Annotated in this window: 49 protein-coding genes and 1 pseudogene (1 of these 50 cut by a window edge); 25 read left to right on the top strand and 25 right to left on the bottom strand. The window is 62.6% G+C overall.

The genetic code is table 11. The annotated features are described in order from the left end of the window. Nucleotides 1-3: 3 nt before the first annotated feature. From GGR20_RS13195 to GGR20_RS13185, 3 genes are read left to right on the top strand one after another with little or no spacing between them, the layout of a single operon-like run. A complete protein-coding gene (locus GGR20_RS13195) occupies nt 4-498 on the top strand; it encodes a sigma-70 family RNA polymerase sigma factor (RefSeq protein WP_183311823.1) in 495 nt (164 codons plus the stop codon). Beyond that, on the top strand, nt 495-1,142 hold the full coding sequence (locus GGR20_RS13190) for a ChrR family anti-sigma-E factor (RefSeq protein WP_183311822.1): 648 nt from the start codon (nt 495-497) through the stop codon (nt 1,140-1,142). The genes GGR20_RS13195 and GGR20_RS13190 overlap by 4 nt, the downstream gene beginning before the upstream one ends. A 10-nt stretch (nt 1,143-1,152) precedes the next feature. Next, nucleotides 1,153-1,569, top strand: coding sequence for a DUF2177 family protein (locus GGR20_RS13185; protein WP_183311821.1), 417 nt, complete (start codon nt 1,153-1,155; stop codon nt 1,567-1,569). Here the strand turns inward: GGR20_RS13185 and GGR20_RS13180 are convergent. From GGR20_RS13180 to GGR20_RS13160, 5 genes are all read right to left on the bottom strand, one after another. Beyond that, on the bottom strand, nt 1,566-2,450 hold the full coding sequence (locus tag GGR20_RS13180; RefSeq protein ID WP_210283175.1) for an SDR family NAD(P)-dependent oxidoreductase: 885 nt from the start codon (nt 2,448-2,450) through the stop codon (nt 1,566-1,568). The genes GGR20_RS13185 and GGR20_RS13180 overlap by 4 nt on opposite strands. 76 nt (nt 2,451-2,526) lie before the next feature. Then, on the bottom strand, nt 2,527-5,187 hold the full coding sequence (locus tag GGR20_RS13175) for a bifunctional diguanylate cyclase/phosphodiesterase (RefSeq protein ID WP_246349595.1): 2,661 nt from the start codon (nt 5,185-5,187) through the stop codon (nt 2,527-2,529). 124 nt (nt 5,188-5,311) lie between these two features. Then, nucleotides 5,312-6,214, bottom strand: a complete 903-nt coding sequence (gene prpB / locus GGR20_RS13170) for a methylisocitrate lyase (protein WP_183311820.1) — start codon at nt 6,212-6,214, stop codon at nt 5,312-5,314. Nucleotides 6,215-6,219: 5 nt separating this feature from the next. Further along, a complete protein-coding gene (gene prpC / locus GGR20_RS13165) occupies nt 6,220-7,374 on the bottom strand; it encodes a bifunctional 2-methylcitrate synthase/citrate synthase (RefSeq protein WP_183311819.1) in 1,155 nt (384 codons plus the stop codon). Between the two features lie 11 nt (nt 7,375-7,385). Then, complete coding sequence (locus GGR20_RS13160) at nt 7,386-8,885, bottom strand: MmgE/PrpD family protein (RefSeq protein ID WP_183311818.1); 1,500 nt, start codon at nt 8,883-8,885, stop codon at nt 7,386-7,388. Between the two features lie 127 nt (nt 8,886-9,012). On the opposite strand from GGR20_RS13160, the gene GGR20_RS13155 reads away from it, so the two are divergent. Next, complete coding sequence (locus tag GGR20_RS13155) at nt 9,013-10,425, top strand: helix-turn-helix domain-containing protein (protein WP_183311817.1); 1,413 nt, start codon at nt 9,013-9,015, stop codon at nt 10,423-10,425. Between the two features lie 119 nt (nt 10,426-10,544). Here the strand turns inward: GGR20_RS13155 and GGR20_RS13150 are convergent, their stop codons facing one another. Further along, nucleotides 10,545-11,954, bottom strand: coding sequence for a protein adenylyltransferase SelO (locus GGR20_RS13150; RefSeq protein WP_183311816.1), 1,410 nt, complete (start codon nt 11,952-11,954; stop codon nt 10,545-10,547). Nucleotides 11,955-12,058: 104 nt separating this feature from the next. Here GGR20_RS13150 and GGR20_RS13145 point away from each other — a divergent pair, with 104 nt between their 5' ends. Then, nucleotides 12,059-12,754 (top strand): HAD family hydrolase, encoded by a 696-nt coding sequence (locus GGR20_RS13145; protein ID WP_183311815.1) that lies wholly within the window; start codon nt 12,059-12,061, stop codon nt 12,752-12,754. Nucleotides 12,755-13,055: 301 nt separating this feature from the next. Continuing rightward, nucleotides 13,056-13,943 carry a cell wall hydrolase gene (locus GGR20_RS13140; RefSeq protein ID WP_183311814.1) on the top strand — a complete coding sequence of 296 codons (888 nt, stop codon included), beginning with the start codon at nt 13,056-13,058 and terminating at the stop codon, nt 13,941-13,943. A gap of 63 nt (nt 13,944-14,006) precedes the next feature. On the opposite strand, the gene pckA is transcribed toward GGR20_RS13140, so the two are convergent. After that, nucleotides 14,007-15,599, bottom strand: a complete 1,593-nt coding sequence (gene pckA / locus GGR20_RS13135; RefSeq protein WP_183311813.1) for a phosphoenolpyruvate carboxykinase (ATP) — start codon at nt 15,597-15,599, stop codon at nt 14,007-14,009. 262 nt (nt 15,600-15,861) lie between these two features. On the opposite strand from pckA, the gene GGR20_RS13130 reads away from it, so the two are divergent. The 10 genes from GGR20_RS13130 (at nt 15,862) to tsaE (ending at nt 25,633) form a co-directional block, all read left to right on the top strand. Then, the gene (locus tag GGR20_RS13130) at nt 15,862-16,578 is read left to right on the top strand and encodes a response regulator transcription factor (RefSeq protein WP_104892342.1); all 717 of its coding nucleotides are present in this window, start codon (nt 15,862-15,864) and stop codon (nt 16,576-16,578) included. An 8-nt stretch (nt 16,579-16,586) separates the two neighbouring features. Then, nucleotides 16,587-18,374, top strand: a complete 1,788-nt coding sequence (locus tag GGR20_RS13125; RefSeq protein ID WP_183311812.1) for a stimulus-sensing domain-containing protein — start codon at nt 16,587-16,589, stop codon at nt 18,372-18,374. Between the two features lie 10 nt (nt 18,375-18,384). Further along, entirely contained in the window at nt 18,385-18,852 is a 468-nt protein-coding gene (locus GGR20_RS13120) for an HPr kinase/phosphorylase (RefSeq protein WP_183311811.1), read from the top strand. Nucleotides 18,853-18,988: 136 nt separating this feature from the next. Continuing rightward, on the top strand, nt 18,989-19,387 hold the full coding sequence (locus tag GGR20_RS13115; RefSeq protein ID WP_183311810.1) for a PTS sugar transporter subunit IIA: 399 nt from the start codon (nt 18,989-18,991) through the stop codon (nt 19,385-19,387). 4 nt (nt 19,388-19,391) lie between these two features. Continuing rightward, complete coding sequence (locus GGR20_RS13110; RefSeq protein WP_183311809.1) at nt 19,392-19,691, top strand: HPr family phosphocarrier protein; 300 nt, start codon at nt 19,392-19,394, stop codon at nt 19,689-19,691. Continuing rightward, a complete protein-coding gene (locus GGR20_RS13105) occupies nt 19,688-20,224 on the top strand; it encodes a GrpB family protein (RefSeq protein ID WP_183311808.1) in 537 nt (178 codons plus the stop codon). Before GGR20_RS13110 ends, GGR20_RS13105 begins: the two co-directional genes overlap by 4 nt. A 59-nt stretch (nt 20,225-20,283) precedes the next feature. Continuing rightward, nucleotides 20,284-20,796 carry a DUF2937 family protein gene (locus tag GGR20_RS13100; protein ID WP_183311807.1) on the top strand — a complete coding sequence of 171 codons (513 nt, stop codon included), beginning with the start codon at nt 20,284-20,286 and terminating at the stop codon, nt 20,794-20,796. Nucleotides 20,797-20,891: 95 nt separating this feature from the next. Continuing rightward, on the top strand, nt 20,892-22,295 hold the full coding sequence (gene ahcY, locus GGR20_RS13095; RefSeq protein ID WP_183311806.1) for an adenosylhomocysteinase: 1,404 nt from the start codon (nt 20,892-20,894) through the stop codon (nt 22,293-22,295). 374 nt (nt 22,296-22,669) lie between these two features. Next, on the top strand, nt 22,670-25,132 hold the full coding sequence (locus GGR20_RS13090) for a sensor histidine kinase (RefSeq protein WP_183311805.1): 2,463 nt from the start codon (nt 22,670-22,672) through the stop codon (nt 25,130-25,132). Nucleotides 25,133-25,195: 63 nt separating this feature from the next. Next, a complete protein-coding gene (gene tsaE / locus GGR20_RS13085; protein ID WP_183311804.1) occupies nt 25,196-25,633 on the top strand; it encodes a tRNA (adenosine(37)-N6)-threonylcarbamoyltransferase complex ATPase subunit type 1 TsaE in 438 nt (145 codons plus the stop codon). Here the strand turns inward: tsaE and GGR20_RS13080 are convergent. Together GGR20_RS13080 and GGR20_RS13075 are read right to left on the bottom strand one after the other, a co-directional pair. Next, nucleotides 25,621-26,169, bottom strand: coding sequence for a hypothetical protein (locus tag GGR20_RS13080; protein WP_183311803.1), 549 nt, complete (start codon nt 26,167-26,169; stop codon nt 25,621-25,623). The genes tsaE and GGR20_RS13080 overlap by 13 nt on opposite strands. Before the next feature lie 134 nt (nt 26,170-26,303). Next, nucleotides 26,304-26,750, bottom strand: coding sequence for a DUF1810 domain-containing protein (locus GGR20_RS13075; protein WP_183311802.1), 447 nt, complete (start codon nt 26,748-26,750; stop codon nt 26,304-26,306). Between the two features lie 756 nt (nt 26,751-27,506). On the opposite strand from GGR20_RS13075, the gene GGR20_RS13070 reads away from it, so the two are divergent. Beyond that, nucleotides 27,507-27,863, top strand: coding sequence for an endonuclease domain-containing protein (locus GGR20_RS13070; protein WP_183311801.1), 357 nt, complete (start codon nt 27,507-27,509; stop codon nt 27,861-27,863). A 405-nt stretch (nt 27,864-28,268) separates the two neighbouring features. Here GGR20_RS13070 and polA read toward each other — a convergent pair whose 3' ends face one another. After that, entirely contained in the window at nt 28,269-31,193 is a 2,925-nt protein-coding gene (gene polA, locus GGR20_RS13065) for a DNA polymerase I (protein WP_183311800.1), read from the bottom strand. 212 nt (nt 31,194-31,405) lie between these two features. On the opposite strand from polA, the gene GGR20_RS13060 reads away from it, so the two are divergent. Further along, nucleotides 31,406-31,792, top strand: coding sequence for a response regulator (locus tag GGR20_RS13060; RefSeq protein WP_183311799.1), 387 nt, complete (start codon nt 31,406-31,408; stop codon nt 31,790-31,792). Nucleotides 31,793-31,796: 4 nt separating this feature from the next. Here the strand turns inward: GGR20_RS13060 and GGR20_RS18735 are convergent. After that, nucleotides 31,797-32,138: pseudogene (locus tag GGR20_RS18735) on the bottom strand (transglycosylase SLT domain-containing protein); the annotation flags it as partial. A 548-nt stretch (nt 32,139-32,686) separates the two neighbouring features. On the opposite strand from GGR20_RS18735, the gene GGR20_RS13050 reads away from it, so the two are divergent. Continuing rightward, nucleotides 32,687-33,124, top strand: a complete 438-nt coding sequence (locus GGR20_RS13050) for an FKBP-type peptidyl-prolyl cis-trans isomerase (RefSeq protein WP_183311797.1) — start codon at nt 32,687-32,689, stop codon at nt 33,122-33,124. A 511-nt stretch (nt 33,125-33,635) separates the two neighbouring features. Here GGR20_RS13050 and GGR20_RS13045 read toward each other — a convergent pair. The 3 genes from GGR20_RS13045 to GGR20_RS13035 all read right to left on the bottom strand — a co-directional run bounded on the left by GGR20_RS13045 (nt 33,636) and on the right by GGR20_RS13035 (nt 38,401). After that, a complete protein-coding gene (locus tag GGR20_RS13045; RefSeq protein ID WP_183311796.1) occupies nt 33,636-36,887 on the bottom strand; it encodes a PAS domain S-box protein in 3,252 nt (1,083 codons plus the stop codon). A gap of 170 nt (nt 36,888-37,057) precedes the next feature. Beyond that, a complete protein-coding gene (locus GGR20_RS13040; protein WP_183311795.1) occupies nt 37,058-37,666 on the bottom strand; it encodes a DNA-3-methyladenine glycosylase I in 609 nt (202 codons plus the stop codon). 90 nt (nt 37,667-37,756) lie between these two features. Continuing rightward, complete coding sequence (locus GGR20_RS13035) at nt 37,757-38,401, bottom strand: DUF1028 domain-containing protein (protein WP_183311794.1); 645 nt, start codon at nt 38,399-38,401, stop codon at nt 37,757-37,759. Between the two features lie 134 nt (nt 38,402-38,535). Here GGR20_RS13035 and GGR20_RS13030 point away from each other — a divergent pair, with 134 nt between their 5' ends. The 5 genes from GGR20_RS13030 (at nt 38,536) to GGR20_RS13010 (ending at nt 44,577) form a co-directional block, all read left to right on the top strand. Next, nucleotides 38,536-40,101 (top strand): ABC transporter substrate-binding protein, encoded by a 1,566-nt coding sequence (locus GGR20_RS13030; protein ID WP_183311793.1) that lies wholly within the window; start codon nt 38,536-38,538, stop codon nt 40,099-40,101. A gap of 144 nt (nt 40,102-40,245) precedes the next feature. Next, the gene (locus GGR20_RS13025; RefSeq protein WP_183311792.1) at nt 40,246-41,193 is read left to right on the top strand and encodes an ABC transporter permease; all 948 of its coding nucleotides are present in this window, start codon (nt 40,246-40,248) and stop codon (nt 41,191-41,193) included. Then, nucleotides 41,190-42,974, top strand: coding sequence for a dipeptide/oligopeptide/nickel ABC transporter permease/ATP-binding protein (locus tag GGR20_RS13020; RefSeq protein WP_183311791.1), 1,785 nt, complete (start codon nt 41,190-41,192; stop codon nt 42,972-42,974). Before GGR20_RS13025 ends, GGR20_RS13020 begins: the two co-directional genes overlap by 4 nt. Then, nucleotides 42,971-43,777 (top strand): ATP-binding cassette domain-containing protein, encoded by an 807-nt coding sequence (locus GGR20_RS13015; protein ID WP_183311790.1) that lies wholly within the window; start codon nt 42,971-42,973, stop codon nt 43,775-43,777. The genes GGR20_RS13020 and GGR20_RS13015 overlap by 4 nt, the downstream gene beginning before the upstream one ends. Then, on the top strand, nt 43,774-44,577 hold the full coding sequence (locus tag GGR20_RS13010) for a FadR/GntR family transcriptional regulator (protein WP_183311789.1): 804 nt from the start codon (nt 43,774-43,776) through the stop codon (nt 44,575-44,577). Before GGR20_RS13015 ends, GGR20_RS13010 begins: the two co-directional genes overlap by 4 nt. A 60-nt stretch (nt 44,578-44,637) precedes the next feature. Here GGR20_RS13010 and GGR20_RS13005 read toward each other — a convergent pair whose 3' ends face one another. The 3 genes from GGR20_RS13005 to GGR20_RS12995 are packed head-to-tail and all read right to left on the bottom strand — an operon-like array spanning nt 44,638 to nt 47,983. After that, nucleotides 44,638-44,946, bottom strand: coding sequence for a hypothetical protein (locus GGR20_RS13005; protein WP_183311788.1), 309 nt, complete (start codon nt 44,944-44,946; stop codon nt 44,638-44,640). Beyond that, nucleotides 44,943-47,444: a cytochrome c oxidase subunit I gene (gene ctaD, locus GGR20_RS13000; protein ID WP_183311787.1), complete on the bottom strand. Its 2,502-nt coding sequence runs from the start codon at nt 47,442-47,444 to the stop codon at nt 44,943-44,945. Before ctaD ends, GGR20_RS13005 begins: the two co-directional genes overlap by 4 nt. Next, nucleotides 47,441-47,983 (bottom strand): cytochrome c oxidase subunit II, encoded by a 543-nt coding sequence (locus tag GGR20_RS12995; RefSeq protein ID WP_183311931.1) that lies wholly within the window; start codon nt 47,981-47,983, stop codon nt 47,441-47,443. Before GGR20_RS12995 ends, ctaD begins: the two co-directional genes overlap by 4 nt. Before the next feature lie 132 nt (nt 47,984-48,115). Here GGR20_RS12995 and GGR20_RS12990 point away from each other — a divergent pair, with 132 nt between their 5' ends. Beyond that, nucleotides 48,116-48,673 (top strand): DUF2231 domain-containing protein, encoded by a 558-nt coding sequence (locus GGR20_RS12990; RefSeq protein ID WP_183311786.1) that lies wholly within the window; start codon nt 48,116-48,118, stop codon nt 48,671-48,673. Here GGR20_RS12990 and GGR20_RS12985 read toward each other — a convergent pair. From GGR20_RS12985 to GGR20_RS12950, 8 genes are all read right to left on the bottom strand, one after another. After that, nucleotides 48,654-49,166 (bottom strand): CopD family protein, encoded by a 513-nt coding sequence (locus tag GGR20_RS12985; protein ID WP_183311785.1) that lies wholly within the window; start codon nt 49,164-49,166, stop codon nt 48,654-48,656. The two genes, GGR20_RS12990 and GGR20_RS12985, sit on opposite strands and share 20 nt — an antisense overlap. Further along, complete coding sequence (locus GGR20_RS12980; RefSeq protein ID WP_183311784.1) at nt 49,163-49,915, bottom strand: cytochrome c oxidase assembly protein; 753 nt, start codon at nt 49,913-49,915, stop codon at nt 49,163-49,165. The genes GGR20_RS12985 and GGR20_RS12980 overlap by 4 nt, the downstream gene beginning before the upstream one ends. Before the next feature lie 72 nt (nt 49,916-49,987). Next, nucleotides 49,988-52,633 (bottom strand): BamB-related PQQ repeat family beta-propellar protein, encoded by a 2,646-nt coding sequence (locus GGR20_RS12975; protein ID WP_246349593.1) that lies wholly within the window; start codon nt 52,631-52,633, stop codon nt 49,988-49,990. 108 nt (nt 52,634-52,741) lie between these two features. Further along, on the bottom strand, nt 52,742-53,161 hold the full coding sequence (locus GGR20_RS12970) for a GNAT family N-acetyltransferase (RefSeq protein WP_183311783.1): 420 nt from the start codon (nt 53,159-53,161) through the stop codon (nt 52,742-52,744). Nucleotides 53,162-53,163: 2 nt separating this feature from the next. After that, nucleotides 53,164-54,300 carry an anhydro-N-acetylmuramic acid kinase gene (locus GGR20_RS12965; protein ID WP_183311782.1) on the bottom strand — a complete coding sequence of 379 codons (1,137 nt, stop codon included), beginning with the start codon at nt 54,298-54,300 and terminating at the stop codon, nt 53,164-53,166. After that, nucleotides 54,290-55,282: a serine hydrolase domain-containing protein gene (locus GGR20_RS12960; protein WP_183311781.1), complete on the bottom strand. Its 993-nt coding sequence runs from the start codon at nt 55,280-55,282 to the stop codon at nt 54,290-54,292. The genes GGR20_RS12965 and GGR20_RS12960 overlap by 11 nt, the downstream gene beginning before the upstream one ends. Then, on the bottom strand, nt 55,279-57,009 hold the full coding sequence (locus tag GGR20_RS12955) for an ABC transporter ATP-binding protein (RefSeq protein ID WP_183311780.1): 1,731 nt from the start codon (nt 57,007-57,009) through the stop codon (nt 55,279-55,281). Before GGR20_RS12955 ends, GGR20_RS12960 begins: the two co-directional genes overlap by 4 nt. After that, a protein-coding gene (locus GGR20_RS12950; RefSeq protein ID WP_183311779.1) for an ABC transporter permease crosses the window boundary here: on the bottom strand, nt 57,006-57,519 show its 3' portion. 329 nt of this gene lie beyond the right edge of the window; the window shows 514 of its 843 coding nt (coding positions 330-843); the start codon falls outside the window, past its right edge; its stop codon occupies nt 57,006-57,008. The genes GGR20_RS12955 and GGR20_RS12950 overlap by 4 nt, the downstream gene beginning before the upstream one ends.

Raw genomic sequence — 57,519 nt, 5'->3', positions numbered from 1 at the left:
GACATGGCGGCCTTCGAGGCGCTGTTCATGGAATTCAGTCCCCGCATCCGCGCCTACCTGCTCAAACTGACACGCAACAATCAGGCCGCCGAGGATCTGATGCAGGAGACCATGCTGGCGATCTGGCGCAAGGCCGGGCAATTCGATCCGGATCGCGGCAAGGCGTCGGCGTGGATCTTCACCATCGCCCGCAACATCTGGATCGATGCGTGGCGCAAGCAGAAACGACCTGCCTTTGACCCGGACGATCCGGCGTTGGTTCCCGCTGCGGAACCCGAGGCAGGGGACATGCTCGAACTCAAGCAGAGCGGCGCGGCACTGCATGCTGCGCTCAAGACATTGCCCGAGGAGCAGGTGGAATTGATCCGCCTGTCCTTCTTTGAAGAAGACTCGCACAGCACCATCGCGGCCCGCACTGGGCTGCCGATTGGAACTGTAAAATCCCGTATCAGACTGGCCTTCGGACGCCTTCGAACGGCGCTGGAGGAGATAAAATGAACATTCGACACCATCTCAACGACGATCTCCTGCTCGACTACGCCGCTGGCAGACTTTCCGAAGGCTGGTCGCTGGCCGTCGCTTGCCATCTGGCGATGTGCCCGCAATGCCGAGAGCAACTCGCGCTGGCCGAAGCGACCGCCGGGGTCATGCTCGAAGAACTGGCCCCGATTGAAGGACCTGATGACAGCTGGGAGCAGCTCAAAGCGCGTCTGATGACTGCTCCGCAGGGTGATGCAGCCCCCATTCGTCGTCCGGCTTCGGCAACTCTGCCCGAGCCGCTGCGCAGCTATCTTGGTGGTGACATGGACACCATCAAATGGCGCAATCTGGGCAATGCCAAGCAAATCCTGATCAAGACGGGCGATCCGACCACGCAAGCCCGGCTGCTGTGCATTGCCGCCGGTAAGCCGGTGCCCGAGCATACCCACGGCGGGCGGGAGTTGACCGTGGTGCTCAAGGGCAGCTTCCACGACGAGGTCGACCGCTTCGGCCCCGGCGATATCGAGGATGCCGATGGCTCGCTGATCCATCAACCTGTGGCGGATGCGGACGAAGACTGCATTTGCCTGGCCATCACCGATGCACCGCTGAAATTCTCCAGCCGCCTGGTGCGCCTGGTGCAGCCCATTCTGGGTATTTGAGGAGACAGGGATGTTCGGCTTTTCACTGCTGACACTGCTGGCTGCCTATGGCGGCACGGCGCTGGTGTTTTTCGGGATCGATTTCCTCTGGCTGACGGTGCTCGGCATCGGCTTTTACCGGGCTGCGATCGGCGATCTCCTGCTTGAGCAGCCCAATCTGCTGCCCGCGGCACTGTTTTATCTGTTCTATGTCGCAGGTCTTGTCGGCTTCGCCATTCTGCCTGCGCTCAATGCGGGAAGCTGGCTCTGGGCGCTGCTCGCAGGGGTGGCATTGGGCCTGTTGGCCTATGGCACCTATGACATGACGAACCTGTCCACCCTCAAGGGATGGAGCCTGCAGATCAGCGTGATCGACATGGCCTGGGGTGGGTTCCTGTCGGGCGTTTCGGCCCTGGCAGGATATTGGCTGGCCAAGCTCACCACCTAGCCCCGGATCCGCGAGGTGATGGCGAAGGCCAGGGAATGCGGCAGGACGCCGAGGAGCTTGAGCGGCCAGATTAGGCGACGGGGGAAGGCAATCTCGAAGCTCTTGCCATCGAGCCCCTTGAGGATGCGATCCGCCGCCTGGTCAGGCTCCATCAGGCCGGGCATGGCAAAATCATTCTTGTCGGTGAGTGGTGTGCGCACGAAACCGGGCGTGACCAGGCGCACATCGACCTGCGGCCAGAGCTCGCTACGCAGCGACTGGGCGAGGCTGACAATGCCGGCCTTGGTGGCCGAATAGACTTGGCCATTGGGCAGGCCGAATATGGCCGAGGCCGAACCGAACAACACCAATTGCCCGCCGGGGCGAAGGTGCGCGGCGCCGATCTGGGCGACGTTGAAGGTGCCGGTCAGATTGACCTCGAACACTTTCGCCGCCTGGTCCGGATCGGCCTTGCTGACCGGGCCGGGATCATAGATGGCGGCGGTGGTGATGATGCGATCAAACGGCCCGTGCTGGATGGCGGCCTCAACCAGGCTGTCGCGGTCGATGGCGTCGGCCGTCACGGCGTGATGGCCGGGGCCGATCCGTGCCAGCGCGGCATGGAGCGCGTCCCGATTGCGGCCCGAGATGACCACCAGCGCGCCGCGCGCCGCATAGGCCTTGGCCATGGCCTCGCCAATGCCGCTCGACCCGCCAATGATCCAGATTTTTTCGTTGCTCGCCACTGCTTCGGGCTCCTTGTTGTCGCTCTTAAGGAGATACGTCAGGCCGGTCAGCATGGATGCAATGGGGCGGCAAGAAAAGCCGGGACGTGCTGGAGTGGCCATACGAACCAGGTTCGGATGGCTTTGCCAGCGGGCGATTTCAATGAACTCACCCATAAGCTCCTCCCTCAAATGCAGGGAAGGTAGGTGGAATGACAGGCGTGCCCGGTTGAAGCCGGAAATGGCCGGCGCCTCATCCCACCAGCTTGTGGCGCCCCTCTAGCAGGAAATTCTCCAGGGCGCCGCGGCTCATCGGCCGGGCCAGTGCATAGCCTTGCAGCACTTCGCAGCCCAGGCCACGCAGGATCTCGGCGTGTTCCATGGTCTCAACGCCCTCGGCGACGATTTCGATATCCATGGATTTGCCGATATCAACGATCGAGGCCACGAGCTGGCGCTGAGCCGGTTCATCCAGGATCGGGTTGATCAATTGCCGGTCGATCTTGAGGCGGCGCGGATGCAGTTTCTGCAGGGAAACGATTGAGGCATAGCCGGTGCCGAAATCGTCAATCTCGACATCAATGCCCAGTTCCTTGATCTGATCGATATTCCAGGCGACCACCCCGTCGCTTTCGTCGAGATAGATCGACTCGACCAGTTCAAAGGCCACGCGCCCGGGCTGCAGCGGGAGGGCGCGCAGGCTTTCCACCAGCCCCTCGTCATGCAGGCGCCGCAGCGAAACATTGACCGAGACGCGCGGCACATTGAACCCCTTCGCGTCCCAGCGGGCCAGATCGGCCAGCGCCTTTTCCAGGATCAGCTTGTCGATCTGCGCGACGACATTGAGCTCTTCGGCCACATCCATGAAGTGGTCGGGCGTCTTGATTGTACCGTCGCCATGGTTCCAGCGGGCCAGGGCTTCCACGCCGATCAGCTCCAGGGTCTGGGCGTCGAACTGCGGCTGATAGAAGGCGAAGAAGGCGTCGTTTTCTAGGCCATTGAGGATTTCATCGGCCACGCGCTTGGTGTGAACCACCTCGGCCTGCAGTGCCTCGGTAAAGAACTCGTGGCGGTTCCGGCCCAAAGCCTTGGCGCGATAGAGCGCAATGTCCGCATTGACCAGTAATTGATCGACCTTGATGTCGGTTGAACGAGATACCGCAACCCCGATGCTGACCCCGAAACGCACCTCATGTCCGTCATATCGTGTCGGACGGCGCATTTCGCGTACAATGCGGTCGGCCATCAGATGCAGATGCTCATTGCTCGACCCGGCGCTCGAAACAATCACAAACTCATCCCCGCCAATGCGGGCGACAAAATCGGTCTCGCGGCAATTGCTCCGCAATACCTTGCTGGCATGGATCAGCATGGCGTCACCAGCCGCATGACCAAGCGTGTCGTTGATCTGCTTGAAGCGATCCAAATCGATGTGCAACAGGGCGATCGACCCGCAGCCGTGGAAACCATCGGCCGCATGCTGCTTGAGCATTTCGTCGAGATAGCGCCGGTTCGGCAGGCCGGTCAGGCTGTCATGCAGCGCATTGTGCTCGATGCGGATGCGCGCCGCTTCCAGATCGTTGCTGCGGATCTCGGCCTGCTGCTTGGCCCGCCGGAGATCGTCATTGAGCCTGACATCCTCGGTGACGTCCCAATTGACGCCGATAACCTTGTCCGGCTGGCCCGGCTCGCGGTGCAGCGCCCCCGCCGAGCGTACATAGCGTAGCGTGCCGTCGGGCAGCACCACACGGTAATCGGTCTCATAATAGCCCGAGGCGATCTGCGCGCGGAAGGAGGCTTCGGCGCGCTCGCGATCGTCCGGGTGCACTGCCTGTTTCCAGTGATCATGATTGCGCGGGGTGCCGTCGGCAGGCAGGCCATAGATTTCGTTGTTGCGCTCGTCCCAGGTTTCGCTGTTGGTGGACAAGTCCAACTCCCAGACACCGACCTTGGAGGCAGCAAGGGCCAGATTGAGCCGTCGGGTCAGACGCGCCAACTCACTCTCGCGCACACCCATCTCGCGAATATGGTCATGGCGCTCGCGGATCATGCGTCCGGTCACCACGATCGGGAAGAGGATCAGGGCCCCTGCGGCAAGAATCAGGCCGCGTAGCGACCAGGTGGACACTGGATTGGCGCCCCAGCCCTGTTTGGGGACGGCCGCGATCTGCCAGCTTCCCGAGGGCAAGACGACAGTGGCGGTGACCGGGTCGGCATCGCTCAAATCCGGCCCGAAAAAGCGCTCGCCGGTGCCGCCGGTCCCATCGTGGCCGGTGATTGATATATCGAGGCCAAGATCGGGGTCGAGCAGTCCGCTATCGGCATAGAGCCTTTGCACATCCACCACAGCGGAGACCAAACCCCAGAAACGGCGATTGTCGTCTGAACCGGTGAAGACCGGGAAGCGTCCGACAAAACCCTGGCCGCCCTGCACCAGATCGACGGGCCCGGCAATGTTGAGTTTGGCTGTCTCCAGAACCTTTCTTACGGCGGGCCATTGCGCTGGCACATGCCGGTAATTGAGCCCGAGCACAGCCTCATTGCCGGCCAGCGGATAGGTCATGGAGACGATCAGGTTCGGCGCTGCCGCGACGGAGCGCAACTGGCTCCCTTCCTCAAAGATATTGTCCACCAGGGCTGCATAGCGCCCCTGATCCATGTCAGGCTCGGTTGATATGACCGCTACCAGCCCCTTGACGAGTTGGATATTGCCCGCCACGTGCCCTTCGAGCTTGGCCCGGATCACCGAAATCTGGTTGAGCGCATCGGAGCGCAAATCGCTTTCGGCAATCTGCTGGTTTTGCCGGTCGACCAGAACGGCCGCCACCAGCATGGCAGCGAGCGCGAGCAGGACCGGAATGGCCATGGTGCGACGCCAATCACCGCGATGCTCCGCTTGTCGTTCCTCGTTCATTCCCGCCTAAGTCCCTGCGACACCTTCTGTGTCTCGAGCAGACCTTAGACGGGGGATGCTTGACGAGGTGCTTACCGCGCCGCCGAGTTACCGGAATGGTAAATCAAGTGCTAACGCCTCTGGCTCAGGGCACGACGGTCTTGATGATTGAGGCGTCCAGCGCCTCATAATCGTGCAGGCCGATCACGTCATAGAGCTCCTGACGGGTCTGCATGTCTTCGAGCATCGCCTTGGTGCCACCGTCGCGCTTGATGGTGGCATAGAGCTTTTCCTGCGCCTTGTTGGCCACGCGCAGCGAGGAGACCGGCCAGATCACCATGGAATAACCCAGAGCTTCAAACTCGGATGCCGTCTGGTAAGGCGTCCGGCCGAACTCGGTCATATTGGCGAGAAGCTTGACCCCCGGCATCGCCTTGGCAAAGTCGCGGAACATGTCGACGCTGGTCAAGGCTTCGGGGAAGATCGCATCGGCCCCGGCCTCGATATAAAGCTTGGCGCGGGCCACGGCGCCATCAATCCCTTCGCTCGCCGCTGCATCCGTGCGGGCAATGATGACCAGGTCGCGGCGGGCCTTGGCGGCGGCGGCAACCTTGGCAGCCATATCATGGGCATCGGCCAGCTTCTTGTCATTGAGATGCCCGCATTTTTTGGGCAGCAACTGGTCTTCAAGATGCACGGCGCCTGCGCCGGCTTCCTCGAACGTGCGCACCATGTGCATCACGTTGAGCGCTTCGCCATAACCGGTATCGCCGTCGACGAGCAGGGGAAGCCCGGAGGCGCGGGCGATCTGGCGGATGAAGAAGGCGACCTCATCGACCGTGATGACACCCAGATCCGGCAGGCCCATCGAAGCGGTCATGGCCGCGCCGGAAAGGTACAACCCCTCAAAGCCGGCATTCCTGGCCTGAATGGCAGAATGACCATTGTGCGCGCCGGGCAATTGCAGGATTTGCGGCCGCTCAAGCAGGTCGCGAAAACGGCTGCCAGCACTGCTGGTGGGCAGGTCGGCGGAAACGAGATAGGGCATGGGCTTTAAGCCTCCTTGCGATCCTTCAATGGCACGAAGGCGAGGTCTTCGGGCCCGGTATAATTGGCTGATGGGCGGATGATCTTGCCATCCTGGCGCTGCTCGATCACATGCGCCGACCAGCCCGAGGTGCGGGCTATGACAAAGAGCGGGGTGAACATGGCGGTGGGCACGCCCATCAGATTGTAGGAGACGGCACTGAACCAATCCAGGTTCGGGAACATCTTCTTGGCGTCCATCATGACGCTTTCGATCCGCTCGGCAATTGCGTATTGGCGTCCCGCCCCTGCCTTGTCGGCAAGGCTCTTGGCGACGCGCTTGATCACCTCATTGCGCGGATCGGACACGGTATAGACCGGGTGACCGAAGCCGATGATGACTTCCTTGTTCGCCACCCGCTCGCGGATATCGGCTTCCGCCTCGTCGGGTGAGGCGTAGCGCTCCTGAATCTGGAACGCGACCTCATTGGCGCCGCCATGCTTGGGGCCGCGCAGGGCGCCGATGGCCCCGGCGATCGAGGAATACATGTCCGAACCGGTGCCGGCGATGACACGGGCGGCAAAGGTCGAGGCGTTGAACTCATGCTCGGCATAGAGAATGAGCGAGGTGTGCATCGCCCGTACCCAGTCCTCATCGGGCGTCCGGCCATGCAGCAGGGTGAGGAAATGACCGCCAATGCTGCCATCGTCGGTTTCGACCTCAATGCGCCGCCCATTGTGAGCAAAATGATACCAGTAGAGCAGCATTGACCCCAGGCTGGCCATCAGCCTGTCGGCAATTGCGCGCGCGTCGGGGGCATTGTGGTCGTGGCTCTCGGGCAGGGTGCAGCCCAGCACCGACGCGCCGGTGCGCATCACATCCATCGGATGGGCGGCGGCGGGCAGCGCCTCGAGTGCGGCGCGGACCGCCTGGGGCAGGCCGCGCATGGCTTTCAGCCGCGCCTTGTAGGCGGTCAGTTGTGCCTGCGTCGGCAGGGTGCCATGCACCAGCAGATGAGCCACCTCCTCGAACTCGCTGGTTTCAGCGAGATCGAGAATGTCATAACCGCGATAGTGCAGGTCATTGCCGGTGCGCCCCACGGTGCACAGCGCCGTATTACCCGCCGTTACACCAGATAGAGCAACGGATTTCTTGGGCTTGAAGCCTGGTGTTTCAGTCATCTCTGCCTCCTTTAGAAAATCCCTGCGGGCGCCTCGGGACCGAGCTGGTCCGGCGAAACCACGAAATTGAGCGCCTTAACCTCGGCAGCGCTCAGCGTCGGCAGGCGTTCGACCAGCTCAAGGAATCGATCCTGCTCTTGCCTTGAGACAATGCCTTCGGCGAGGGTGCGGAACTTCTCGATATAGTTGGCGCGCTTGAACGGTCGGGCACCATTGGGGTGTGCGTCAGCCACGCCCAACTCGTCGGAAATCACCGAGCCGTCTTCCATGGTGACGATCACCTGGCCGCCATAGGCCATGTCCTTGCCCTTGGCGTGGTAGCGCTGGGTCCAGATCGGGTCTTCTTCGGTGGTGATCTTGTGCCAGAGCGCAACGGTTTCCGGGCGCTGGGCGCGCTCGGGGGCGTAGCTCTTTTCATGGTGCCAGCCACCGTCTTCGAGCGCCACCGCGAAGATATACATGATCGAGTGGTCGAGCGTTTCGCGGCTGGCCTTGGGATCCATCTTCTGCGGATCATTGGCACCAGTGCCGATCACATAATGGGTGTGGTGGCTGGTCTTGATCAGGATCGACTTGATCTTGGTCAGATCGCCGATTTTCGGGCCCATGCGGCGGGCCAGGTCGATCAGCGCCTGGCTCTGATATTCGGCCGAATATTCCTTGGTATAGGTGTCGAGAATCGCCCGCTTGGGCTCACCCTGTTCCGGCAGCGGCACCTGGTAGAGCGCCTTGGGACCCGAAAGCAGGTAAGCAATGAACCCGTCTTCGCCCTCATAAGCTGGGGAGGGGGCGCCTTCCCCGCGCATGGCGCGATCGACCGCCTCAATGGCCATCTTGCCGGCGAAAGCCGGGGCATAGGCCTTCCAGGTGGAAATCTCGCCCTTGCGCGACTGGCGTGTGGTGGTCGTGGTGTGCAGTGCCTGCTGGATGGCCTGATAGGTAATTTCGGTGGAGAGGCCCAGCAGGGCACCGATGCCCCCGGCGGCGGAGGGGCCGAGATGGGCGATATGATCGATCTTGTGTTCATGCAGGCAGATGCCCTTGACCAGATCGACCTGGATTTCATAGCCGGCGGCAAGCCCCCGCACCAGCGCCGCGCCATCCAGCCCCTTGGTCTGGGCAATGGCCAGGATCGGCGGAATATTGTCGCCCGGATGGCTGTAGTCGGCGGCGAGGAACGTGTCGTGGAAATCCAGTTCACGCACCGCCACGCCATTGGCCCAGGCCGCCCATTCAGGTGAAACCAGCGTGTCATCGCCCAGGCCGAAGATTGGGGCACCACGATCTGACTTATGACCCAGCGCTTGCGCGCGGGCTGAGCGGATCGGGCCGCGCGCAATGGAAGCCGCAGCGACAGCGGCATTGTCGATGATGCGGTTGCCAATCATCTCTACGACATCATCCTCGACCGGCACCGCATCGGTGGCGACGGCGGCCAGCTTCCAGGCGAGCTGATCTTCGCGCGGCAGGGGCTCAGCGGATTTATAGGTGCGCACGTCGTGGATTTTCATGGCTGCTCTCCGTTCGGCAATTTTGCGCCGGACCTTATAGGCAGAATGGGTCAGCCCCAAGACAGGAAAAGGCAAGCCTGCTACAATCACACAAAGCGGGATTTGCAATATTGTGGAGTTGTAAAGTTTGGCCCCCAAAAAGGTCTTTGCCGGCGCCCGTTTGCGGGCCCTGCGCGCCCAGCATAGCCTGACCCAGGCCGAACTGGCCACGCGGCTCGACATCTCGGCGTCCTATGTCAACCAGCTCGAGTCCAACCAGCGGCCGCTCACCGCCTCGGTGATGGTGGCTCTGGCCCAAAGCTTCAACCTCGATCTCTCCAGCCTCACCTCAGACGCTTCCGATCGTCTGGTGGTGGATCTGCGCGAAGCTTTGGCCGATCCGGTGTTTGGCGACGCCGTACCCAATCTGCAGGAACTCAAGACTGTCGCCACCAGCGCGCCAGATGTAGCCCGCGCCGTGCTTGCACTCTATGGCGCCTATCGCAAGACCACTGAGACGCTGGCTGGCATGGACGCGGCTCTGGCGCGCGATCCCCAATCCAATGTTCAGACCGCCTATGAGGAGGTGCGCGACTTCTTCCATTATGCCGATAACTATATCGACCCGCTCGATCGCGCCGCAGAAAATCTGGCCGACGCATTGGGCGAGATTGGTCCTGATCGGTTGCGCCGGTTGATCCAGCACTGCGCGGAAAGGCACAATATGCGCGTCGTGTTGGCGGCGCCGACGCATGGCGACCGCATGACCGAGTTCGATCGCAATAGCCGCGAGCTCTGGATCAATGCCCATCTCGAACCGTCCAGCCAGTTCTTCCAGATCGCTGCGGTGCTGTGCGGGTTGGAGCAGGCGGCCCTGCTCGAAAGCCTGTTGGATGCAGCGGCCTTCCAGGCTCCCGAGGCCCGGCCCATTGCCCGTATGGGGCTGGCCAATTATTTCGCCGGGGCTTTGCAGATGCCCTATCGTGCTTTTCTCGACGCGGCAGCCCAATACCGCTTTGATATCGAGGAACTGGCGCGTGTTTTCGGGGCGAGCCTGGAACAGGTGGCCCATCGCCTCTCGACCATGCAACGGCCGCGCGAGCGTGGCGTGCCGTTCTTCTTTGCCCGCGTCGATGCGGCCGGCACCATCACCAAGCGCCATTCGGCCACCGCCCTGCAATTCGCCCGCTTCGGCGGCGCCTGCCCGTTGTGGAACGTGCATCAGGCCTTCGAGGCGCATGGCCAGATCATTCGGCAATTGGCTGAAACCCCGGACGGCAAGCAATATCTCTGTCTGGCCTGGAGCCACGAAAAACGGTTGGGCGGCTATCGCGGGGTGACGCGGCGTTATGCCTACGCGCTGGGTTGCGAAATCACCCATGCCGGGAAACTGATCTATGCCGACGATCTGGACCTGACCAAGGCCCCTTTCGATCCCATCGGCATCTCCTGCCGCATCTGCGAACGCCGCAACTGCCCGCAACGCTCGGTGCCACCCCTGGCCGCGGGGATCTCGGTGCCGCCGGATAGGCGGAGCGTAGTGCCCTACGAGATCGGGTGAGGACTGTTTGAGCAAGGCCACCCCACCCTCATCCCCTCCCTCCCCTTGAGGGGGGGGAGCGCAGCCGGTAGCCAGGCGCCTGGCTTTCTCGGCATAGCGGACGGCCCGGCGATCACCGCCTATGGTTCGATCCCATAGGCGGCTCGCATCAATGCAATTTCGTCCAGTGCCGCATGAAACAGGCTCCAGTCATCTCTTTCAGCGATGGGTGCCCAGATCGCCTCGACCTCCTCGATCAGCATGGTGCGTGGCGTGCGGCGGGCAAAGTAGGGGTGCTCCAGATTGACGTCATCGGCTGGGCCATAGGCCTCCATCAGATCGGCGACCGGGCGGAAGGCCGCGCTGGCATAGTGATCGGCAGAAGGGCTTTGCGCCGCCCGCATGGTGCTGAGGGCTCCGCCGCGCCAATCAAAGAAGAACTGCTCATAGGGCGCCTTGCTCTCGGAGAGGAAACCGAACAACGCGGTGACAAAAGCGCCGTCCTGCTCCACCTCGCGCGGTTGCAGGCCCAGCCGCCGCAGGATCTGGCGGGGCAATTCTTCCCGGAAGATCGGCCAGACCGTATTGAGCGCCGGTTCGAGTTTTTCGATTGAGGAGAGCGGCAGCAGGCATTCGGCCAGCCGGGTCAGGTTCCAGGCCAGCGTATCGGGCTGGCGACCGAATGCGTAAAGCCCGGTCTCGTCGAAATAGGCGGCAGTGAAGTCCGGATCATATTCCGGCAGGAAGCGCCAGGGGCCGTAATCAAAACTTTCGCCGGTGATGTTGATATTGTCAGTGTTGAGCACACCATGCACGAACCCGGCGGCGATCCATTGTGCGCCGAGCCGGGCCACCTGGGCCACCACCGCCTCGAGCAACGCAACCGCCCTGTCCGGGGCGCCAGCCAGGTCAGGATAGTAATGGGCGATGCAGTGATCGACCAGTCGGATCAGGTTTGCATTATCTTCGAGATAAGCCAGGCGCTGGAAGGTGCCGATGCGGATATGGCTATGACTGAGGCGGGTCAGCACCGCAGAGCGGGTGGGCGAGGGCTCGTCGCCGCGCCAGAGCTGTTCGCCGGTCTCGACCAGGGAGAAACTCTTGGAGGTATAGACACCCAGCGCCTCGAGCATTTCGCTGGCCAGCACTTCGCGCACCCCGCCCTTGAGCGTCAGCCGTCCATCGCCGCCGCGCGACCAGGGGGTCTTGCCCGTGCCCTTGGTGCCCAGATCGAGCAGGCGGCGGTCCACCGAATCGATGCATTGAGCAAACAGAAATCCGCGGCCGTCCCCCAGCTCGGGATTGTAGGAGCGGAATTGATGGCCGTGATAGCGCAGGGCCAGCGGCTCGGGAAACGAGCCGGGCAACGGATCGAAGCGGCCGAAATGGCTGAGCCAAGCACCTTCGTCCAGATCGCCAAGGCCGATGCGGTCGGCCCAGCGCTGGTCGCGATGGCGCAACACGGTTTGCGGAAAATCGGCCGGCGCGACGGCATCGAAAAAATCGTCGCCCAGTGCCTGGTGCGCTATGGATGGGATGAATCGGGTCATGTCCGGGCAACGCTATCAGAGCGTGTTTGTTTCGTCGTCAGTGCAACCCGGACCTGCGCCAGCCCGTCTGGCGATTTAGCGCAAATCGGCCTATAGACACGCAAATGAACTCTGCATCTCTCGCTACCCCCGCCGTCATCCGCCTGGCGCCCTTCGAAGCCGCCATTTTCGATATGGATGGCACTCTGCTCGACACCGAAGCGGTGTTCCGTGACATCGTCTTTGATGTCTGCACCGAGCTGGGGTTTGAAATGACCCATGACGTGCACAGCGCCATGGTGGGGTCGAGCCATGAACGCACCAATCAGCTATTGATCGAAGCCTATGGGGTGGCGTTCCCCTATGCCATGTTTGACGAGAAGTGCCGCGTCATCATGCGCGAGCGCAGCCATGCCGGCGTGCCGGTAAAATCGGGTGCGCGCGAATTCATCACCGAACTGCGTGCACGCGGCATTCCCACGGCGGTCGCAACCTCCTCGCGCAATCCACATGCCGAACATCACTTGGGCGCTGCGGGTCTGCTCGACCTGTTCGAGACCGTGGTGACGCGCGACGATGTGGTCAATCCCAAGCCGCACCCTGAGCCCTATCTGATTGCCGCCGAACGGCTCGGCGTCGATCCAACCCGTTGCCTGGCGCTCGAGGACAGCCATTCGGGGGTGCATGCCGCCCATGCCGCGGGCATGCAGACGGTGATGGTGCCCGATCTGGTCGGCCCCAATGAGGCCATCCATGCCCTGGGCATTTCCATCATGGAAAGCCTTGTGCATGTGCATCTGGCCGCCTTCGAGCGCGACTGAGCGGCAACACTGCTGAACAAAAATTAACCATTCGCGTAAATCGATAAAGCTTTATCCAATCGGGTAAGGCCGCGTTCAGCACGGCAAAAACTGCGAAAAAACAGGGGTTTCCCTTGGGTCCCGAGGGCGTTAACTCTGCCTTAAGTCGCTAATGGCTATGGTTAACCAGCCGTAAATTTCGACTTCCATCCCGTGGCCAGCTTGTCTAGTGTGCCGCCCGGGAAGTGCAGGGACCTTTGATGGTCCCGGATTCTAGAAGGCCTGCCGGAAGACCGGACAGGCCCAGGGGTAAGGACCGGGCATGCAGTTTGGCTGGCAACAGAAAATAGCGCGTGCCGTTTCGCCCATGTTGGCGATTGGTGCTGCTGCACTGGTTCTGTTCGTCACCCTATCGCCTGCCCATGCCGAGACCGATATTTTCCCCCAGGTCATGCCTGAAGAGATCAGCGCCCTGCGTGAACAGGCCGCGCTGGGCGCAACGGCCACGCCACTGGCGCCGGGCCAGCAGAAGCTGACGCCGGCCCTCCTCTCCAATTACATCGAACGCCAGCAGCAATTGCGTTCGGTCGATGTGACACTGGGCGGACCGCAGCCCGCCCTCACCGACGACCTGCTGATGGGTTATATCAGTCGTGGCTCGCTGGGTGGCGGGAACACCGCGCTCTCGGCCATTGCCAGCTTTACCGAGCCGATGCAGCGCTCGGCCCCCTCGGTGTCCGCCGATCTGCTCTCCGACTACATCCAGAACGGCTATCAGCCGACCGCCAAGCGCGTCGAATATGCCAATAAGGAGCGCGAGTGCCTGGCTCAGGCCATCTATCACGAAGCCCGTGGCGAGACTGCAACCGGCCAGAGAGCTGTGGCCAATGTCATCGTCAATCGCGCCCGCTCCTCCAAATTTCCAGGCTCGCTCTGCGGCGTCATTTATCAGAATGCTGACAAGGGCCGCTATCGCTGCCAGTTCACCTTTGCCTGTGATGGCCGCGACGACACGCCGGGCGAACGCCGCGCCTGGGCGCGCTCGATGGACTTGGCCAACAAGATCTATGCCGAGTTCGCCCTGGGCGAGGAGATCGGCGTCGTGCCCGGCTCGACGCTCTACTATCACACCACTGCGGTACATCCCTCCTGGGCCAACACCTTCGCCCGCGTTGCGGTGGTCGACAGCCACATTTTTTACGCCCCCTGATCGGATCGCATCGGGACGGGTATGAAAAAGGGCGCCAGCGGCGCCCTTCTTGTTTGGAATCTCCTATTCGGCGGCCATTTGCAGCCTCGGCCCGGCATCCGCATTGGCCTCAGGGCCGAACTTTTCGAAATTCTTCCGGAACAGCGCGACCAGCTTGGCGGCCTGGGCGTCATAGGCATCGCCATCGGCCCAGCATTGGCGCGGATCAAGCAGGTGCTCTTCCACCCCCGGCACGCTCATGGGCACTTCGAAGCCGAACAGCGGGTCGAACCGCATCTCGACATGATCGAGTTCCCCGTCCAGTGCCGCGCTCAGCAGGCGGCGGGTGGAGGCAATGTCGATGCGCTTGCCCACCCCATAGGCGCCGCCAATCCAGCCGGTATTGAGCAACCAGGCTTGCGCGCCGCTCTTGCGAAGCCGTTCGGCCAGCATCTCACCATAAACGGTGGGGTGCAGCGGCATGAAGGGGGCGCCGAAACAGGCCGAAAAGGTCGCCTGCGGTTCGGTGACGCCGCGCTCGGTGCCCGCGACCTTGGCAGTATAGCCCGAAAGAAAGTGATAAACCGCCTGATCGGGCGAGAGCCGTGCCAATGGCGGCAGGACACCGAAGGCATCGGCGGTAAGGAACACCACGGTTTTTGGCGTGCCGCCCACGCTGCCCCGGGCGACCGAGGGCAATACATCGATGGGATAGGCTGCGCGGGTGTTTTCGGTCAGCGAGACGTCTTCGAACACAGGCGCGTTGGCATCGTCGAGCACCACATTCTCCAGCACGGTGCCGAAGCGGCGCGTGGCCGCAAAGATCTCCGGCTCGGCCTTGGCCGAGAGATTGACCGTCTTGGCATAGCACCCGCCTTCGAGGTTGAAGACGCCATTGTCGCTCCAGCCATGCTCGTCATCGCCGATCAGCGGACGTTTCGGGTCGTTGGACAGGGTGGTCTTGCCGGTGCCCGATAGGCCGAAGAACAACGCCGCTTCTCCTTCGGGCCCCAGATTGGCCGAGCAATGCATGGGCAAGACGCCCTGTTCGGGAGCATGGAAATTGAACAGCGAGAACACGCTTTTCTTGATCTCGCCGGCATAGCGGGTCCCCGCGATCAGCACGATGTTGCGGCTCATGTCGAGCGCGATCACCGTTTCGCTGCGGCACCCATGGCGGGCCGGGTCGGCCCGAAACAGGGGCGCGTGGATGATGGTCACAGGGACCGCGTCGTCCGCCCGGGCAATCTCCTCGTCCCGCCGGATCAGCAGATTGCGGATGAACAGCGCATGCCATGCGCTGGGCGTTAGAACGGTCACATCATATTGGTGCGCGGGGTCGGCCCCCGCCAACAGATCCTGGCGCCACAGGGCCTGCCCGGCCAGATGCGCGGTAATATCGCCCAGCAGTTTATCGAACTGCTCGGGGGTGATGGCGCCCGAATTGTCCCACCAGACGCGATCCTGGGTCAGGCGGTCGCGCACTATGAACTTGTCCTTGGGCGAGCGGCCGGTAAAAGCGCCGGTCTCCACGACCAGCGCGCCGTCTCTGGTCAGACGCGCACCGCCTTGCCCAATGGCCGCGGCAACCAGCGCCGGGGCTATGGCGTTGTCACTGAGTGCACTTGCCGTTGCGGCCAAGCTGGTCCGCAGGTGGGGGTGATCGAAGCCGGGCATATTGTCTTACTCTCCACGCGGCCGCCCGATGCGTCTGGCGGCGTCTGGAGTTCAAAATAGGGCGGTGGCCCGGCGGCCAACATCCCGAAATCGGTCGTACGACGGAAGTTGGATGATGCTGAAACATGCAGGCTAGACTGGCGCAATGCGGGCGCGCGCCTTATTTAGTACGTAATTGTCGCCTGCAAAGTCGCTCAAGCCGCCTGTCCGGCAATGGATGGTGCTGCACTCAGAGCCTGCGTCACGAGAAGAAAGGCAGCCTATGCCAAAGATCGCCCTGGTGGACGATGATCGCAATATCCTCACCTCCGTGTCCCTGACCCTGGAAGCGGAGGGGTATCAGGTCGCCACTTATACCGACGGCGCTTCGGGCTTGGAGGGGTTGACCACCGACAAGCCTGACCTTGCCATTCTCGACATCAAGATGCCGCGCATGGATGGCATGGAACTGCTTCGCCGTCTGCGACAGAAATCCGATGTGCCGGTGATCTTTCTCACCTCCAAGGACGAGGAGATCGACGAGCTGTTCGGTCTCAAGATGGGCGCCGACGACTTCATCACCAAGCCCTTCAGCCAGCGTCTGCTGGTCGAACGCGTCAAGGCCATTCTGCGCCGCTCGGCGCCGCGCGATCCTTCTGCAACCGGCGCGAGTGGCGCTGAAGCCTCGCCCAGCAAGGCCCTGATCGAGCGCGGCGCGCTGGTGATGGACGAAGAACGCCATACCTGCACCTGGAAGGGCCAGCGCGTAACCCTGACGGTAACCGAATTCCTGATCCTGCAGGCCCTGGCGCTGCGGCCGGGTGTCGTCAAGTCGCGCAATGCACTGATGGATGCCGCCTATGACGATCAGGTCTATGTCGATGACCGGACCATCGACAGCCACATCAAGCGCCTGCGCAAGAAGTTCAAGGCGACCGATGACGACTTCGAGATGATCGAAACGCTCTATGGCGTCGGTTATCGCTTCAAGGAGCAGTAAGGACCTTCGTGGCCACGCTCGATCCGCATGCTGGCGAAACGGGGTCCGCTCAGGGCTCCGCTTCGGACGAGAGCGCACAGCGTTCCGGCCGGCGGAGATGGCGCGTTCTGCTCTTGCCGCTGTTCAAACTGATGGACGCGGTTCGCCGCTTTGTTGACTTCACCATTTTTTCCAGCCTCACCCGGCGCATCGTCGTGCTCAACATGGCCGGACTTCTGGTGCTGGTGGTGGGCATCCTCTATCTCAACCAGTGGCGCGCGGGCCTGATCGATGCTCGGGTGCAATCGCTCCGGGTGCAGGGCGAAATCATTTCGGCCGCCATTGCCGCCTCGGCCACGGTCGACAGCGACATTATCTCGATTGACCCCGATCGTCTGCTCGATGCGCAGGCGGGCAATATTTCGCCTTTCTCCTACTTCGATCCGACCCTGGAATTTCCGATCAATCCCGAGCGGGTTGCGCCGCTATTGCGCAATCTGATCACCCCCACCCGGACCCGCGCCCGCATCTATGATGGGCAGGGCCTGCTTATTCTCGACAGTGAGAACATCTATGCGCGCGGCGAGATACTGCGGCAGGCCACCGACACCTCCGGTTCCGGCAGCTTCTTCCTCATGGATTGGTGGAATGCGCTGATTTCCTGGTCGCCAGGGGGCAATTATCCGACCTATCAGGAATATCAGGCCGACGAAGGCATCCGCTATCCCGAGGTCGCTTCGGCGCTCAACGGTGCTCCGGCCGATTTCGTGCGGGTCGACGCGCAGAACCAGCTCGTGGTTTCGGTGGCCGTGCCGGTGCAGCGCCTGCGCGCCATTGTCGGGGCCATCCTTCTCTCCACCGAGCCGGGCGATATCGACTCGGTCGTCACCCAGGAACGCAGCAGCATTCTGCGCATTGCCGGCATTGCAGCCGGGGTGCAGATCGTATTGTCGCTGTTGATGGCGGGCACCATCGCCGGCCCGATGCGCCGGCTTTCAGCTGCCGCCGAGCGGGTGCAGACGGCGGGCAATGCCCGCGCCGAGATTCCTGACCTGACCGACCGGCCGGACGAGATCGGGCACCTGTCCGACGCGCTGCGGCGAATGACCGACGCGCTCTATAACCGCATCGAAGCCATCGAGCGTTTTGCCGCTGATGTTGCCCATGAGCTCAAGAACCCACTGACCTCGCTCCGTTCGGCGGTCGAGACCCTGCCCCTGGCCAAAAAGGCGGAAGACCGTGAGCGGCTGACCTATATCATCCAGCATGACGTGCGGCGCCTCGACCGCCTGATCACCGACATTTCCAGTGCCAGTCGTCTCGACGCCGAACTGGCACGGGAAAGCGCGGAACGGGTCGATGTCGAAAAGCTCGCCGAGGCCATGGTGGCGATCCAGAAGGACGTGGCAGCGGGCCGTAATGTCGGTGTGGTGATGGGCAAGCGCGCCGGGCGCGGCACCACCCTGGTCAATGGCCATGAGACCAGGCTCGCGCAGGTCTTCGCCAATCTGGTGGACAATGCGGTGTCCTTTTCGCCGCCCGGCGGCGTCGTGACAGTGGCAATTTCGACCGAGGGCGAGACCATCAGGATCAGCATAACTGATGAGGGGCCGGGCATTACCGGCGATGTCACCCGCATCTTCCAGCGATTCTATACTGACCGGCCCGATACCGAGAGCTTCGGCAATCATTCCGGCCTGGGCCTGTCCATTTCCAAGCAGATCATCGAGGCCCACAAGGGGAGCATTCGCGCCGAAAACCGCACCGATCGCTCCGGCGCGATTTTTACAATTGTGCTGCCGCGGGCCCGCAAATAGACTCTTGGCCATGAACAAGCCAGTCAACGTGCATGGGACCGGTCTCGTCCTGGGGGAATTGGGCGTTTTGCTGCGCGGGCCGTCCGGCGCCGGCAAATCGGTGCTGTCCATGGCACTGCTCGACCGCTGGGAGGGGCGCGGGCAACCCGCTTTTCTGGTCGCCGATGACCGCGTCGACATTGCCGATGAAGGCACCCACCTCGTCATGCTGGCGCCGCCGCGACTGGCGGGTCTGATCGAATTGCGCGGCCGGGGCATTGTTTCGCGCCCGCACCGCGAATGGGCGCAATTGCATCTGGTGATTGATCTGGTGCCCGAACTGACGCGCATGGTCGAGGAGGAGGATCTTCAGACCGAGATGTTCGGCCATACCCTGCCGCGCGCGCCGGTTCCCCATGGTGGCGTGGTTAGTTTGGGCCATCAGATACTGCTGGTGGCCGAGGCGGCCGCACAAGCTGTTCAACAAGCCGCACCGTGACAAATTATCCCTTGCAACCGTTTGGGATGGGGACAAGACTGTGCCCCGTTTGCGGGGTGGCACCAGGCATCCCGGTAAATGGGGGGCTCAAGAGCTGTCGCGGTGACGTTCTGCGGCAGCCGTTTGGGGAATGTGCATGATTGGATTGGTTCTGGTGACCCATGGGGCGCTGGCCGATGAGTTTAAGCTGGCCATGGAGCACGTGGTCGGCCCGCAGGAATATGTGGAGACCATCGCCATTGGCCCTGAAGACAATGCCGAAAGCCGACGCGACGACATCCTGGCCGCACTTGGCCGGGCCGATACCGGCAATGGCGTCATCATCCTCACCGACATGTTCGGCGGCACCCCCTCCAATCTCGCCATTTCGGTGATGCAGAACCACAAGGTGGAAGTGATTGCCGGGGTCAACCTGCCCATGCTGGTCAAGCTCGGTCGCATTCGCGGCGAAATGACCATGGAAGAGGCCGTTGCCATGGCCCAGGAAGCGGGCAAGAAATATATCACCGTCGCCAATACCATCCTGGGTAGCTGAGCTGATGGATGCCGACAGGGCGGTCGCCCAGCAATTGACCATCGTCAATACCAAGGGGCTGCATGCCCGGGCCTCGGCGCGCTTCGTGCGGACTGCGGAATGCTTCGATGCCACTATTGCCGTGGTCAAGGACGGCACCTCGGTCGCCGGCAACTCTATCATGGGCCTGATGATGCTCGGTGCCGGTCCCGGTTCGACCATTCTGGTACAGGCCAGCGGCAAACAGGCCCGCGAAGCCCTTGAGGCCATTGTCGAGCTGGTCAATAACGGCTTTGACGAGGATGTGGACGGGGCCGAGGCGTGAACGAGCGGATCGCGCTTGTTGACGCTGATCCCGAATGGAGCTCCCATTTCCTGCGTGAACGCGAGCGGATCCTAGCCTGCTTCCAGCAAGCCCCAGAGCTCATCGAGCACATGGGGTCGACTGCTGTGCCTGGGCTGGCCGCCAAACCGATCATCGACATCATTGCGCTGGTCAACAATCTGGACGCCGGTCAGATGGCCGTCCCGGCACTTGTGGGCGCTGGTTATGTGCATCGCGATGATTTTCCCATGCCAGACCGTATCTTTCTGATGAAACTTGATCCGGTCTCTGGCGCGCGCACCCATCAACTGCACATACACGCGAACGAGGTCGAGGTGGCCCGACATCTGTTGTTCCGCGACAGACTGCGCCGCGACCCGGAATGCCGTGCGGCGTACTCCGCGCTGAAGCAAGATCTGGCGGTCAGATTTGCCGAGGACCGGCAGGCCTATTCCCAGCACAAAACTGCGTTTATTGATGCTGTGGTTGCCCAAGACGGCGGACCGGCACGAGCGCAGAGCTGGAACCCCTGACTTTTCCCTGCCGCTTGTTTAGGTAGAATAACCGTACACACCTGGTGGAGGCCGGTTTGTTGCGACGATTGATCGCCGGTATTGGCGGCCTGGCGCTGGCCACCACGCTCAGCCAGTTCCCCGAATTTGCCCAGCAATACACCCAGCGGCTCGGCGGCGCAGTGGATGAGCTTCGGGTCATCACCGAGGAATTTGATCGCGCTGCGGAGGCCGGCGGGTTGGATCGGCAGGCGGCGCTGGCGCGCTACAACGCCTCCAATGACGACTTCCTGGCCGGCCGGGGCAATTCGATGACGGCCACCTTCGAGCGCTACGACATGCTGTCCGGCACGCTGACCCGCATCGAGGGCGCGGGGCCGGTCGAGCGGTTGCAATCCCTGCCGGCCTATCTCGACACCGATATCGGCCGCCGCACGCTGGAAAACTTCAAGCCCGCCATCCCCGTCACCATGGAAGGCGTGCTTTATGCCGGCGGTGGTTTCATCCTGGGCTATCTCGTCCTGTCAGGGCTGGCGCGTCTCGTCGCGATGCCCTTCCGGCGCAGACGGGGGCGGATCAGGGTGACGCGGTGATTGAGATATAAACAAATCTTTATGTCCGTCATTGATCGGTAACACCCCCTCCCGTATAGGAGGGGCAAGACATTGATCCATTCTGGAGCCGACCCATGAGCAAGAGCCCGACCGACTACGCGGTCCGAGACATTTCCCTGGCCGATTACGGCCGCAAGGAAATCTCAATCGCCGAGATCGAAATGCCGGGCCTGATGGCCATTCGCGAGGAATATGCCGCAGCCCAGCCCCTGAAGGGTGCGCGCATTGCCGGCTCACTGCACATGACGATCCAGACCGCGGTACTGATCGAAACGCTGGTGGCGCTGGGCGCTGATGTGCGCTGGGTCTCGTGCAACATTTTCTCGACCCAGGATCACGCTGCTGCGGCGATTGCCGCCGCCGGCATTCCGGTTTTTGCCCATAAAGGCGAGAGCCTGGAAGAATATTGGGCCTTTACCGACCGCATGATGGAATGGGGCGATGGCGGCACGCCCAACCTCATTCTCGACGATGGCGGCGACGCCACCATGCTGGTTCTGACCGGCGCCAAGGCCGAGGCCGATCCGTCCATTCTCGACAAGCCGGGCAATGAGGAAGAGGAAATTTTCTTCGCCACCATCAGGAAGCGCCTGGCCACGCACCCCAATTTCTATTCCACCATCCGCGACAATATCCAGGGCGTCTCGGAAGAGACCACCACGGGCGTGATGCGGCTCTACCAGCTCCATGCCAAGGGCGAACTGCCGTTCCCGGCCATCAACGTCAACGACTCGGTGACCAAGTCGAAATTCGACAACAAGTACGGCACTCGTGAATCGCTAGTCGACGCCATCCGTCGTGGCACTGACGTGATGCTGGCCGGCAAGGTCGCCATCGTGTGCGGCTATGGCGATGTGGGCAAGGGCTCGGCCGAGAGCCTTCGCGGCGCCGGCGCCCGCGTGCTGGTCACCGAAGTCGACCCGATCTGTGCCCTGCAGGCCGCCATGGAAGGCTTCGAGGTTGTAACGCTCGCAGAAGCCGCCCCGCGCGCCGACATCGTCGTCACCGCAACCGGCAATCGCGACGTGCTGATGGTCGATGACATGCGCAAGCTCAAGGATATGGCCATTGTCTGTAATATAGGCCATTTCGACAATGAGATCGACGTGCTGGGTCTGCGCAACTTCAAGTGGACCAATGTGAAGCCGCAGGTCGACATGATCGAGCAGCCCAATGGCAACCGCCTGATCCTGTTGTCCGAGGGACGCCTGGTGAATTTGGGCAATGCCACCGGTCACCCCAGCTTTGTCATGTCCGCGTCCTTCTCGAACCAGACCCTGGCCCAGATCGAACTCTGGACCAATGGCAGCAAGATCGAGAAGAAGGTGCACGTGCTGCCCAAGCATCTCGACGAAAAGGTCGCCGAATTGCATCTGGCCAAGCTCGGCGCCAAGCTCACCAAGCTGACCAAGACCCAGGCCGACTATATCGGCGTGCCGGTCGAGGGTCCGTTCAAGTCGGGCGAGTATCGCTACTAGGCCTTCAAAGCCACGGGGCCGATTGCGTCGAGTGGGGCGATTGGTCGGTGCAAAAGGCGGCCGAACATTAACCATTGATCGAAAAAAGCCCGGGCATTGTCCCGGGTTTTTACTTTTCTGAAAGGTTTCTGTTTCGTTCACGGGTCAAGCCCTTTCCTTGCGCTTTGCCCGCAACGCACAGCCATCAAGACTCTTTTGCGCGATTCCACGGCCCGGTATGGTTTTAGTGATTCGGGTTGTGGGGGGACACGCAAGCCGATTTTTGGGGGCAGCTTGAGCCAGTTTTGGCTCTGAGTCAGCGGCCTGTTTGAAGTTGAGGCGTACCGGTCGTTCTGGCCGGGTTGGCATCGCAATCAAAGCGAAAGAGGGCTGGTATGACGCCGGATCATTTCCGGAAACAATTGGGATTCGCAGGCCTGTGCGCCGCGCCCCTCACTCTGGTCACGGCTGTTCCCGCCCTGGCACAGGGTCTTGTTCCGGCAAGTCTGGGCGGTATCGCCCCCTTTGCAGTTGCCATTGGCGCGGGCGGGTTTGCTCTGTTGTCCATGGTCCTGGTCCGCACCCTTTTGACCGACAGCCGCGCGGCACGCCGCCGCGCCGCAGAACAGATTGCCGATCTGCGCGCTCTGGTCGATGAATATGAGAACCTGATCGCCGGCACCCGCGAACTGACTGTGCTCTGGCAGGGCCACGAAGCGCCGCGCATTTTGGGTCAAACCGGCGCCGTGCTGCCATCGGGACGGCAGCCGCAAAGCGTGCTCAATTTTCACACCTGGCTGGGTCCGGCCGAAACCAATCGATTGACCAGCCTGGTGGAAGATTTGCGCCTGCATGGCCACGCCTTTGTCACCAGCCTCGATACCCGCGATGGTCGCCTGGTTCGCGCCAATGGCTGGGTGATGGGCGGGGCCGTGGCATTGCGGCTGCGTCCGGCCTTCAGCCAATCCGACGAGCACGCCGCCTCAAGCGCCGAAGCGCAGGGCGGGGACAGAGAAGGTGCCCGCGCCATTCTCGCCTTGCTCTCCAAGCCGGCTTTTCTGCGCGACGAGGCCGATCGCCTGATCTATGCCAACCCCGCCTATCTCAAGCTCGCCGCTGATCTGGGGCGCGCCACCGGTGATGCAAACCCGCCCGAATTGCTCGACGCCACCCAATTGGCGCTGCATCTCAAAACCTGCCATGCCGATGCCGCGCCGGTGAACCTGCCGCTCGATTTCGGCAGGCATGGCCAGTTCGAACTGGTGGATTTCCCAGTGCCTGGTGGCCGGGCCGGCTATTTGCGGCCCAATGAAAAGGTCGGTGCGTTGCCCGCACCAGGCGAGCAGGACGCGACCCATATTGGTGGCATCATCGATGCGCTGGGCACCCCGATCGCCATTTTCAATGCCAGGCGGGAGCTGACCCAGTTCAATGCCGCCTATGCCAATCTGTGGAACCTGGATCGCAAATTCCTGACGCTTGGTCTGGACGAGCGCGCCATTCTCGACAAGTTGCGCACTGAGGGGATGCTGCCCAGCCAGGTCGACTATCACACCTGGCGCGCCAAGCATTTGGAAAGCTACGCCCGCAAGGAGCCGCACGAGGCCGAGCCCTGGCACCTGCCCGATGGCCGCACCATCAAGGTGATTTCGGCGCCTGCGGCCCCGGATGGCGGCGTCATTTATGTATTCGAGGATCTGACCGAGCGGCTGGAGCTGGAAAGCACTAACAAGGCCTTCACCAATGTGCTGCGCGAAACCATCATGGCACTCAACGAGGCCGTGGCGGTGTTCGGCACCAATGGCCGGCTGACCCTGTCCAATCCGCAGCTTTCCAAGCTCTGGAAGCTGCCGATGAACGAGTTGGGCAACAATCCCCATATCGACCGGCTGGCCGAGGCCAGTGGCCGGGCGATCCCCGAGGACGGCGCCGCGATCTGGCGCGATCTCAAGCGCACCATCATCGATCTCAACCCCACCCGCACTGATCGGCAGGGGCGGATCACGCGCTCCGATGGCCGCCTGATCGACTACGCTATTACCCGCCTGCCCAATGGGCAGACCATGATGACCTTCCTCGATGTCACCGAAAGCGCGGGCTATTCCAAGGTGCTCAAGGAGCGCAATGACGCGCTGGTGGCGGCCGACCGGCTCAAGGACGCCTTTGTCGAGAACGTTTCCTATGAACTGCGCTCGCCCCTGACCAACATCATCGGCTTTGCCGATTTGCTGGCCGACACCGAGGGCGGAACCCTCAATGAGCGCCAGCGCGAATATATCGACTATATCCGCGCCTCATCGGTCACGCTGGGCGTGCTGATCGACAACATCCTCGACCTCGCCTCGGTGGATGCCGGCATTGCCGAGCTCAACCCCGAACCGCTCGATGTGACCGCCCTGGTCCACAAGGCCCGCGCCGGCATGAGCGCCAGCTTTCCCGAAGTCTCCGGCGAAGCGGCCCATCTGGTGGTCGATATCGCGCCGGACCTGCCGCTGTTCATCGCCGATGGCACGCGGCTGGTGCAGGTGCTCTATAATCTGCTCTCCAACGCGGCGCGCTTCTCGCCGCCGGGCGGGGAGATCCGACTGGCCGTCAGTCATCGCGGCGATCGCATGCTGTTCGTCATCGAGGACGAAGGCCCCGGCCTCACCGACGAGATGAAATCGGCCATCCTGACCCGGCTCGACAATCCGGCCTCAGGCGGCCGGCAACGTGGCGCGGGACTGGGTCTTTCCATCGTGCGCACCTTCGTCAACCTGCATGGCGGCACCATCTCGGCCGAGCGGCGCGAGCCCAAGGGCAGCCGCATCATCGTCAACCTGCCGCTGGACAGCGCCCTGGCAGGCGTGGCGGAATAGAGTACAAAAGACCGTAGTCTTGTCTCCCGACGCTTCTGGGGGAGACGCAGGAGGCGATTAGCTTTGCTGTCCCAAACCTTCCTCCCCGATGATGCTGCCACGGCCCGGTTCGGAGCCCAGCTTGCCACGAGCGTGAAGCCCGGGGATATCGTCAGCCTCGAAGGCGATCTGGGAGCCGGCAAGACGGCCATGGCCCGGGCCATGTTGCGGGCGCTGGCTGAGGATCCGGCGCTCGAGGTGCCCTCGCCGACCTTTGCCATCATCCAGCCCTATGACACACCCATTGGGCCGGTGCTGCACGCCGATCTCTACCGGCTGGCCGACGCTTCCGAGGCCGATGAGCTGGGCCTGCTCGACGACCCCAAGGCCATTGTGCTGGTCGAGTGGGCCGAGCGCGCGCCGCAGGTGGCCGAGGCGGTGCGCCTCATCGTGCATCTGGACATTCCGCCCGGCGGCGAGGGTCGCAATGTCCGCCTGACCTGGCGCGATCAGTTCAAATAATTGGCCTGAATACCCTGCTGCGGATCGCGCAGCACACGAATGCGCCGGTGCTCTGTGCCGCCCGGCACGCGGCGCGGGTCGCCGCGGCTGACCCGCTCCAGGCGACGCCGGTCCGGTCCAAAATAATGTGGTGAATCGATATAGAGCACTTCGCGTCCCAACTGGTCGGTGAGCGTCTTGCTGATCTGTTCGATTGTGTCGCTGAGAAATACCACGTCGTCAAAGCCCATTTCGACTTGCGGCACCATCTGATGTCGCGGCCCCTGGGGAATGATGCAGATGATCGGCGCATATTTGCGCAGCGGCTCGTCGGTCGCCCGCAAGCCCCGCAACAGGCGCTGCTTGAGAGGATCGATAACGCCATAGTGGATCAGGAAAAATGGCAGCGCCTTGTCGGGCAAGGCATTGAGCTTGGTGTATTCGAGCACGTGGCCGAATTTCATTCGGTGGGACAGCTCGGCCATGTTGTCGAAACTGCGCCCGTCCGGGGCGAAAATCAACGCAGCGCAGTCGGTAAGAGTAATCGTAGCGGACATAGTCTGCTTCCTTGACGCTTTGCAGATGACAAATACGATGCGCCTGGAAGTATAACGAAATATAACCGGAGCGATTATTCATGTCGATATGGCTATCGCGTCCCTCCGTATGATTGCCCATCCATAGACCCCGCTCAGGCGCCGAGCAGGGCCACGGTCCGCGCATCCTCATGGCCATTGTTGAAGGCACTGAGCGCGGCGCGAAACAGGCGCTGCTCGGGCTGCGCGCGGGCAAACAGGGTCATCGAGGAAATGAACTTCTTGTCGTCGGGCGAGCCGAAAATGGTATTGAGATCGCGCGGCGCCACGCCCTCGGGCGCATGAAGCAACACCGCCTCGGTGCATTCGACCAGCCGCGCGCCCAGGATCGGGTGTTCGGCATAGGCCAGGGCCTCCCCGGCGCCATGAAGCGCGTAAAGCCGGGCCATCTCGCTGCTGCCCAGCCCAACCATCTGGGGGAAGATGAACCACATCCAATGCGTCCGCTTCCGCCCGGCCCGCAATTCATGCAGTGCCTCGGGATAGACCCGGTCCTGCGCGACGAGGAATTTTGCGATCATCGCACCGTGTGTCTCACTCATGGCTTCCTCCTGCCTGCAGTCTGAACATTCTAGTCCCAAAGCCGTCCGGAGCCAAAATCAGGACGTGCCAGCCGCCCTTTTGCGTATGGGGTTCTCCCCGCCGGGTAAAGCCCGCCATTCCATGGGGATGGCGCGGCGCCGTTCGGACATGCCAAGGCGCCGCCCGGCCCTGCGGCGTCGCGGTTGCACGGTAACGAACGGCCAGTGGCCCTTCCGAAACGAGGTAGAACGAGCCACTGGCCGTTCGTCACGGAAACACGGATTTTCCACGGGTCCGGATTCAGGCGGTACCGTTATTGCAGGTCCGGCTGCCGAGCTTCTACCCGCGTAAAGAGGCGCCCCTCTTCCCGGCCTCCCCGCCCGGCCCTGCGTCGGGGCCGCGTGTGTGACGGGGACGGGAAGAGTATGGGGGAGGTTTTTGAGGCGGGGATATCTTTTTGAGGGAGGGCAGTTTTCTGGCCCCTTCCTGCCGTCGGGGTGACAGGCGGTGGGTGTTGAAGGGATGACATCTCATCCAACAATTCTGCGGATACCCCCACCCAACCTCCCCCTGATAGGGGGAGGAGCGCACCGGGCTTGTTGCGGAAACTGAAGAGGGCCCCGGCACGTCTGAAGTCCCTAGACAAAGGCCCTGCGCCCGGCAGGGGACACCGGACCCACGCAGCACCCAATCTACCCCTCCCCCTTCTTCAGGGGGAGGTTGGGTGGGGGTGCTTCTTGCGCACACACGATGCTAGTCTTGGCCAAGGAGACCCCATGGCCGATCCTGTCACATTCGCCCGCAAGCTGCGGCGGGAACAGACCCTGCCGGAACGCCGTTTCTGGGCGCTGATCCTGTCCTGGCGCGATGCGGGCCTGCATTGGCGGCGGCAGGCGCCCATCGGTCCATATGTCGTGGACTTTGTCTGCAGGAGCCGAAAGCTCGTCGTCGAGATCGATGGCGACACGCATTATTCCGATGCCGGAGTGGCGCATGACGCGCAGCGGACGGCCTATCTCGAAGGTCGCGGCCACCGCGTGCTGCGGTTCACCAATGCGGATGTCATGCAGCGGGGCGAGGGGGCGTTTGCTGTGTTGATGGAGGTCTTCGGTGAGCCGGGCAATGAGTCTTAGCGGATACCCCCACCCAGCCTCCCCCTGATAGGGGGAGGAGCGCATCGGGGATGCAGCCGTATCAGTGAAAGCTCCGAAACATCCAAGGCCCTTCAAACTCGACCTCACGCCCGGTCAGGCCGCCAAACGCCCAAAGCACTCAATCTACTCCTCCCCCTATCAGAGGGAGGTTGGGTGGGCGTGCTCTTGCGTAAACACGATGCTAACCTTGGCCTATGGCCCGATCCTGCCGGCTTCGCCCGCCAGCTGCGTCGGGAACAGACCCTGCCCGAGCGCGGCAACCGCGTGCTGCGGTTCACCAAAAGTTTGGGGGCCGAGTAGTTGGTCCCGCCCTGCGAGCATAGCTCTCCGGGCCTAGCCAGCTAAAATCGCTCCACTGGAGCGATTTTGCCGGTGGCACGCTGGCTAGTGCGCCTCATCCCAATTCTTAGCTGCATGTGCATCGACTTGTATAGGCACCGTCAGCCGCACCGCCGGCTCCGCCGCGCCTTCCATCACTCGCTTGATCACCGGGATCGCCTGATCCTCAGTCCCCTCCGGCACTTCGAAGATCAACTCGTCATGCACCTGCAGCAGCATGTCGGCTTCGATGCCGGCTTTTTTCAGTTCCGGCTCCATGCGGATCATGGCGCGGCGGATGATGTCGGCGGCTGAGCCCTGGATGGGGGCGTTGATCGAGGCGCGTTCGACAAAGCTGCGCTCGCTCGGATTGCCCGAATTGGCGTTGGGGAACTGGATCTTGCGGCCGAAAATGGTCATCACATGCCCGTCGGCTTTCACCCGCGCCTTCTGGGCGTCCATATAGTCCTTGATGCCCGGGAAGCGCTCGAAATAGGTTCTTATATACTCCCCGGCAACGCTGCGCTCGATGCCGAGCTGATTGGCCAGGCCAAAGGCGGAGATGCCGTAAATGATGCCGAAATTGATCGCCTTGGCGCGGCGGCGCACATCACTGGGCATGCCCTCCACCGGCACGTTGAACATTTCGCTCGCCGTCATGGCGTGAATGTCCAGCCCCTCCTCGAAAGCGTCCTTGAGCGCCTGGATATCGGCGATATGGGCCAGCACGCGCAATTCGATCTGGCTATAGTCGGCCGAGATCAGCGTCTTGCCCTCGGGCGCGACAAAGGCGGTGCGGATTTTGCGGCCATCCTCGGTGCGCACCGGAATGTTCTGCAAATTCGGATCGTTTGAGCTCAGCCGCCCGGTGAGCACGGAGGCCTGCGAATAGGAGGTGTGCACGCGCCCGGTGCGCGGATTGATGTAATTGGGCAGGGCATCGGTATAGGTGCCCTTGAGCTTGGTGAGCTGGCGCCAGTCGACAATGGTGCGGGCCAGCGGATGGCCCTTGGCGGCCAGCCCCTCGAGCACATCGGCGCCGGTGGCCCAGGCGCCGGTCTTGGTCTTGGTGCCGCCCTCAATGCCCATCTTGTCAAAGAGGATTTCGCCCAGCTGCTTGGGCGAGCCGAGATTGAAACTCTGGCCGGCCAGTTCATGCGCCTCGGCCTCGAAGGCAGCGGCACGCTGGGCGAAATCGCCCGAAAGCCGGGCCAGGATCTGCCGGTCGACGGTGATGCCGCGCGCTTCCATATGAGCCAAAACCGGGGCAAGCGGGCGCTCGATGGTTTCATAGAGTGCGGTGACGTTCTCGGCCGCCAGGCGGGGTTTGAGCACATGCCAGAGGCGCAAGGTGATGTCGGCATCCTCGGCGGCATAACGGGCCGCTTCGGCGATTTCGAGCTGGTCGAAAGTCTTCTGGTTCTTTCCGGTGCCGGCCAGCGCGGCATAGGTGATGGTCTTGTGATCGAGCCAATGCTCGGCCAGCACATCCAACCCATTATAGCGCGGGCCATCCAGCGCATAGGAAATGAGCATGGTGTCATCGATCGGGGCCATGGCGACGCCATAGCGGGTCAGCACTTCGAGGTCATATTTGACGTTCTGGCCGATCTTGAGGATGGACTTGTCCTGCAAGACGCGCTTGAGGGCCTCGAGCACAAAGCCGATCGGCAACTGCCCCTCGACCAGCCCTTCGCCGCCCTCGAACATGTCGCCGCTCTTGCGATGGCCGACCGGAATATAGCAACCCTCGCCGATCTCGGTGGAGAGGCATATACCGACCAGATCCGCCTGTTGCGGATCGAGCCCGGTGGTTTCGGTGTCGATCGCGACATGGCCCTTGGCAAAAACCTTGTCGATGCAGCGCTCCAGCGCATCGGGCGTGGTGACGATCTCATAGGCTTCGTAGTTGACCGGGATGGCCTTGATGCGGGCGTGCTCCGCGGCGGCATGGCGGGCCGGGCCTGAGCCGGGCACCATATTGGCGGCCAGCTTGGCCTTGGCCACCGAAAGCGAGGTGGATTTTTGCGGCGCGCCGGGGACCGGATTGTCCTTGTTGGCGGCGAGCGTCGCATCGGGCTCAAAATCGTCGGGATTGGCCTCGAGCAGAGTGGCCAGGCGCTTGGTGATGGTGGCAAATTCCATCGCCTTCAAAAACGGGAACAGCGCCGAGGGATTGATCGGCTGGCGGGTCAGGCCATCGAGGTCGATCTCAACCGGCACCTTCTGTTCGAGCGTTACCAATTGCTTGGAAACGCGGGCCAGTTCGGCATTGTCGATCAGCTTCTGCCGGCGCGCGGGCTGCTTGATCTCCTCGGCGCGGCTGAGCAGAGTTTCCAGATCGCCATATTCGGTGATGAGCTGGGCGGCGGTTTTCACCCCGATGCCGGGCACGCCCGGCACATTGTCGACGCTGTCGCCGCACAGCGCCTGCACGTCGATCACCTTGTCGGGGGTGACGCCGAACTTGGTAAAGACTTCATCGGGCCCAATCCACCTCAGCGGCGGCTGGCCGGGGCGCGGAATGGTATCGAGCAGGCGGATCGAGCCATCGGGCTCGACCAGTTGCATCAGGTCCTTGTCCGAGGAGGCGATGGTGACCTTGAACCCGGCGTCCCGTGCCATGCAGGCATAGGTGGCCATGATGTCGTCAGCCTCCCAGCCCTCCATTTCGATCGAGGGAATGGAAAAGGCACGGGTGGCCGAGCGGGTGAGCGGAAATTGCGGCACCAGCTCTTCGGGCGCGGGCGGGCGCTGCGCCTTGTATTGGGGATAGATGTCGTCGCGGAAGGTCTTGCCCTTGGCATCGAAGATGACGGCCATATGGGTAGGCGCGTCATCGCCATCCATATCCTGGGTCAGCTTGAACAGCATGTTGCAGAACCCCTGCACGCAGCCCACTGGCAGCCCGTCGGACTTGCGGTTAAGCGGGGGCAGGGCGTGGAAGGCACGGAAAATATAGCCCGAGCCATCGACGAGCAGCAGATGCATGTTAGCGATTCCCTCATTCAGAACAGCGGCGAGTCTATCGCCTCAAGCGCCACGATGGCACCCATTTCTGACCGGTTCTGTCAGCAGGTCTGGCAGGAATAATTACCCTATGGACCAACCTTCGCCACTTTCGTAAACTAGGGGCAATGGAAAGCGGAAAGACAGGCTGGCTGTCTCTCAAGCCGGCCATTGTGAGGCCGAAAGGAAATCTTGTGCAGATTAGCCCGGCCAATGGCCCCGTCACCACTATTCTCGTGGTGGACGATGATGCCATGATCACGCTGAACACCGTTGAACTGGTGCGGGACATGGGTCACACCGCGCTGGAGGCGTTTTCGGGCGCCCAGGCGCTTGCGCTGATGGAAAAGTGCCCCGACATCACCGCCCTGATCACCGATTATGGCATGCCCGGCATGACCGGTATCGAACTGGCCAATGCCGCGCGCAAATTGCACCCCGGCCTGCCGATCTTGCTGACCACGGGCTATGACGAAGTGCCCGACACGGCCGGACACGATTTCGTCCAGCTCAAAAAGCCGTTCCGCGAGGAAGAGCTGACCGGGCGGCTGACCGAATTGCTGGCGCCGGCTGCGGGCTGAAGCCTTAGCGCAGCCCGCTTTTCTCCAACAGACCCAGACGCTTGGCGTCGTAATAATAGCCGCGGGCATAAAACTGCACGGCGCGGTCGTCATTGTGCCCGGCAGTCATGTAGGCGCCGGCGAGATAGCGCACGGCATAGCGCAGATTGGTTTCCGCATCGAGCAGGCCTGCCGCTTCACCGCGATAGCCCATGCCGCGCGCCGTGGCGTGGGAAATCTGCATCAACCCGTAATAGGGCCCATTGCGGGCCGCCGGATTGTAATTGCTCTCGCGCACGATGACCCGCCGCACCAGATGTTCGGGCACATCATATTGGCTGGCGTAGTGCGCAATCAGCCCATCGAGCGCGCCGCGCTCGGACCCGGCATAGCCTAGCAGCATGGTGCCGGGGGCAGAGGGCACGGCGGCGGCCTTGGGTACATGACCGGCCGGGGTGGCGGCAGTGGGGGCAAGCGACGCAATGGCCGTGCTGGCGGACTTGTTGCCGGGCAGCGGCTTGATGCCGGCCATGGAACACCCGGCCAGCACCAGTGCCATGGCCAGAGAACCTGCAATGGGGAGCGGCCGCGCCGTCATAGGCATACCTCTTTGCGCCAGATTTTTCCCTCACCCTGCCCGCTACGCGGCAAACACGGCGCCTTGATGGCGGAAATGCGACCGGTGAACAAGGGTGATCGCCGCAAGGCCCCATGAGCCGGGGCTTACGGCCCCCGGGTTTACATCTGAGCCTGAGGCCCTACACTTGGGGCTCGCCGTCGCGCGTTTTTTGCGGCCCTTTAACGCCGCCTGACCTGCCACTCCGCAGCTTGGCCGAGTGGCCCTTTGCGCGACTGACCCCGAAAGTCCTCTCCCAAGAGTGGAGGGCGAGACAAAATTTCCGAAAGGCCCGTCCCATGACAACTGCCGCACCCGGCGACACCGTACGCATTCACTATTCCGGCCGCTTGACCGATGGCACCCAGTTCGACAGCTCCGAAGGCAAGGCGCCGCTGGAGTTCAAGCTTGGCGAAGGCCAGGTCATCAAAGGGCTCGAGCAGCACGTTGCCGGCATGGAAACAGGCGCCAAGAGCACCGTGACCATCCCCGTCGCCGAAGCCTATGGCCCTCGCCGCGACGACGCCATCCAGCAGCTCGACCGCGAAAAGGTGCCTTCCGGCATCGACCTCGAAGTCGGCACCCAACTCCAGGCACGCACCGCCGATGGCGGCATGCTGCCCATCACCGTGGTCGGCGTGGACGAGCAGAGCGTGACCGTGGACGCCAACCACCCGCTCGCCGGCAAGGATCTGGTGTTCGACGTCGAGCTGGTCGAGGTCGTCAAGGCTGCGTAGCCGGTCTTTCGAAGAAAGACGGAAGGCTCCGGTAGAGCCTTGCGAGGCAAGCAGGCCATGAGAGCTATGCTCGAATGGGTGGCCGCTTTCTCCATTCTCGCCAAACACACAGACTGTCGCCCCGGTTTTCGCCGGGGTGACAGCCAATTATGGTTGCAGCACCGAACCCCGCCCAGCGGGGATTTTTGTTTGGGATACCCCCACCCGGCCTCCCCCTGATAGGGGGAGGGGCACATCGGGTTCTCCGCTGTGTTCGTACCAAGCACGATCAATCCCCGTCTTCAGGGGGATGTTAGGTGTGGGTGCTCTTGCGTACGAAGCCTGAATTCAGGTCGTTCTGACTGATAGCGGATACCCCGCGCCCCACCCCCTGATCGCGCACAGGCTGAACGTCACCGCGGAACAAAATACCGATCCTCACCCTCACCCTCGGCCCGACCCGATCGGGCCGGGCCGCTGGTGGTAAGAGATCGACTTTGGCCACGACCTCCCAGATTGGCGTCGCGAACCCCTACTGTTCGTCGGGCGGGCGAAGGACGCGTTCGAGGTCGGCAGCGACATATGGCTTGGTCAACCAGCCAACCTCATCGCCCAAGCTTCCCAGGTCCTCCTGCTGTCCTTTGGCGTAGCCAGAAGCAATGATGATCCTGATTGAGGGCCATTGCGCGCGGACTTGCGACGCCAGGGATATCCCCGAGACGCCAGGCAGCCCGACATCGGTAATAAGGACGTCGATGGCGTGTTTCTCCAACAGTTCCAACGCCTGCTGGGCCGTGGTCGCCTCGTAGGTTGTGTGACCAAGCTCCTCCAGGATGTCGGTGGTGGACATGCGCACCAGCATCTCGTCCTCGACCAGAAGGATCTTCAGCGCCGTGATATCTTTCTGTTTACTGGCCGTTTGCTCAGGCTGGATCTCGCCCTTGCTCCCGCGTGCATCGAGACATTTTCTCAATCTGAAAGCCAGGTCATCGCGCGTATAGGGCTTGCTCAGTAGCTCGACCCCTTCATCCAGCCGGCCCCCATGAACGATTGAGTTTTCCGTGTAGCCAGACGTGAAAAGCACGGCCAAACCAGGCAGCCTTTCCTGCGCGCGCCGGGCAAGGTCGCGGCTTTGCACCGGCCCGGGCATCACCACGTCGGTAAACAGCAGATCAATCGGCACGCCGCTTTCGACAATGGCCAGGCCGCCCGCACCATCCTTGGCGCGCAGTACGCGATAACCCAGTTCGGACAACAGCTCGACCACCGTGGTGCGGACGTCGTCATCGTCCTCGACCACGAGGATGGTCTCGGTGCCGCCGCGGACCGGCCCGGTATCATGTACTGACTGGGCCGATTCTTCCTGCCGGGTGCGGGGGAGGTAGATGCGGAAGGTCGTTCCTTCGCCCACCTCACTATAGACCTTGATGTGGCCCTTGGACTGCTTGGTCAGGCCATAAACCATGCTCAGGCCAAGTCCGGTGCCCTCGCCAACAGGTTTGGTGGTGAAGAACGGTTCGAAAATCTTGTCGAGCGCGTCGGCAGGAATGCCGCTTCCGGTGTCGGTCACCGCAAGCATCACATATTGGCCCGGTTCCACATCCGGATGTTGGCGCGCATAGCGATGGTCGAGCGACGCATTGCCGGTTTCAATCGTCAGCTTCCCCTGGCCGTCCATGGCATCACGCGCATTGATGGCCAGGTTCAGTATTGCATTTTCCAGTTGGGTGCTGTCGACAAAGGTGTTCCACAGCCCGCCCGATACGACGGTTTCGATCTCGATGCCTTCGCCCAGCGCGCGCCGGAGCAGGTCGTCCATCCCGCGTATCAGCCGGCCCATATTGACGACGCTTGGCGCCAGAGGCTGTTTGCGGCCGAATGCCAGCAATTGGGACGCCAGCCGCCCGCCTCGCGCGACGCCGGCAATCGCATTCTGCACGCGCTGTTCGGCCCGGATATTGCCCGCAACATCGCGCGAGAGCAGTTGCAGATTGCCCCCGATGACCTGCAGCAGATTGTTGAAGTCATGCGCGATGCCGCCGGTCAGCTTGCCGATAGACTCCAGCTTTTGCGCCTGATGGAGCTGTTGCTCGATCAATTCGCGCTCCGACACCACTTCCTCGACGCGCTGTTGAAGCGCCGTGTTGAAGTCCGCCATCGCAGCCCGAGCCTCGAGATTGGCCGCAATGTTGCGAACCTCAATCACCGTCCCTATGGGCCTTCCATGCTCGTTGTGGATCGGGCTTGCGGTAAACGCCACGGGATAGAAGCTGCCATCCTTGTGGACAAAGGTCTCCTCGCCATGAACCTGGAAATCCTCCGGGAACGCGCGATCGATCGCGCATTCATGCAAGGGGAATGGCCGGCCGTCGGGATAGGTGTGATGGATCACGTCGTGCAGCGGGCGCCCGCGCGTTTCCTCAAACCTATAGCCCGTCAGCTCCTCGGCCGCCGCGTTCATGTAGACGCACTCCTGGCGGTCATCCATGAGAAAGACCGCCATAGTGGTGTTATTCAGCACCGTATCGAGGCGTTGCGAGGCCTGTTTGAGATCGCGCAATGCGGCGTCGCGCTCGGTGGTGTCGTCAATGGCGGCAAAAAACACCGGATGGTCATCATCCTGGAGCAATTGCAGGGCCACATAAACATTGTAGTCCGTGCCATCCTTGCGGCGATGAATAGTCTCGAAGTGCTGCACGGACTTCTCGCCGGTTCGCAGCGGATCGATAATGGCAGCAAAGTCCTCCGCACTGAGCAGGGGTTTGATGTCCAGGGGCGTGAGCTCTCTCAGCTCGTCCATTGAATAGCCGAGATTGTCTCTGCCACCCCGATTGACCAGAATGAATTTGAGCGAAGTTGCATCGAACAGGTAGGTTTCACTGGCAGCGTCCTCAACCAGACGCCCCAATCGTTCGTTGCTCGATGTTGCGATGATCCGCTGCAGTTCGGCAGCGGCGCGGCCTGCGAACAGCTCGAGTGTTTCCTTGGGCTGGAGCGAAAGATCGATGGGCCCGTCGTTCATTATGGCCAGGATCCCCAGCGAAACCGCCCCGGGCCCGCGCAAGGGCGCACCAAGATAGCTGCTCGCCCCCATCTCGCGCAGCAGCTCGTCATGGGGAAACAGTTCCGCGACCCGATCCGGATAGAAACACAGTCCGTCGTCGAGAACGTTGTCACAGGGCGAGCCGGCCAGGTCGTACTCGATAGGCTCCATCTTCTGCCCATCGCTCCAACCCGAAACCACGCGGGCGCGCTTGGTGTTGGTGGGGTCGATATCTGACAGGATCACCCAGCGTACATTCAGGGCATGCGCCAAGGCTTCGACGACGGCATCAAGAAACTCGCGCCCGACAAGCCGCGAGCATTCGATCAGCCTTTCCCAGGCGGCGTCCCGAAGCTTGCGCTGCGTAATGTCGCGCGCAATCTTGGACGCCCCGATTACCCGCCCGCTCTCGTCCTTGATCGGCGAGACGGTCAGCGAGATGTCCAGGGCCGTGCCGTCCTTGCGAATGCGGCGCGTTTCAAAATGACTGACAATCTCTCCGCGACTGATCCTGCCGAGGATTTCGTCCTCTTCGGAATGGCGGGCTGGCTCGATGATGCGCGTGATGGATTGACCGAGCATCTCCTCGCGTTCGTAGCCGAACAGCTTGAGCGCCCCCATGTTCCAACTGGTCACGATCCCGTCGAGCGACAGGCTTATGATGGCGTCTTCACAATGCTCGACGATGGACGCAAATCGGGTGTCCTCTACCACGGTGGCGGCGCTTGCAATCTTGGTCATTCAGGTACTCGCTATCTCACGCAGCATGCCGACGCTATGGGGGTCCACGGCGCAGATAGCTCTGCACGCGCCTCTTATCATCTACGCAGCGCCAGTGAAGTAAATCTTGGCGTGAAGAGCAAGCAAAGCTGCGGAAAAGCGCGAGGGCGCTGCGCATGCCAGGCCGGCGACTAGCCCTGCCCCGGCACCACAAAGCCATTGCGCAATTTTGTCGCCCGGTCCCGGCTGATGCAGCCCTCAGCGTGGTCATTGACCAGGCCCATGGCCTGCATGAAGGCGAAAACCGTTGTGGGGCCGACAAACTTCCAGCCGCGCTTTTTGAGTGCCTTGGAGAGAGCGATCGATTCTGGCGAAGTGGTCTGGCTTTGCGGCGGGGCGAGGGTCTGGGCCTCGTAGCGCCAGACAAAGGCGGCGATGGAGCCCGCTTCAGCAATCAGCTCCTGCGCGCGGGCGGCATTGTTGATGACCGCCTCGATCTTGCCTCTGTGGCGCACAATCCCCTTGTCGGCCAGCAGCCGATCGATATCCGTCTCGCTGAACCGGGCAACCTTCTCGATATCGAAACCGGCAAAGCCGGCGCGGAAGGCCTCGCGCTTATTCAGAATGGTGCGCCAGCTCAGCCCGGACTGGAATCCCTCAAGGCTGAGTTTTTCGAACAGGCGCGTGTCATCGCTGACCGGAAAGCCCCATTCATTGTCGTGATAGGGCACGAATTCCGGCGCCCCGCTACACCAGCGGCAGCGCGGCAATCCGTCTTCGGCGTGAAAAAGGCTCATCATGTCTCCAGACGATCGGGTCGAGCGGGCAGTCGAACGGGTGCGTCTGTCATGTTCTGTCAGCAGACCCCCGTATGCGCCAGTCGATTTCGCTCAGAATCTGGAGTCGCGGCGCAGCACCGCCGAGAAGAATTCGGCATAGCTGCCGTGTCGGGTGCGGGCGATCAGGTCGGACAGATCTGCGATCGGGTCTGCCGACCAGTCGACACGCAGATCGACCTCGGGGTAGACCTGGTCGCGCACCACTTTGAGCGCCGCGGAGGTGATGGTGCGCCGGTCGCCGCCGGCCCGATTGCCGGCCTGGAGCGCGGCAAACAGGCGTTCGGTCAGATCGCCCGGCCCCTTGATGGCTTGGAGCATCGCGTCCAATACGGCGCGGCCCGCAATGATGTTTCCGGCTACAGCGACATTCTCGCCTACCGCATGGCCGGCATAATCTTCGCAGCGCACACCGGTCCAAGCGCCAATGCGGCCTTGCGCATCGATGACGATGGCCTGCCGGCGATCACTTTCCGGGTCCTGGGCCAGCGCCCCCTGCAAGGCTTGCTCGGCGTCAGTCGCGGGAATGGCGGCGAGCGTGTCGACGGCCAGATAGGGATTGGTCATCGCCTGCGTCGCCATGGCGGCCTGGCCCGCACGCACATGGGGCACCAGCGCGCCCACGGCCGGCCCGGCAGTGGCCGTGGCAACACCCAGCTCACCGGTTTGTGAATCTCGCGCAACGATTGAAAAGGTCATGCTGGCAAAATCCTCCTCTCCATATTTATCAGCATAAATTGACGGCGGGCGTTATTTATGATGATAAATTGTACATGCCTTGTCTCACGGTGAGGGCCGGGAGGCAATGGTTGAGGGAACGCAAGGAGGTTTCAATGACATCCAAATGGTACGGACTGGCGCCACTGCTCGCCGCCACCGCATTGGCGCTGGTAACCCCAGCCGCCGCGCAGACGCCACCCAATGTCCTGATCGTTGGCCAGATTGCCGAGCCGCAATCGCTCGATCCGCAGGTTTCCACTGCGGTCAACGATTTTCGCATTCTGGTGAATATCTATGACGGGCTGGTCCGCTATGGCGATGGTACGTTGGAGGTCGAACCGGCCCTGGCCACGGACTGGACGATTTCCGACGATGGGCTGAGCTACACCTTCAATCTGCGTGAAGGTGTCACGTTCCACGACGGCACACCGTTCAACGCCGAAGCGGTGAAGTTCAACTTCGACCGCATGCTGGATGAAGACCATCCCTATTATGATACGGGGCCGTTCCCGCTATCGTTCAACTTTTCGGCCGTCGAGAGCGTCAACGTGATCGACGAGCACACCGTCGAGTTTGTGCTGGCTGAGCCGTTCGCGCCGTTTCTGTCCAACCTCGCCTACCCTACGGGGCTCATCGTTTCGCCACAGGGTGTGATGGACAATGTGGACGAATACGGGCGCAATCCTTCGGGGACCGGTCCATACCGGTTTGTCGAATGGCAGTCGAACACCCGTGTCGTGGTCGAGGCCAATCCTGACTATTGGGACGGCGCGCCGGCGCTTGAAGCCGTGGTCTTCCGGCCAATCACCGATGCCAACACGCGAGTTGCCGAAATGCTCTCGGGGGGCATCGACGTCATGGTCGAAGTCCCGCCCGACAATGTCGGCCAGTTCGAGGCGGATGCCGCGTTTCAGGTCTATGAGCAGGCAGGACCGCATGTCTGGTATGTGATGCTCAACGCCCAGCACGGACCATTTGCCGACAAGCTGGTTCGCCAGGCCGCGAACTATGCCGTCAACAAGGACGCTCTGGTCAACGACGTTCTCCAGGGCACGGCCACGGTCTCCGACAGCCCGATCGCTCCGGCGTTCAACTGGGCCTATAACGAAGACCTCGAGCCCTATCCATACGACCCTGACATGGCCGAGCAATTGTTGAGCGAAGCCGGGGTCGAAAACCCCCAAGTCACCTTCTATGTCACCGAAGGCGGTTCGGGCATGCTCGATCCGATCACCATGGGTACCGCTATTCAGGCCGATCTCGAGGCCGTGGGGTTCGACGTGACGATCGAAACCTATGAATGGAACACGTTCCTGGGGATCGTGAATCCGGGTCTCGGCGAGGATGTCGACATGGCGGAAATGGCCTGGATGACCAACGATCCGGACGTTCTGCCCTTCCTGACCCTGCGCACAGGGGCCTGGCCCGAAGAAGGCGGGTTCAACTCTTCGTACTATTCCAACGAAGAGGTGGATGAATTGCTCGAAGCGGCGCGGGTGGAAACCGACATCGAAGCGCGCGGCGACCTCTACAAGCAGATGCAGGAAATCGTCTATGAAGACGCGCCCTGGATCTTTGTCGCCAACTGGCAGCAGAACGCGGTCACCACCGAGGCCGTGCAGGGCTTCTCGTTGCAGCCGAGCTTCCTGCTGCAGCTGGGCGACGTCTCCAAGCCTTAGATCCGTGCCGGATGGGGCATCCCTCATCCGGCCCGTCGGCCAACTTGTCCCCGAGGGGACAAAAACAGGCTCAGCACATGGCACTTGTTCCTCTCCCCATCGGGGAGAGGTGGCCTGGGCGCCGCAGCGAGAGGAAGACGGCAAATGACCGCTTATATCGGCAAGCGCCTATTGGCCGCGATCCCGGTGATCCTGGGATTGTCGATTATTGTCTTTCTGGTCATGAAGCTCATCCCCGGGGATCCTGCCCAAGCCCTGCTCGGCGCCTACGCCACACCGGATAATGTCGAACGCATCAATCGGGTCCTGGGCCTGGACCGCTCCTGGCCCGAGCAATATCTGATCTGGATCGGCAACCTGCTGCAGGGCGATTTCGGCCGGTCCTATATCCTCAACCGCCCGGTCATCGATGAAGTGCTGGACCGCTTCAGCGCCACGCTCATTCTGGCCGGTGCCTCGCTGCTCATCTGTTCGGTGCTCGGCATACTCGCCGGCATTGTCTCGGCAGTCCGCCAGTTCGGCTGGACCGATCGCATCGTCACCTTTTTCGTGCTGATCGGCATCTCCATGCCGGCTTTCTTTCTCGGGCTGGTGCTGATCCTGCTCTTTGCCGTGCACTGGCGGCTGCTGCCCGTCTCGGGCATGTATGCCATCTATGGCGGCGGCGATCTGCCCGATCTGCTGCGCCATCTCATTCTTCCCGCCAGCACACTGGCCATTGTTGCCACCGGCGTGGTGGCGCGTCTGACTCGCGCGGCCATGCTCGAAGTGCTGCGGCAGGATTTCATCCGCACCGCGCGCGCCAAGGGGCTGAGTGAAAACGCGGTGATCTACCGCCACGCCTTCCGTGCGGCACTGGTCTCGATCATCCCGGTCATCGGCATCCAGACCGGCTTCGTGCTCGGCGGCGCCGTCTATATCGAAACTGTGTTCCAGTGGCCGGGGCTGGGGCAGATGCTGGTCAAGGCGGTCTCCACCCGCGACCTGCTGCTGGTGCAGGGCGGCGTGCTTGTTGCCGCTACTCTCTACGTGCTCGTCAACCTCTTGGCCGACGTCGCCCAGGCCATGCTCGATCCCAGGCTCAAGGCATGACCGATATGACCCTGTCCGCGCCCGAACCCCGCAAGCGCCGCAGCAATTGGCAATTGCTGATGGCCAATCGCCTCGCGGCGGCGGGCCTGTTCCTGTTCGGCTTCATCGTCATTCTCGCCGTGCTGGCGCCGGTGCTGCCGCTGCCTGATCCCGATATTACCGATCAGCCCAACCGCCTGTTGCCGCCCCTTGCCGATGGACATCTGCTCGGCACCGATCATCTGGGCCGCGATATCCTCTCCCGGCTGATCTGGGGCACCCAGGTGTCGCTGATCGTGGGCATCAGTGCCACTGCGCTTGCGGCCATTTTCGGTTCGTTGATCGGGCTCGTTGCCGGTTATTCGCGTGGCGCCACCGACAGCGTTCTGATGCGCTTTGTCGATATGCTCATGGCCTTCCCCTATATTCTGCTCGCCATTGCCATCGTGGCGGCGCTGGGGCCGGGCCTGCTCAATGCGCTCTATGCCATCGCCATCGTCAATATCCCGTTCTTCGCCCGCAATATCCGGGGCGTCACGGTCTCCATCCGCAATCGCGAATTCGTCGATGCGGCACGTCTTTCCGGCAAGAGCCATCCGGCCATTCTCTTCACTGAAGTGCTGCCCAATGTGCTGCCGGTGATCGTCATCACCATGTCCACCACCGTGGGCTGGATGATCCTTGAAACCGCGGGTCTCTCCTTCCTTGGTCTGGGCGCCCAGCCGCCGACCTCGGATCTTGGCTCCATGCTGGGCCAGGCCCGCGCACAACTCTTTACCGCGCCGCATGCCTCGATCATTCCCGGCATCATGATCTTCGCGCTGGTAATGAGCATCAATCTGCTCGGCGACGGCATTCGCGATGTGCTCGATCCGCGCCTGCGCTCCGGGGCGCTGGATCGCCCCATGCCGGTGACCAAGATCGCGCGCAGGACCAAGCCCGCCGCCACGCTCGAAGACGCGCCGGCGCTGGTCGTCGACCAGCTCGCAACCGGTTTTGATGATGGCAAGGCCATCACCCCCGCCGTGCGCAACATCAGCTTCCGCCTCGGCAAGGGTGAGTGCCTTGGCCTGATCGGGGAAAGCGGCTCGGGTAAATCGGTCACCGCGCTTTCGCTCATGGGGCTGGTGGCCTCGCCACCTGGCGTCATTACCGCCGGCGGTGTCTATGTCGGGGGCAGGGAAGTGCTGTCCCTGCGTGAGCAGGAACTGATCGGCCTGCGCGGCGGCCGCGTCGCCTATGTTTTCCAGGACCCCCTGACCACGCTCCATCCGCTGTTCCGCGTTGGCGAGCAGATCGCCGAGGCCATTTTGGTGCATGAGAGCGTGGGCAAGTCCGAAGCCCGTTCCCGGGCCATCGAATTGATGGAAACCGTGGGCATTCGCGACGCCCAAAGCCGCGCCAGCGCCTATCCGCACGAACTCTCGGGTGGACAACGCCAGCGCATCGGCATTGCCATGGCATTGGCCAATGATCCCGACATCATCATTGCCGACGAACCCACCACCGCGCTCGATGTTACGGTCCAGGCTCGCATTCTCGAACTGCTGCAGAACCTGCGCAAGGAACGGGGCCTGGCGCTCCTGCTCATCACCCATGATTTCGGCGTCGTCGCTCAGGTCTGCGACCGCGTCGCCGTGATGAAAGACGGCGAAATCGTCGAACAGGGGGAAACAACGGCCGTGCTGCGCGATCCGCAGCATGACTACACCAAGCGCCTGATCGCCTGTGTCCCCGAACTGGGCGAGGGACAGGCCTTCCTCGATCGCGTGCGGACTCTATTCCAGGAGGCCCGGACATGAGCGAGAACGCCGTCGAAATGCGCGATCTGCTCAAGACCTTTGGCGGCGGGCGGAGCCTGTTCGGGCGCAAGGCGAGTGAGGTGCGTGCCGTCAAGGGCATTTCCCTCGATCTCAAACGCGGTGAGACCCTAGGCATCGTCGGGGAAAGTGGCTCGGGCAAGTCCACTCTGGCCCGCATGCTGGTGGGGCTCGAGGCGCCGACTTCAGGCACCATGCAGATCGATGGCAAGCCCTGGGCGGAACTGGCCGCGACCGGCTCCCGCGCGTTTGGTCGCACCATCCAATATGTGTTTCAGGACCCCGTTGCCTCGCTCAACCCACGCAAGACCATTGGCGACATTCTCGACGTGCCGCTGCGCCTGCTTTGTGGGTATGACGCGAGCAAGCGGGCTAGGCGCAAGAAGGAGTTGGTCGACGCGGTGCAGATGCCGCTCGATACGCTCGAGCGCTTCCCGCACGAATTTTCCGGTGGCCAGGCTCAGCGCATTGCCATTGCCCGCGCCCTTGCCGCGGAGGCGCGGATCCTGGTGCTGGACGAACCGGTCAGTGCCCTCGATGTGTCCGTGCAGGCCCAGGTTCTGCTGCTGCTCCAGCAATTGCGCGACGATCTGGGCCTGTCCTATCTGTTCATCAGCCACGATCTGGCGGTGGTCGAATCGATTTCCGATCGTGTCGCGGTGATGTATCTGGGCGAGGTGGTGGAGGTCGGCCCGGCCGCCCGCCTCTTTGCCGCGCCGCAACACGACTACACGCGGGCGCTCATTTCCAGCGCGCCCCGCCTGACTTCACCGGATATTGCATGAACGAGATCGACCCGGCGCTGACCGACCTGCCCCGCCGCAAGCGCACCGATGAGATTGTCGACGCCATCAAGCGCATGATAGTCGAGCATGGACTGGCACCGGGCGATCGCCTGCCCCAGGAACGCGATCTCATCACCCAGTTTGCCGCCAGCAAGGGCACGGTGCGCGAAGCGCTCAAGGCGCTTGAAGTGCAGGGGCTGATCTCGGTGCGCACGGGGCCCGGCGGCGGGGCCTTTATCGAGCGGATGTCGGAAGGGCGGGCGATGAGCCTGCTGTCCAATTTCCTGTTCGCCAAGAACCTCTCCATTGCCAATATTTATCAAATGCGCAAGGCGCTCGAACCGCTGATCGCGGCCAGCGCCACCCCGCATATCGACGAAGCGGGATTGAACCGGCTCGAAGCCATTATCTCGGTCTATGACCATGAACCCGCTGACGCCGCCGAGCGCTGGAACCAGCGCATGGCCGAGCTCGATTTCCATGGCGTGGTGGCCGAATATGCCGACAATCCCATCCTCGCCTTCACCTGCCGGTTTCTGCAGCGCCTGCTCAAGGATCTCGCGATTGCCCAGGACATTTATGTCCAGCCAGAACCGGTGCTGCGCCAGTCCGGCATCGAGCATCAACGCGATCTGATCGCCGCCATGCGCCGGCGCGACGCCGATGCCGCCGCCGCGATCCTGGCCGAACACATGGCCGAAGCCGAGCAGCATATGCTGGGCCTGCAGGCTAGGCTGGTGGATCGGTTTCTGAGCGAGGACGCCGCCCCCCGCCGGGTAAGAAGGCGCCGCGCGCCATGATCCCGGGGCCTTGGCACTGTTGAGGGCTGGCGGCCCGCGCCGCCGGCGTAACGACCTGTTTCAGATGCAGAGACTGGCAAATGTCGTCGGTAGGAAAACCAGTATGGCGGCGACAAGCGCGGCCCGGTTGGCCCAGAGCGCGGCCATGTGCAATGGACCGTCTTCCGCGCCGGCACGGGCGGGCATGGCCAGCCATATCAGGGGAATAAGCGCCAGCAGGTAGAGCCCGATCAGCACCGGCCGATGCCAGTCGCCCCAGCCATATGCGCAACCCAGGGCCTGGACGGCATAGAGCACGACAAAGCCCACCGCCCAGATCACAAAGCCCGCAATCAGGCGGACCAGAGGCGTTCCGATCATCGTCTTCATGGTGCGCTCCCGCTCATGCTGAGAAGCGCGACAAGACCCAGCGCCAGGATCACCACGCCGCCGGCATAGCCGTTCCACAACCGGGCCAGTGCCAACTCGGTGCGCCGACGGGCGGAAACATACCCTTGTGCGTGGCGCCAGAGCGCATGCGCGGCTATCACCGCACCCAGGCCACAATGCAGCACGGCGTAGCCAAGTGTGACGAAAGCCACGGCCTGGCGCGCATGCCCGGTTGGGTCTCCCAGCGCCGACATGGCCAGTGTGAGCAGTGCCATGGCCAGGATTTGCATTAATAGGGTTGCCAGCAAGCTGACCCGAAGCCGCATGGTTGCACCAGGGTTGCGCCCCGCGACAACGGTCAGTCCCGCAGCCGAGAGGCTGGTCACAAGGGCCAATGCACCGGCCCAGAGCGGCAGGATCGGCCCGCTCGTGCCTTGCCAATTGGGCGCCACCACCAGCAGGAACAGGCCACCAAACAGGAGCGAGGCGAACAGCGTACCGTTCATCACCAACGCCGTGCGATTGGCGAGCACGGTGACATTGTCCGGCGCTTCCACATCGGGGGGCACGGCAAGGCCGCGCCCGATATCGAGGGGACCGCGATCGGTCCTGGCCCCGAGGCTGAGTGGCCAGAACAGGAACAGGACGAGCGTCGCCAACGCCCCGAATGGCGCCAGCCAATAAAGCTTGAACAGCAGGGCGAGGAAGAAGCTCGCTGTCGCCAGGGCCGTCCAGAGCGGCAGAAAGGAACGGCGGGGCAGGACGATCAACTGTTCGGCGGCGCCGCTCATCATGTCGACCGCCAGGGTTTCCTGTACGCCGTTGCGGGCAAAGCCGAGATAGCCATTTCCACCGGCCAGAGTTGGCCCGATATGCGCTGGCAGCAATTGGTCGGCGCGGGTCTCGATATGTGGGATGGAGGCGAAATTGTAGCTCGGCGGCGGGGTCGCCGTCGCCCATTCCAGCGTCCCGGCCCGCCAGGGGTCGCGACGGAAACGGGCGCCGAAACGGAACTGCAGCACCATATCGGCCAGCACCAGCGCAAAGCCCATGGTGAGAATGAAACCGCCCACCGAGGAGAGCAGGTTGAGCCAGTCCCAGCCCCAGTTGGACGGGTAGGTCGAGATGCGGCGCGGCATCCCCATCAGCCCGGTCAGGTGCATCAGGAAAAAGGTGAGGTTGAAACCGATCAGGATCAGCCAGAACGCTGGAACTGAAAGCCGGTAAAGGCTCTGTCGCCCCGAAATATGTGGCAGCCAATAATAGATTGCCGCCAGCATGGGAAAGACGAAGCCACCCACCAGCACATAGTGCAGATGCGCGACCACGAAATGGCTGTCATGGGCCTGGGTGTTGAACGGCACCATGGCGAGCATGACACCGGTCAGCCCGCCGATGACGAAGACGACGAAAAAGCCCGCCACATAGAGCATGGGTATATCCCAGCGCGGCCTGCCGGACGCCAGCGTACCGATCCAGGCAAAGATCTGCACGGCCGTCGGGATCGCCACCAAGGCGCTCGCCGCCGAAAAGAAGGCAAGCGCCAGATGCGGAATGCCCACGGTGAACATGTGGTGCACCCAGAGGCCGAAGCTGAGAAAGGCCATGGCGACGATGGCCGCGATGATGGCGCGATAACCCAGGATCGGGCGTTGCGCGAAGACCGGAATGATAGTGGTGAGCGCCCCGGCGCCGGGCAGGAAGATGATATAGACTTCCGGATGGCCGAACAGCCAGAACAGATGCTGCCACAGCAGCGGGTCACCGCCCCGTGTCGGATCGAAAAACGGCAGGTCGAAGGCGCGCTCCATCTCGAGCAGGATCGAGCCCAGGATCAGCGGCGGAAAGCCGATAATCATCATGCCCGCCGTCACCAGCATGTACCAGGCAAACAGCGGCATGCGCGTGAGCGCCATGCCCGGCGCCCGCATCTTGAGAATGGTGACGAAGATCTCGACTGCGGCCGTCACCGCCGAAATCTCGACAAAGGTAATGCCCAGCAGCCAGACATCGGCATTGATGCCCGGCGTGTAGGGTTTCGAAGAGAGCGGGGTATACATGAACCAGCCGCCATCGGGCGCCACTCCTGCCAGCATGGCGACAATCAGGATCGACCCGCCAAACAGGTAGCACCAGAAGCCATAGGCGGTTAGCCGGGGAAAGGCGAGGTCGCGCGCGCCCAGCAGCTTGGGCAGCATATAGATCGCAAAGCCCTCGAACATGGGAATGGCGAACAGGAACATCATCACCGTGCCGTGCATGGTGAAGATCTGATTGTAGAGTTCGGGGCCAATAAAGGCGCTGTTTGGTGTGGCCAATTGCGCCCGGATCAGCATGGAGAGCAGGCCGCCAATGGCAAAGAACAGCAGTGCCAGCGCCATGAAGCGCTTGCCCAGTATGGTGTGATTGACGCTGGACAATCGCGCCAGCCCCGGCGGCGTGCGCCAGATGGCGTCGAGCTGCTTGTGTAGGCCGAGCGGGGAGGATGGGCGGCTCATTGCTGCTCCTCCATCAGGGCCGCGAAATCCTCGACCGCGTGCGCCTCAATGCGGAACCACATGCCATCATGACCCGGCCCACAATATTCGGCGCATTGCCCCCAATAGATGCCGGGTTCGTCGGCCTCGAGGCGGATGAGGTTTTCATGGCCCGGAATGGCGTCGATCTTGCCGCCCAGCCTGGGCACCCAGAATGAATGGATCACGTCCGCGGAGGTCACCGCGACATCGACGGGCTGACCGGCAGGAATATGCAGCACTTCACCGGCCATCTCTTCTCCGTCCGGATAGGTGAAATTCCACTGCCAGCGCTCGGCATGGGCGCCAAAGCGCAGGGGTGCATCGCCCTTGGGCAGCAATTGTTCGCCCAGTACCAGTGCTGTGCCAGTGAGCAGGATCAGGATTGGAATGGGCAGGATCAAACCGCCGCCCAGGATCCATTGCGCAGGCGTGATGCGCGTCACCCATGCGGGGCGCAGATAGGCCAGAGCAAACAGTGCGATCACCAGCGCGAACAAGAGGGCCGAGCCGTAGAACATGACCCACCACAGCGTCGCCAGATTGGCCGCGCGGGGACCGGCGGGATCAAGGGTGGAAAGCTCGCCCGTGCAACCGGCGAGCAGCAGCGACGTTGCACAAAGGGCAACGGGCTTGGAAAAGGGGTGCAGCCGATGACCGATATTCCGCGCGAGGACGAAGAAAGCGAGATCCGCGACGAGGAGACACCGCCCGAGGCGCGGGCGGATCACCCCAATCCCGCCATCCGCGCCGTGGCAGGAAAGGATATCGGTTCGGCCATCGCAGTGGCGGGCCATCCCATCCATGCCATGCTGGTGCATTTTCCCATTGCTTTCGTCGTCGCCACATTGGGCGTCGACCTCTTCTACTGGTGGAACGCTGATCCGTTCTGGCTCGAGGTCGGCAAATGGGCCGGCGGCGCAGCCTTCGGCTTCGGCCTGCTGGCGGCCATTGTCGGCACGATTGAGCTGCTGGCGGTGCCGGGCATTCGCGTGCGCGTGGCAAGCTGGAACCATGCCATCGCGGCCATGGTGATGCTGGCCATTGTCGGCGCCAATGCGGGGCTGCGCATCTACTTTCCAGAAATGGTCCTGCCCAGTGGAATGATGCTCTCGGTATTGGCAACCATGGCTGCGGGTTTCGCGGGCTGGCATGGCGGCAAGCTGGTGTTCGATCATGGCGTCGGCCTCATCATTTCGTCGCGCCAATAAGCTGCTCGAATAGCTCCGAGAGCGCTCCGGGCGCGAACAGACCGGCCAACACCGCCGGCCATGCGATGTCGGGCTTGCCCAGGACCAGCACCAGGATCGCGGCAATGGCTGAAAACGTCAGGGTCAAAATCAGGATGAAGCGCCCGAGCGGATAGACCCCACCGGGCTCGAACAGCCTGAGGATCATCAGCCCGGAAAAAATGTGCACGCCGGTCAGGACGGAAACGCCCACCAGTTTTGCCGAAAACCAGTTCTCATAGGTGCCCTGCATCAGGATCAGCGCGGTGCCTGAGGCAATGGCGGCAAAGGCCGTCGGGGACACCAGTGCGACATAAAGAAAGCGGGTGAAGGCATGCAGCCGGTGGAGCGCCGGTCCCTCCAACCCCCGGCGCTGGCGATACAGAAAGGGCAGGGCGATCAGCCCCGCAGACCATCCGGCAATGGTCGCGACATGAATGAATTTGATCCAGGTGACGAGAAAGCCGAGGCTCATTCAGCCACCGCCTGCTCTGCCCGCAAGACCGTCACCAGCCGCCAGAGCACCAGGGCCAGGAGCGGCAGATTGGCCGGCACCCACATGAGCAGCCCGGCCAGCTGCTGGTCCTCCAGCGGCAAGAGACCGAACGCCATCGTGTTGCCCAGATGCGGCAGATAGAGCGGGGCGGGGGCAAACACCAGCAGCGCGCCAAGCAGTCCCATCTGAATGGCGCTGGACAGTGCCGCAATGCCTGCGACCGTCGCGGCATTGCTTCGCAGCAGCCCCATCCACAGCCAGGTGAAACTGGCAATCAGGCTGGCCTGCATGAGCCAATAGAGCGCTGGATGGGTGAAAGCGGATGTGTAGAAGTCCGGCGCATGCCAGAGCCAGAACGACAGGGTCGACAGCACCAGCGGCGGCATCAAGCTGGCGCGCGCACCCCATCTGGCGGGCAGGGCGAGTGCCAGCAGCGGCGCCAGCACCATGGTCAGCACCACATGGTGGCCAACGCGCACCGAAAACAGCGCCACGCTCAGAGCGCAGACGGGCGAGACGAAGAGGAGCACCGCCAGCAGCCACGCACTGGCGAAGGCAAGCTGTCGCCGCTGCCCCGCCTGCCGCAACAGCGCAAAGCCGGCCAAGGCGGTGAGAACAAGGGCACCGAGCAGGACGGGCTCGAAATTCCACCGGCCCCAGAGTGTCTCCAGGGTCGGTGGCGATCCGCAATAACTCATGTCGAAGGAAAAGGCTGACGCTGGGTCCATTTCCATTCCGGGTGTTGGAGGTTTTGCCGACACAGCCTCGCCTGGCGGGGCTGTGTCGCGGGACGTTGCGCCCTATGGCATCTCGTCTTCCTCGCTCTGGCCTGTCGCACTCTCGGGCAGGGCATAGGCGATGAAATAGTCGCCAATCGGGGTTTCCATGAAGTCATGGCCGCCGGCATTGATGACCACGATCTGGCGGCCCTGCGACTCATAGGTCATCGGGGTGGCCTGGCCACCGGCCGGGAGCTCGACTTCCCAGATCCGTTCACCGGTCTCGATGTCGATGGCGCGGAACAGATCGTCAGTGGCGGCGCCGATAAAGAACAGGCCCGAGGCGGTAATGAAGCCGCCGGCATTATTAGGCGTGCCGATAGTGAACGGCAGCATTGAGGGAATGCCGAACGGACCGTTCTTGCGGGCAGTGCCGAAGGGGCGATCCCACAGCATTTCGCGGGTGTTCAGATCGATGGCCGCGATACCGCCATAGGGTGGCTCCTTGCACAACATTCCCGTGAACGGCACCCGCCAGCCGGCATTGACGCGAATGCCGTAAGGCGCTTCGGCCTGCGGGCTGACCGAACCATGCGAGCCCGAGCTCGCGGACGGGTCATAATTGGGGTCGGCGATGGAATAGATGCCCATCTCATCGACCTCTTCGCGCGGGATCAGCTGGTTGTAGTTGGGCATGTTGTTGTAGTTGGCGATCAGGATGCCCTTTTCCGGATCGACGGCAATGCCACCCCAGTCCGAGCCTCCATTATAGCCGGGGAACTGGATCCAGGGCTTGTCGACCGTGGGCGGGGTATAGACACCGTCATATTCGGCCTGCCGGTACTGAATGCGGCACCAGAGCTGGTCGAGCGGCGTGGCGCCCCACATGTCTGCCTCGGTGATTGCCGGCTTCAAGAGATTCGGGAAGTCCGTGACATAGGGCTGAGTGGGCGAGAGGCGCTCAGGCTCGACGCCACCCTGCGGGGCAGGGCGTTCTTCGATATTGACCAGCGGCTCGCCGGTCTCGCGGTTGAGGATGTAGAACTGAGCCTGCTTGGACGGCATGATAATGGCCGGAACCGGACCCTCATCGGTGGGGAAATCCACCAGCGTGCCCTGGCCGCCCAGGTCATAGTCCCAGACGTCGTAGTGCACGGTCTGGTAGTGCCAGGCGACTTCGCCGGTTTCCACATCCAGCGCCACGATGGCGGTGGAATAGGTGTTTTCCTGCTCCGAGCGCGTGCCGCCCCAATAGTCGACGGCCGAATTGCCCATGGGCAGATAGACCATGCCAAGTTCGTCGTCGCCCGAAGCAATGGTCCACATATTGGGCGTACCGGGCGAATAGATCTCGCCTTCCGGCGGCAGGCCGTTCTCGCCCGGCCGGTTCATATCCCAGGCCCATTCCAGCTCGCCGGTGACGGCGTTGTAGCCGCGGATCACGCCGGAAGGGGCCGTGCGCTGCTGATTGTCGCTGACCTGGCTGCCGACGACCAGTACGTCGCGGACCAGGGTCGGTGGGGAGGTTGGGGCGTAAAAGCCCGGCGCTGTATTGCCAATGCCTTCCAGGAGATTGACCATGCCGCCATCGCCGAAATCGGGGCAAAGCTGGCCGGTCTCGGTGTCGAGTGCGATCATGCGCGCGTCATGAGTGAGGTTCACCGTGCGGGTGGCGCAGAGCTCGTCGCGTTCAGCGGTTGGATCCTCGAAATAGACCAGACCCCGGCAGGAGGCGTTATAGCCCACATTGTCGGTCGAGACCTCGGGATCGTAGGTCCAGAATTCGGCGCCTGTAGCAGCGTCAAGAGCGCTGATATGATTGGTCGCCGAGCACAGATAGAGCCGCTCACCCACCTTGACCGGTGTGTTCTGGTTGCCGAAGGGCTCGTCGCCTTCCGGCATGTCGCCGGTGCGGAACTCCCAGATCTTTTCGAGCTGATCGACATTGTCCGGCGTGATCTGGTCGAGCGGCGAATAGCGCATGGCGCGATGCGTGCCACCATAGGCCGGCCAATCGACGCCTGTTTCCAGGGTCACATAGGTGGGGCCGGTTTCCTCAGGCTGAGAGGCTTCAGTATCTGCCGGCTCTGCTTCACCCGCCTCCAGTGGCGCGTCTTCTGCTGTTCCATCTGTGTTCGCTGGAACGACCGGCGCCGGCTCCTCGGCCGGTGTGAGGCCGGGCTGCTCAGTCGGCTCTTCAGCCGGCTCTATTGCGGCAGGTGCGTCGGGAGCGTCGGGCTGGGCAACGGGCTCTTCGACTTCCTGGGCGATCGTGCTTTCAATGCCCTGATTGGCCACGCCAATGGCGCCGACTGCGCCGGCAAAGGTCACCATGGCGGCCATGGCCGACGTACCAAAGCGCCGCACAGAGCCACGCAGCACGGGAAGTGTGGTCAGCACCAGGATCAGGACGATCGTCGGCGCCAACAGACGCGGGACCTGGGCCCAGCCATCAAGGCCTGCTTCCCACAAGGCCCAGATCAACGTGCCCAGCCACGTCAATAGGTAGATCCACAGCGCGGTCATTTCGCGACGGAACAGGAACCACGCGGTCAAAAGCAGGCCGATCCCGGCGGGCAGATAATACCAGGAACCGCCAAGAGTAATCAGATAGAGCCCGCCTACGGCGATGGGCAGGCCAAAGACAAGAAGGACAACCCCGACAAACATGGTCCACCAAAATCCAAAACCCTTACGGTCATGGCGCGACATTGCCCGGTCGGTCATGCTTCCCTCCACTGACGTCATTCACCGTGCAACGCCCCAATGCGGACACAGTTCCAAACCCGCCCCGATTAATTCGGCCCAGGCAACAGTCGTGGAGAAATGCTCCGCCTAGAGGAGCTTGGACAGAAAGCTGCGAGTGCGGCCCTTGGGGAAGTCCGGCAGCGTGCCGAACACCGTGTAGCCGGCGCGCTGGTAGGTGCGCAGCGCCTTGGGATTGAACGTGTCTATATAGGCGCCGTGACACCCGCGGGCACGGGCCTCGTCCTCTGCCGCCTCTAACAAACGGCCGGCAAGTCCGCCACCGCGCTGCCCCTCGGCCACCCAGAGCCACTGCACATAGAGCCAGCCCCAGGCGCTGTAGCCCGAGAGGCCGGCCACGATCCGATCATCGGTGTCGCGCACGAAAACCGCCAGAGCCGTACGCTCGGACGGACCGACATCGTACTCGTTGAAACTGGCAAGGGACGTCCCCAGGAGATCGAGATCTTCCGCGCGCGGCGTGTCGGTAACTTCGAGCGCCAGCACCATTCTCAGTCCGCCAGAATCCCACCGGTCATGGCCTGCGGCGCACCGGTAGTGGTGGGGAAGCTGATCGGCAGGCCGCGCAGCACCCGCACCGCGAGGAGCGCGAAACATTCCGCTTCCACCGCATCGCCGCGCCAGCCCACTGCTTCGGCGGGAACGGCTTCGACATTGGCGCGGGTCTGCAACATGGCCATGATGGCCGGATTGTGCCGGCCGCCGCCACAGACGATCAGCCGCTCGGGGCGCTGTGGCAGGAGGTCGAGCGCCTTGCCTACCGCGCCGGTGGTAAAGGCGGTCAGGGTTGCTGCGCCATCTTCTGCGCCGAGCCCGTCCGCCATGGTGGCGAGGAAGTCGAACCGATCGAGCGATTTGGGATAGGGGGCGGACAGATAGGGGTGGGTCAGCAGACGAGCCAGGCGCTCTTCGTCAACCGTGCCGCGCAAGGCAATTTCGCCATTGTGGTCCATGTCGCCAAGGCCCAGGCCTTTGACGAAGTCATTGATCGGTGCATTGGCCGGGCCGGTGTCGAACGCGATCAACTGCTCGGCGCCGTCCCAATAGGTGACATTGGCCACGCCGCCCAGATTGAGCACGGCGGTCCTGCCATCCCTGGCATCGATCAGGCGCAGCAATGCGCGATGATAGAGAGCGGCCAGCGGCGCGCCCTGTCCACCGGCGCGCACATCGGCTGAGCGGAAATCATAGGCCACCCGGATGCCGGTCAGTTCGCGCATCAGCGCGCCATTGCCAAGCTGGCGGGTGGCACCGATCCGGCCCGGCTGCGGCGCGCGATGCAATACCGACTGGCCGTGAAAGCCGATAATGCCGATGTCCTCCGGCGTGAGACCAGCCTGCTTGATCAGATCAAGCACGGCGGCCGACTGGGCGCGGGTCAGCGCATCCTCTGCCTCGGCAAAGATCTCTGGTTCCGGCCCTTCGAAGTTCCAGGCGCGCGCCTGTGCCAGAGTTTCTTCCAGCGTGTCGCGGATCGACTGGGGATAGGGGGCGAGGGTATAGGCGCCGAACTGTTCGATGGTGTCGCCGTCGGTGCGCAGCAGCGCCACATCGATATTGCCGTCGAGCACGGTGCCCGTCATCAGCCCGACAGACCAGATTGGTTCGGCAGTGTTCTCAGGCGACATTAATGCAATCTCCTACGGCACGGCGCAGCGCAATGATGCCGCTATCGAAATGGCGCGTGGGGTGGACGCGATTGGTCAGCAGCGTCCAGGCATGACCCCGGTCAAAGTCAATCCACAGCCCCGTGCCAGTGAAGCCGGTATGGCCGATGGTCTGGGGCGAACAGTGCTCGCCGCCTGACCAGCCCTCATAAGGACGCTCCCAGCCATGGGTGCGGCGGGCTGAAAGTGGAGTACGGATCAAGGCGTCGGACCCGGCCGCGCTCAGCTTGCTGGCGGCGAAGGCGAGCACGCTCGAGGCAGTGCCGAAGAGCCCGGCATGGCCCGCGCCTTGCAGGGCCGAGCAATTATCGTCATGCACCTCGCCCACCAGCACGCGATGACGCCAGTAGCAATCCTCGGTCGCCGCGGCATTGTCTGGTTCGGCCGACCAGGCAAAGCCCTTGCCGGGATCCTGCTCGCGTATCCATTTGCCTTCCAGCCGTTCCAGCGCCAGGCCGAGCAGAATGAAGTTGATGTCGGAATAGACCGAGGGGCCCGCGGCAAATTCATGCTGCAAAAGGAAAGTGCGCAGCAGGTCCGGATCGCGCCCATAGGTGTAAAGCGGAAATACGGCTGGAAAGGGGGTCTGATGCCCCAGACACTGCCGGAAGGTGATCTTGCGCTCCCAATTGTCGAGATTGTAGTGCCGGAAATCGGGCAGCACGCTCGTCAGCGGCGCGTCGAGGTCGATATGCCCACTCTCGGCCAGCGCCAATATGCGTTCGGTGGTGAACAGCACCTTGGTCAGCGACGCCAGATCGAACCAGGTGTCTTCGGTCATCGGGCGGCTGCTTGGCACGGTCTGCGCCTGGCCCATGGCCCGGACAGCGCGGTCCCCGTTCCGGTCGACCACACCCAGCACGCCGCCCGGAATGCGGCCAGCTTCAATGGCGGCCGCCAAAGGGGCAAAGGCGCGGTCCAACTGGGCCTCTATGTCTGTCATGGCGTGTCCTCAATGCGAACGCGGTGATCTGCTCCGGACTCGCGCCATTGCGCGGGCGGTGGTTCAAAGCCGGGCGGGCGCACCAGGGAGGGCACCTGCGTCATATCGACGGCAAAGCGCTGCTTGCGCCGCTCGATGGCTGGCACGGCCGCAATCAGGCGTTTGGTGTAGCTGTGCTGCGGATCCGATAGCACGGCGCGCGCCTCGCCCACTTCCACCATCTGGCCGGCAAACATCACCGCAATGCGATGGGCGATCCGCTCGACCACGGCCATGTCATGCGAGATGAAGAGATAGGCCAGGCCAAACTCGGCCTGCAGGTCCACGAGCAGTTCGAGCACCTTGGCTTGCACTGAAACGTCGAGCGCCGATACCGCCTCGTCCAGCACCACCACGTCGGGATTGAGCATCAGCGCGCGGGCAATGCATAGACGCTGTCTTTGGCCGCCGGAAAACTGGTGCGGATAGCGGCTAAGCGCGTCTTGCGGCAGGCCGACGCGGTCGAGCAGGAATATCATGCGCTCGCGCAACGCGTCATCGCGCCGCTGCCCATTGGCAAGCGCCGGTTCGGCCAGCAATGCCTCGACATTCAAGCGCGGATTAAGCGAAGCGAAGGGGTCCTGGAACACCATCTGTACTGGACGCGTGCTGCGGCCCGCGCCGGTAGCGATCTCGCCCCGGGTCTTGCTGTTCAGACCCAGCAGCGCACGCGCTGTGGTGGATTTGCCGCAACCGCTTTCCCCCACAATGGCCAGTGTCTCGCCGGGCACCAGGTCAAAGCTCACCCCATCCACGGCGTGGATTGCGCCCTTGGGCTTGAACCAGGCCTTTCCTACTGGAAAGCGCACGACCAGGTTTTCGACCTTGACGATCGGCGCATGCTGTTCGGTCCGCCGGCCGTCTTTCCGCACCGCCTTGCCCGAGGTAAAATGCGGCACGGCGCGCAACAGGTGCCTGGTATAATCGTGCTGAGGGTTGTCCAGCACCGCATCGGTTTCGCCCTGCTCGACCGCCACCCCGTTCTGCATCACCATGATGCGGTCGGCGATGCCGGCGACCAGGCCAATGTCATGGGTGATGAAGATCATCGCCATGCCGGTCTCTTCGCGCAATTCGGCCAGGAGCGCCATGATCTGCGCCTGTACCGTCACGTCGAGCGCCGTGGTCGGCTCGTCCGCGATCAGCAGGCGCGGGCTGGCGGCCAGGGCCATGGCAATCATGATGCGTTGCCGCATGCCGCCGGAGAGCTGGTGCGGATAATAGCCGAGCCGGGACTGCGCGTCGGGAATGCGCACGCGCCCCAGCACGTCCAGGGTCGCCTTGTGCGCCTGCGCACCGGTGAGGCCCTTGGACAGGCGGAACGCCTCTTCGATTTGCGCGCCCACCGTGTGCACCGGATTGAGCGAGGTCATCGGCTCCTGAAAGATCATGCCGACGTCGCGTCCGCGAATGCCCAACAGCGTTTTTTCATCGGCCTTGGCGACATCGAGCACCGTACCGTCGGAACGGGTGAGCTGGATCGACCCATGGGTGATCCGTCCACCGCCGAAATCAACCAGCCGATTGACCGAAAGGGCCGAGACCGACTTGCCCGAACCGCTCTCACCGACGATGCCCAGTGTTTCGCCTGGACCAAGGTCGAAGCTGACGCCCTTGACCACTTCATTGGCTTCGGGGGCGTGGCCGAAACCGACGCGCAGGTCGCGGACTGAAAGCAAACCGGTCATGCTTCCCTCCTTTGGGTGCGCGGATCGAGAATGTCGCGCAAGGCATCGCCGGTCAGGTTGAAGCCGAGAATGCCGAGCATGATGGTGACGGCCGGAAAGATCATCAGCCATGGCGCGTGGGTCATCAGGTTGCGGCTTTCCGCCAGCATCAGGCCAAGCGAGGGGGTTGGCGGCTGGGTGCCCAGACCGAGGAAGGATAGCCCCGCTTCCGTCAGCAGCGCCCAGGCCAATGCCAACGTGACCTGCACGGCAAGCGGCGCCACCAGGTTAAGCAGCAAATGCCGGGTCAGGACATAGCCTTGCGAGCTGCCGAAAGTACGCGCCGCATCGACGAAATCGCGCTGCTTGAGCGACAATGCCGGGCCGCGCACCACACGGGCAAAGATCGGCGTATAGACAATGGCAATGGCGGCAACACTGGTCATCGTGCCCGGGCCGACGATGGCAATAATCAGCAGCGCCAGGAGGATCGCCGGGAACGCCAGCAGCACATCCATGACGCGCATGAAG

It is taken from the genome of Devosia subaequoris (assembly GCF_014197055.1).
Taxonomy (GTDB): domain Bacteria; phylum Pseudomonadota; class Alphaproteobacteria; order Rhizobiales; family Devosiaceae; genus Devosia; species Devosia subaequoris.
Note: the sequence above shows the minus strand (reverse complement) of the source record. Positions and strands in the feature narration are given on the sequence as shown.

What these genes read in the sequence shown, in the direction of transcription:
- GGR20_RS13175 (WP_246349595.1), bottom strand. Translation starts at nt 5,187, where the DNA reads ATGAACGAGGAACGACAAGCGGAGCATCGCGGTGATTGGCGTCGCACC.
- GGR20_RS13025 (WP_183311792.1), top strand. Translation starts at nt 40,246, where the DNA reads ATGACCGCTTATATCGGCAAGCGCCTATTGGCCGCGATCCCGGTGATC.
- GGR20_RS12985 (WP_183311785.1), bottom strand. Translation starts at nt 49,166, where the DNA reads ATGAGCCTCGGCTTTCTCGTCACCTGGATCAAATTCATTCATGTCGCG.
- GGR20_RS13020 (WP_183311791.1), top strand. Translation starts at nt 41,190, where the DNA reads ATGACCGATATGACCCTGTCCGCGCCCGAACCCCGCAAGCGCCGCAGC.
- GGR20_RS13080 (WP_183311803.1), bottom strand. Translation starts at nt 26,169, where the DNA reads ATGTCCGCTACGATTACTCTTACCGACTGCGCTGCGTTGATTTTCGCC.
- GGR20_RS12955 (WP_183311780.1), bottom strand. Translation starts at nt 57,009, where the DNA reads ATGACCGGTTTGCTTTCAGTCCGCGACCTGCGCGTCGGTTTCGGCCAC.
- GGR20_RS13195 (WP_183311823.1), top strand. Translation starts at nt 4, where the DNA reads ATGGCGGCCTTCGAGGCGCTGTTCATGGAATTCAGTCCCCGCATCCGC.
- GGR20_RS12960 (WP_183311781.1), bottom strand. Translation starts at nt 55,282, where the DNA reads ATGACAGACATAGAGGCCCAGTTGGACCGCGCCTTTGCCCCTTTGGCG.
- GGR20_RS13040 (WP_183311795.1), bottom strand. Translation starts at nt 37,666, where the DNA reads ATGATGAGCCTTTTTCACGCCGAAGACGGATTGCCGCGCTGCCGCTGG.
- GGR20_RS13140 (WP_183311814.1), top strand. Translation starts at nt 13,056, where the DNA reads ATGCAGTTTGGCTGGCAACAGAAAATAGCGCGTGCCGTTTCGCCCATG.
- GGR20_RS13035 (WP_183311794.1), bottom strand. Translation starts at nt 38,401, where the DNA reads ATGACCTTTTCAATCGTTGCGCGAGATTCACAAACCGGTGAGCTGGGT.
- GGR20_RS12975 (WP_246349593.1), bottom strand. Translation starts at nt 52,633, where the DNA reads ATGACCGACCGGGCAATGTCGCGCCATGACCGTAAGGGTTTTGGATTT.
- GGR20_RS13005 (WP_183311788.1), bottom strand. Translation starts at nt 44,946, where the DNA reads ATGAAGACGATGATCGGAACGCCTCTGGTCCGCCTGATTGCGGGCTTT.
- prpB (WP_183311820.1), bottom strand. Translation starts at nt 6,214, where the DNA reads ATGCCCTATCTCGTTTCCGCCGACCTGCCCACCAGCAGTGCTGGCAGC.
- GGR20_RS13030 (WP_183311793.1), top strand. Translation starts at nt 38,536, where the DNA reads ATGACATCCAAATGGTACGGACTGGCGCCACTGCTCGCCGCCACCGCA.
- GGR20_RS13120 (WP_183311811.1), top strand. Translation starts at nt 18,385, where the DNA reads ATGAACAAGCCAGTCAACGTGCATGGGACCGGTCTCGTCCTGGGGGAA.
- GGR20_RS12995 (WP_183311931.1), bottom strand. Translation starts at nt 47,983, where the DNA reads ATGTTCTACGGCTCGGCCCTCTTGTTCGCGCTGGTGATCGCACTGTTT.
- GGR20_RS13185 (WP_183311821.1), top strand. Translation starts at nt 1,153, where the DNA reads ATGTTCGGCTTTTCACTGCTGACACTGCTGGCTGCCTATGGCGGCACG.
- GGR20_RS13180 (WP_210283175.1), bottom strand. Translation starts at nt 2,450, where the DNA reads ATGGGTGAGTTCATTGAAATCGCCCGCTGGCAAAGCCATCCGAACCTG.
- GGR20_RS12970 (WP_183311783.1), bottom strand. Translation starts at nt 53,161, where the DNA reads ATGGTGCTGGCGCTCGAAGTTACCGACACGCCGCGCGCGGAAGATCTC.
- pckA (WP_183311813.1), bottom strand. Translation starts at nt 15,599, where the DNA reads ATGCCCGGCTTCGATCACCCCCACCTGCGGACCAGCTTGGCCGCAACG.
- GGR20_RS12980 (WP_183311784.1), bottom strand. Translation starts at nt 49,915, where the DNA reads ATGGACCCAGCGTCAGCCTTTTCCTTCGACATGAGTTATTGCGGATCG.
- prpC (WP_183311819.1), bottom strand. Translation starts at nt 7,374, where the DNA reads ATGACTGAAACACCAGGCTTCAAGCCCAAGAAATCCGTTGCTCTATCT.
- GGR20_RS13150 (WP_183311816.1), bottom strand. Translation starts at nt 11,954, where the DNA reads ATGACCCGATTCATCCCATCCATAGCGCACCAGGCACTGGGCGACGAT.
- GGR20_RS13015 (WP_183311790.1), top strand. Translation starts at nt 42,971, where the DNA reads ATGAGCGAGAACGCCGTCGAAATGCGCGATCTGCTCAAGACCTTTGGC.
- GGR20_RS13090 (WP_183311805.1), top strand. Translation starts at nt 22,670, where the DNA reads ATGACGCCGGATCATTTCCGGAAACAATTGGGATTCGCAGGCCTGTGC.
- GGR20_RS13045 (WP_183311796.1), bottom strand. Translation starts at nt 36,887, where the DNA reads ATGACCAAGATTGCAAGCGCCGCCACCGTGGTAGAGGACACCCGATTT.
- ctaD (WP_183311787.1), bottom strand. Translation starts at nt 47,444, where the DNA reads ATGAGCCGCCCATCCTCCCCGCTCGGCCTACACAAGCAGCTCGACGCC.
- GGR20_RS12965 (WP_183311782.1), bottom strand. Translation starts at nt 54,300, where the DNA reads ATGTCGCCTGAGAACACTGCCGAACCAATCTGGTCTGTCGGGCTGATG.
- GGR20_RS13050 (WP_183311797.1), top strand. Translation starts at nt 32,687, where the DNA reads ATGACAACTGCCGCACCCGGCGACACCGTACGCATTCACTATTCCGGC.
- ahcY (WP_183311806.1), top strand. Translation starts at nt 20,892, where the DNA reads ATGAGCAAGAGCCCGACCGACTACGCGGTCCGAGACATTTCCCTGGCC.
- GGR20_RS13190 (WP_183311822.1), top strand. Translation starts at nt 495, where the DNA reads ATGAACATTCGACACCATCTCAACGACGATCTCCTGCTCGACTACGCC.
- GGR20_RS13145 (WP_183311815.1), top strand. Translation starts at nt 12,059, where the DNA reads ATGAACTCTGCATCTCTCGCTACCCCCGCCGTCATCCGCCTGGCGCCC.
- GGR20_RS13115 (WP_183311810.1), top strand. Translation starts at nt 18,989, where the DNA reads ATGATTGGATTGGTTCTGGTGACCCATGGGGCGCTGGCCGATGAGTTT.
- GGR20_RS13075 (WP_183311802.1), bottom strand. Translation starts at nt 26,750, where the DNA reads ATGAGTGAGACACACGGTGCGATGATCGCAAAATTCCTCGTCGCGCAG.
- GGR20_RS13010 (WP_183311789.1), top strand. Translation starts at nt 43,774, where the DNA reads ATGAACGAGATCGACCCGGCGCTGACCGACCTGCCCCGCCGCAAGCGC.
- GGR20_RS13070 (WP_183311801.1), top strand. Translation starts at nt 27,507, where the DNA reads ATGGCCGATCCTGTCACATTCGCCCGCAAGCTGCGGCGGGAACAGACC.
- GGR20_RS13160 (WP_183311818.1), bottom strand. Translation starts at nt 8,885, where the DNA reads ATGAAAATCCACGACGTGCGCACCTATAAATCCGCTGAGCCCCTGCCG.
- GGR20_RS13130 (WP_104892342.1), top strand. Translation starts at nt 15,862, where the DNA reads ATGCCAAAGATCGCCCTGGTGGACGATGATCGCAATATCCTCACCTCC.
- GGR20_RS12990 (WP_183311786.1), top strand. Translation starts at nt 48,116, where the DNA reads ATGACCGATATTCCGCGCGAGGACGAAGAAAGCGAGATCCGCGACGAG.
- GGR20_RS13110 (WP_183311809.1), top strand. Translation starts at nt 19,392, where the DNA reads ATGGATGCCGACAGGGCGGTCGCCCAGCAATTGACCATCGTCAATACC.
- polA (WP_183311800.1), bottom strand. Translation starts at nt 31,193, where the DNA reads ATGCATCTGCTGCTCGTCGATGGCTCGGGCTATATTTTCCGTGCCTTC.